This window comes from Cellvibrio fibrivorans (genome assembly GCF_031457055.1).
GTDB lineage: Bacteria > Pseudomonadota > Gammaproteobacteria > Pseudomonadales > Cellvibrionaceae > Cellvibrio > Cellvibrio fibrivorans.
On sequence record NZ_JAVDVX010000001.1, the window covers coordinates 403,699 to 461,369 of the forward strand.

Sequence of the window (57,671 nt, forward strand, 5' to 3'; positions counted from 1 at the left end):
GATTGATGTCGCGCAGCGCAATAGTTTGTCCGCTCTGTGCATCGCTGTAATTCACTTTCGAATTGCTGAGGCTGATGTGCTGGATATCGAGTTTTAAATTTGTGTCGGCTGCCGGTTCTGGTTGGGAAGGTTTGACAGGCTGATCGGGTTTGCTGAGCGCCTCCCAATTGCCTTTGCCGTTGGCATCGACTTTGAGAGAAATCACCGCGCCATCCACCGCAATGTGATCCACCTGAAAATCGCCGGAGAACAGCGGCATCAGCGCTAGCATCAAACTCGCTTGTTGTAATTCCGCGATCGGTTGGTTGGGCGCTTCCAATGCAGCGACGCGCACCTCGTTCACCGCTACCCCCAAACTCGGCCATAAATCCCAGCCCAGATCACCGTTAATTTGAAGGGCTATGCCCTGATCTTTGGCGATAGCCTCAATGCGAGGCTTAAAGCGGTTGGCATCGATCAAAAAAACCAGCGCGAGCGCGGCGAGTAAAACCAAAACCACCAAGATAGCGAGGCTTTTGAGCAGAATTTTCATAGTGACTTCCTCTGTGATGGAACGAAAGCGCAACCAAGATGCGCCCACTGGCACTCAAGGCAGGTACTTAAGTTTAGAGAGGAGTGTATGAACAAAGTGCCCCACTAGCCAGATAAAACCTGATGCTGTTCACAGAAATAAGCCGGAGTTCGGGCATTTTCAGTGCCACTTTTACTCGAACCTGGCACCCACACTGCCACTTTGCAGCACAACCGCAACTGGGGTGCGCACGCTTGCAGGATCCTTATGCTGGTAGGGCTGCGGCGAGTGTCATTGGATGACCACGCGGGCTTTTCGGTTTCGCTGTACCAAACCCTAAATCCGCCTCGCTGCACAACCACTCAACTACTCAACCACCAATAACGAATAAAAGGTGATGCTATGAACTCTCCTCGTACGCTAATTTCACATCTAAAGGAATGGCTCTACGCTGGCTCAACCGCAGCCTGCATGGTCGCCACCTGCATCATTGCCAGCCCCAGCCATGCGCAGAGCAATGCGATCCCCGCCGGTGACCGTGTGTTAATGGGCGCATTTGTCGATCGCGATTGGACTGCTGCTCACCCCTGCGGCGACAAGATCACCCAGGATTGGGAATGGGCTGACAACAAGCAGTGGTATGGCAATGCATCGCCCTATTTCGGCAAGATCTTCCCGGAAGTCTTTCGCCCGGACGGTAGCAAAAACTGGTACTACCTATGGGAAGCCGAGGTAGACAAGATCAAAGCGCAAGGCCGCGTGCCTTATATCAACCTTGAATTCCACGGCGAATTGGCGCTGCACGACAACAGCAAATGCTGGTGGAAGTGGGATACCACCAATCAGCGGGTTGATCGCAACATCATCAAGGAAATTCTGGATGGCAAACACAACGACATCATCGACAACATCGCCCACGGCTTGAAAGCCGAGAAAGTGCCGGTAGTCATCGATCTTTTCCACGAGGCGAATGGTGCCTGGTACGACTGGAGCCCCTGTAAAAACCGCGAGACCTGGGCGCGCTTTAGAGATGCGTTCAAACATGTGGTGGATCGCTTCCGCGCAGTGGGTGCAACAAATGTGCAATTCGGCAATTCCATCTGGCCCAACTCCGATTGCTGGACCGACGCCGGCCCTCACGGCACGGGCGCGATAGTCGCTGACATGTATGTACCCGGCTATATGGATTGGATCGGCATTGATATTTACGGTGGTGCTGATGCCAGCTTCAAAAGCATCCTTAACCCTTGGTACAACCAATTGGCAGCAACCGGTCGCCCCATAGTGATTGGTGAGATGGCGGTTACCCCGGGCGCGCATAAAGCACAGTGGATTCGCGATTTCGCCGACGCCTTCACCAGCGGCCAATATCCAAAACTGCGTGCCTTCAACTGGTTTGATATCGACAAGCAAGGCGAGGCCAACTGGCGCATCGATGCCGACGGCGCCGGCCCGGTTTTTGACGCCGTTATGAAGCATCCCAAGATGACCGGCAGTTTCGGCACCTACGAACTCAAAAACAAAGCCAGTGGCAAGTGTCTGGATGTGCCAGCCGCATCTACTGCTAACGGCGCCAAGTTGCAGGTATATACCTGTAATGGCACCAATGCGCAGACCTTCACCCTGGCGGATCTGACCGGCTACAAAATGGAATTGCGTGCACTCAACAGCGGCAAGTGTGTGGATGTTGCCGCTGCTGGCACCGCCGATGGCACTCTCGTACAACAGTACGATTGCAATGCCTCAGGCGCGCAAACCTGGACCATGAAGGTCATCACCTGGGCACCGCTGGAAGTGGAATTCGTCGCTGCTCACTCTGGCAAATGCCTCGATGTTGATATGGGCATAGGCCCCAAAGTGCACCAATGGTGGTGCACCGGCGGAGCTGCCCAACGCTTTGTATTAACCAAACGTTGATTCCCGTTTAGGGGGCGCAAGCCCCCTTTTTTTCACGCCTTTATTCCTCTAAAAACACTGAAGGACTACTAACATGTTGAAATCCCTGTTTCGCTTGTCTGCCCTAAGCTTGATCATGATGGGCGCCAATACCCTGGCCCAAACTCCCGCGGCACCATCTCCGGCAGCCGCCGCGGAGTACACCAAATTCAAAACCCAAAACCGCGGCGAGATACTGCTGGAAACCGGAGCCCTGCTCCGCTTTGAAGTAACCAACCGCGAAACCCGTGGCGCGGTAGAAATCGTTACTGCCCGCCTGCTCGACCCCTATGCGGTGACCGACACCAACTACCGCAACCTGATCGTAACCCTCACCCCCAAAACTGGCGATCTGACGGCGTTTGCGGAAACCACGGAAGGCCACTTTGACTTTAACCCCAGCGGCGATGCGAGCCGCCTGTGGCGCAAGTCCACTCCTCCGCCCAAGCTGGATGAGATTTACCACCCCAAGGCTGCCCGAAGCGCCAAATCCGCCAAAATGGTTGCCCCCACCGCCGCGCCACTGATTCTGGGTGAGAAGGACTCTTCCGGTCGCTATGTGGTTGACGTGTTTGTCGGCTTCTCAACGGCTGCAGCCAGCTCCCAATATGTGCGCAATAATCTGGAGGCCACTGCCCAATCCTATGTCGAGCAAGTCAATACGGCGTTGAAGAACAGCAAAGTCGAGAATGTGTATCTGCGCTTGGTAGGCACGGGCACCGCGCCCCACAACCCCGGTGTCGTCACCTCGGTATTGGATGATGTGAACACCTGGTTCGCTGCAGATATCGAGCGCACCGCCCCCGATTTGGTAGGCATGGTACAAATGCCTACTGACGCACCGGGCAGCGCCGGTGGTTGGGCAGGCGTGGGCGGTGACACCCATGTGATAGGTGCACCCTGGCCGGGCGCCTATCGCCATGAAGTCGGTCACAACGTGGGCGGGGTTCACTGCCCCGATGGCAGCGGCTACAACTTTGGCCATACCCTTGGCGAAGGGCGCGGCACCATCCAGTGCGGCAATGATTTAGCCTACTACTCATCGCCCCTGATCAAAGACGAACAAGGCAATGTGCTGGGCGATGCGCAGCGCAGTGATATGGCGCGACTCTGGCGCGAGCGTGCGGCAGAAATGTCGGCCAACCGCCCCCACAAAGTGCCATTTCCTGATGCACCCGCTACCGGCATCACCCTGCAAGCCGAGAACTACACCGGCTTCTACGACACCACCAGCGGCAATACCGGCGGCGCTTACCGTCAAGATGGTGTGGATATCCAAGCCACCACGGACACCGGCGGCGGCCACAATGTTGGCTGGATTGCCAATGGTGAATGGCTGGCCTACAAGGTCAACCTGCCAGCAGCGGGGCGCTATCAGGTGTCCTACCGGGTTGCCAGCCTGAATACCCAGGGCGTGATTCAGTTTGAAAAACAAGGCGGCACTCCGGTTTATGGCCAGGTTACTGTGCCTGTCACCGGTGGCTGGCAACAATGGACTACCGTCAGCCACGAAGTGAGCTTGCCGGCAGGCGAGCAATTTGTCGCCCTCGCCCTAAAAACCGGCAGCTTCAATCTCAACTGGATCAAGCTGGACAAACTGCCCGATAGCCTTGGCACCTTCCGCCTGCAAAATGCGTGGCAAACCACCCAGTACATCCATATCGAAAACGGCAACCCTGAATCAACCGAAGTACCCGTCGGTTACTGGAGTTCGCAATGGGTATTCGAGCCAGTGAGTGGATCGAACATTGTGCGCCTGGTTAACCGCTGGAAACCCGATCAGGTATTGACCATCAGCAATGGCAACCTCACTGCCGCGAGTGCTGCCAAAACCGACACCAATAGCCACTGGGAATTGGAAAAAGTGACCGCCAATGAGTACCGCCTCAAAAATCGCGCGGCACCTGCCCAGTACATCCACAACGAATATGGGCGCCTGCAGGTAGGCAGTATCCAACCGGGTTGGTGGAGTGCGCGCTGGAAACTTGTCGCCGCACAATAATCCCGCTGTAAACAAAAAAGCGCGTATCCGGGTGACCGGGTACGCGCTTTTTTTATTGGCACGCTTGCGCCCGCGGTAGGAATTATTTGCCCGAATCAGCCAACCGCAAACCACTGACATCGGGTGTAACGGGTTTTACAGTGGGCTTTAGCTGGCCGAGATCACTGCCCGCAGGCGCTAGCCCATAATCGCCCACTTCCACTATGGCAGGCAGAACAATCGGGCGCTCGTCTTCGCTCAGCAAATCGCTACCCGCTTCAGCAATATCCCAATCTTCCAATTCAATTTCGACCAGGGGCAACTCCAGCTTTTCATCGGCGCTGATCAGGTCGGCACCGACGGCAGCCAGGCCCAAATCCGGAGCAATGACTTGCGCATGGATTTCTTCATGCACTTCAGTCACATCGACCAGATTCCCTTCAGCGGCGCGCAGGCTCAGGCCGGAGATATCCACACTCACCGGCACAGGCGCCGCAGGGCGTTCTTTGGCGGGTAGCAGATCGGAGCCGAGCGGTGCCAATGTCCAACCGCTGACCACCGATGCTGCGGCAGGAACTATGGCTTCAGCTGTACGACGCGGGACTGGAGCCGGTTTAGGTGCTGCATTGGCAGGGCTGGTATCACTGGAGCAAACTTCGACCATCGCGCCCGCTTTGATCAGCGCATCGCGGTATTTATTGGCAGTTGCCTCATCCAGGTTGCGCTTGAGCGGCACTGGGCGACCGGTAAATAAGGCGTCGATCTTAGCCGCATCAGCCTTGAACAGCTGTTGTAATTTGGCTTTTACTTCGGCCAACTGGTGGCCGAAGACGATATCGCCGCGGAAAATAATGTCGAACTCGGGAGCGCTCATAATCCAAAAATCCTGCTGCTAAAACTGCACTGCTTGAATGATAGCACTCACTGCCCCTAATGCCGCCCTATGCAGCAGGCGATCAAATAAGAGCGATAAACAGCGCACAGAATGTAACCAATCAGTCTTACGGGCGACTGGCAGTCGGTGCAACCGCCAACCATACTCAATGCCTAAACTGCGAGGGAGTGGTGAAACTATGTTGCCTTTTATTCAAAAGAAACTGCAAGACAATCGCTTGGTGATTGATGGCGCGCTCAGCCCACACGGCAATGCACGCATCAAGGTGGAACAGGATATCGCCTTTTTGACCGACCGGATCAATGCTATGCAGGCGCATCCGCGGCCCAACACTATGCTCATCGAACACTATCAATCCATGCTCAAGAGCCGCGAGTCAGTGCTGAAATGGCTGCTGGATGGCTGCGATGATGAGACCAGTTATTTGCCCGACCAGCGCAGCGCCTGATTACCTACTAATCACCAGCCTCATCATTGAGGTGATGATCCATATCGAGCGCCGGAGACTCCCCCTTCGGCCTGCCGATAGGTTTGGCAGGCACACCCGCAACGGTAGTGTGCGGTGCAACTGCGTCTAACACCACACTGCCTGCACCGATTTTTGCTCCCTCACCGATTTCAATATTCCCCAAAATTTTTGCCCCTACCCCAATCAAGACACCACGCCGGATTTTGGGATGGCGATCGGTTTTAACGCAGCCGCTGCCACCGAGGGTGACGCTGTGCAGCATGGACACATCGTCTTCAATCACCGTGGTTTCGCCGATCACCACACCGGTGGCATGGTCGATCATAATGCCGCTGCCGATGCGCGCGCCCGGGTGAATATCTACATCAAACGCCTGCGAAATCTGGTTCTGGAAATAGAGCGCGAGCGCGTTGCGTTTTTGCAGCCACAACCAGTGCGCAATACGCCAGGATTGCAACGCGTGATAACCTTTGAAAAATAAAAACGGCATGCAGAATTTATTGCACGCTGGATCGCGCTCGCGATGCGCGCGAATATCCGCGCGCATCGCCTGCTCAATGTTGGTATCGGCCTGCATCGCCTCGGTAAACACTTCGCGCAACATCATCGCCGGTAATGCCTGGCTATCCAGTTTATTGGCAAGATGGAAACTGATCGCCGCCGCAAAAGATGCGTGGTTCAAAATACTCGCATGATAAAAACTCGCGAGCACAGGTTCATCGGCACTCGCCTGCTGCGCCTCAGCGCGGATTTCTTGCCACACATCAACATGGGCGAAATTGTGTGCTGGTATTTGCATAACTACCTAGCCTAGGAGTTCTTGAAAATTAACGGGATTAGTTCATCCATCGAAAAAAACACTTCAGCACCAAGCGCGCGCATTGGCTGCAATAATACATTGTCACTACCATCTTTATTTGGCGGACAATAACCAAGCGGGCGCATGCCAGCAGCAACTGCAGCTTGAATGCCGGTCAAGGAATCTTCCACCACTATCGCTTGTTCTGCAGGGATATTTAATGTTTTTGCCGCATATAAAAATAAATCCGGCGCCGGTTTACCGCGCGTCACATCTTCAAAACTGAATACGCGCCCTTGCACATAGGGCATGATCCCGGTTTTAGCCAACGTCATGCGCATTTTTTCGTGCTTGCCGTTGGAGGCAACACAAAACGCAACCTGCTTTTCCTTCAAGCTATCCAAGACATTCATCACACCGGCAACCGGCTCCAATTCTTTTTCGCACACCACCAGCGTCTGCAATTGCACATGCCGCCAGAATTGCGCGCCGCGCTCTGCTTGCTCATCAGCGCTCAGATTTTTCCACGATTCAAGCTTGGACAATTCTTCCGTAATCATGCGAATACAATCTGCCACAGATTTTCCGCGATAGGTTTCCAGAATGTAATCCGCACTCAACTCAACTCCAATTTCTTTTAAGCAATCACTCGACACCTGCGCAGAGATAATTTCGCTATCAACCAATACACCGTCGCAATCAAAAATAATTAACATACTTATCTCTTTACCTCTGCAATAAAACCTGAAATCAACTCGGCTGATTTGATGATGAAGCGGGATAAGGCGCTTTTAATAAAATCGCCAGACCCACCACTAAAAATACAATCAACGCCGCCATACCGATACGCGCGGAATCGGTGTAGAGCGTTAGCACCGTGACTGACATAGTTGCCAAAAATGTCGTTGCACGGCCCGACAGCGCATAAATGCCAAAGTAACGACCGGCCTCATCAACACTTACGCTGCGCGCCATATAAGAACGCGACGATGCCTGAACAGGACCAAACGCCAAGCCGATTAGCAAACCAAAAAGAATGAAGGCTTTTTCTGCATCTGTCGCAAATAATCCGCCGGAATCTACAACAGAAAACTTCACCAAACCAAACAGAGAGTATCCGGGGCCAGTCGAAATAATGCCAACAGTTGCAATAACCAAACACACCAAACTGAGCAAAATAACGTTTTTCGAGCCCATGCGTGCATCCAGTAGCCCTGCAAACGTACAGCCCCCAATCGCTACGACCAGCAGTAGAATGCCGTAAATACCCATCTCAATGGTGTGCCAACCAAACATACCCGCTGCGAAAGTGCCGCCCAGCAAAATCAACCCATTAACTCCATCGTGGTAGATCATGCGTGCAATTAAAAAACGCAGCAAACCAGCGCGCTGTTTTAATTCGCGCAGGGTATTTTTTAATTCGCTGACACTTTCAACAATTGCCGATTTCAGCGGCACACCTTTGCTGGTATCCGGCGTGAACAAAAACATTGGCAAAATAAAGAGCAAATACCAAAGCGCAGCATAGGGGCCGGTGATACGCGCATCCTCACCCTGTATCGCATCCAAACCAAATAAGGGCGCAATTCCAATCAAGGTTTTTCCTGTTTCGGGGCTACCTGCAAGCAAGAGCAGCACACTAAATAATACAATCAGCCCGCCAAGATAACCCAAACCCCACGCGATATTAGATACGCGACCAATATCTTCTTTTGCGATCAACCGCGGCATCATCGAATCGTTAAACACAATTGAAAATTCCGCAGCAATCATCGCCACAATCACACACAGCATGGGCAACCATAAAGCTGAGCCAGGCGCTGCAAACCAAAGCAATAGAAGCGCGATAATTTTTATCGCGGCAAAAAAAGCAATCCAGCGTTTGCGCGCACCGGTTGCATCGGCAACGGCACCCAGAATCGGCGCCATTAGTGCGATCACAACACCGGCGATAGTGATGGTATAACCCCACGCGGCCTGTCCGACGACTGGATCGCTCGCAAGACGAGAAACAAAATAGGGACCAAAAATAAAGGTAATAACAACGGTAAAAAATGGCTGCGCTGCCCAATCAAATAACATCCAGGAGCGAACAGCTTTTTTTGAGGCAGGCAGGGTCAATTCAGAGTGATTCAAAAAATAATTCCTTATTGATTGTTAATCGACACAAATAAAACGCGAGTAAATTTCATCGAGGTTATCGAGCACAACTTGCTTCAATTCCAAATCCGTTTGTTCAAGCTGCTCGCGCAACAACTCCTGTGTAAGTTGGCGAGAAAAAACAGTCGCCAGCGGCGCATAACTTAAATGCCATGGCTCAGGCGCTATGCCGCCGCGATCCTGCGCGTAGGGGCGAAAAAAATCGCTATTGCCCTGCGCCAACTCGTCACTCAACCAGCGATGAAATTCAGCAAAGGGACCATCACCCTGAGTTTCGGCAAGAGTCAATTGCAATTGATATTCGGGATCTGTGTGCGCGCTACCGTACACATCGATATCCGTTCCCCAATGATGGCGCGACGCACCAGGCAGTGCAGACCAGCGCAAAATCGCAAAAACTTTATCGCGCGCCGATAACGTATTTATATCGATGGCCTCGCCCGTATCATTCAATACCGGGCGAAGGCCGCGCGCCTTGTTATTCCAGATCAACAACTGCCGATCAAAACTTCGATAACTGCTCGCCACTTTTAAAATAAAACCAGCACAGGCAGCACGCTCTGCTAAAAATAATAAAGGATCGAGCATCTGCCGATGGACACGGCAAGCAAGTATGGGATACTCCACTAACGCGCGCTCATCCAATCCCAGCAACAGTTCAGGTGTCCAATCAGTCATGCAAGAATTCCGTCAAGCTGGGTTTATAGATGAAATTTTCCGCAAAGTATTGCGCCATTTTATTGCGTTTAGTGCACCATTTGTCACGATTTGCATAGCATTCGAGAGAAAACAATTGCACATGACATGCAAGTATGTAAGATAAGGCAGCGATGTAAACGGAAATTTTAAAACACAATACCCGATAATAATAAATGGAGATTGCACTGTATGACTGCCTGTCATAGTGAGTTATTGCAATTAAAGAATCTTGGAATGGCATCGGTAAACATCCTCCGCGCAATAGGGATCAACACCCACGCCGACCTCAAACGCACTGGCGCTGTTGAGGCCTATCGCCGTATACGAGCTCGCGACATCAATGTTTCCAAAGTCATGCTCTACGCCTTGCAAGGTGCGCTGATGGATGTCCACTGGAACGATATTCCCCCCGACCTGAAAGCCCAGTTGGTCAGTGAAGCCGAAATGCCCGAACAGGGAAACTTTTCCCAGGCAACGGCATAGCCGCACACAAAAATCGCATCTGGTTATCAGACTGAGGTTTTAGGCGCAGTTTTTTCCCCGGCACAGGCTACACTAAAAGCGCCTTACTAGTGTTTTTTTGTAACCGAGGGGTATATGCATCTTCCAACAAAACAGTCTGATCTTATGTCTGAGCTCGCAGCAAAATTGCGCAGCCTCACCGAACTTTTATGCACACAAGTAGCCCCAGCCGATGAGCCTTTTACAGTAGCTGCAAGCACCGATATTTTTGAGGATATCCCCCCGACGCGCGCACTGCTGGTTATCGCAGGCCAGATTGATTATTACCTGCACAATAAATTGATCATGCATTTTGAAGAGGGCGACCTGCTTGGCCTGCCCCGCTCACTCAATCTCCCCCAAGGGCAATTCAGCTGCAAAGCGCCAGTGACACTGCTGGCCTATGAACGCGACGCACTGGTCGCACAAGCCAATAGCGATCTTAAATCCCAGCGCAACTGGGCATACCTGCTGCTGAGCACCATCAGCTATTACGAGCAGGCGCTCACCCAGGAGTTGCGCAGCGAATTCCAACCGTCTGCTGGTTTCCTGCATTTTCGCGCGGGCGAGACAATTATCAACCAGGGTGATGTCGCCGACCGCGTTTACACATTACTTGAAGGCGCCGCCGATGCTGTCTGCGACGGGGTAAAAGTGGGTGACATTCACGCCAATGAGATCTTCGGTGCTCTCGCCGTATTTACGCGCCAACCGCGTATCGCCTCGGTAATCGCCAACAGCGATTGCACTGTATTAGCCGTGCGCAAAGAGGAGTTCATCACCTTGATTGAACACCAACCGCAAATTTGTCTGGGCCTGATTGAAGAGATGGCAGCCAAAATCAACCAGCTCAATAATCAATTGCTCCAAGTAAAATCAGCTGCAGCAACCAAATAAGAATATTTCTCAAAAACACTTGACCAGAAAGATGAGAACGATTATTGTTAACTCACTGCTGCACAGCATCTCCCGTGCAGCAGCCGAGAGGATTCAATAGTCGCCCTGCAAGTCGATTGCGGTTTCTTCTCACCCCCTAGGGCCTTTCCTCACCGAAAGTCTCTCGGCTAACACGGTTGCTTGGGCCGCCCTTGTGGCGGCCACTTTTCTCCGCGCACTTTCACCCTGTCCTGCACTTTTTCCTTTCTTAACGCGGCGATGATTGAAATTCTTTCGCAGCGCACACATATACTCCCCCGACGTTGCGTATAAAGCAGCGAATTAATCATTTTATGGGAGATATTATCGTGTTACGCATAGGCTTGTTTTTGTTAACTAACCTCGCAGTCATGCTGGTGGCGGGCGTTGTGCTGAGCTTGCTCGGCGTGGGCAACTATCGCACCGCAAACGGCCTGGATTTATCAAGCATGCTGGTGTTCTGTGCCGTGTTCGGTTTTGTCGGCTCCTTTATTTCCCTGTTCCTGTCCAAGTGGATGGCCAAACGCAGCATGGGCGTACAGCTAATTGAGCAGCCACGAAATGCCGACGAACAATGGCTGGTAGATACTGTGACCAAGCTGTCGCAAAAAGCCGGTATCAAAACTCCGGAAATTGGTGTGTTTGCTGCACAGGAATCCAACGCCTTCGCCACTGGCTGGAACCGCAATGCGGCGCTGGTTGCGGTGAGCCTGGGTTTGCTGCAACGTTTTGAACGCGATGAAGTGGAAGCGGTACTCGCGCACGAAATCGGCCACGTTGCCAATGGCGATATGATCACCCTGAGTTTGATCCAAGGCGTAGTAAATACCTTCGTGATGTTCTTCGCGCGTATCATCGGCGACTTTGTCGACCGCGTCCTGCTCAAGAATGAAAGTGGTCGCGGCTTTGGTTTTATGATCGCTACTATGGTTGCAGAAGTAGTACTGGGAATTTTGGCCTCTATGATAGTCGCCGCTTTCTCACGCTATCGCGAATACCGCGCCGACCATGCAGGTGCCACGCTCGCTGACCGCGGTGCCATGATCCGCGCCCTGCAACGCCTTCAGGCCGAATCCAATGCTGGCGTGGAAAGCCCCTTGCCAAGCAGCATGCGTGCCTTTGGTATCAGCGGCGGCGTACGTAATCTGTTTGCCAGCCATCCCCCATTGGAAGCCCGTATCCAAGCCCTGCGTGATAACGCTTAATCGGCACGGAGACTGGTTATGAGACTCTGGCGCTGGTTAGTATTGATGTGTATGACTGGCGCCAGCGCCCTAAGCGCTAGCGTCCAGGCCTTTTCAACCGATGACGAACGCAATAGCGTTGAGGTGTTTGAAGCTGCACGCCCCAGTGTGGTGTTCGTTACAAACCAACAACTCGCCCGCGATCCCTACTCCTTTGATCTGGTGACTGTGCCGCGCGGCTCAGGCACCGGCTTTATATGGAACGATAAGGGTTACATTGTCACCAATTACCACGTAGTAGAGGGCGCGCGGCAAATTACCATCACCCTGCAAGACCAATCCAATTGGCCTGCAGAGGTAGTGGGGTTGGCGCCGGAACGCGATCTGGCAGTGCTTAAAATCGACGGTAAAAAAGCCAAGCTAAATGCCCTGCCGTTAGGCGATTCAGGCGATTTGCGCGTTGGCCGCAAAGTGCTGGCGATAGGTAATCCGTTTGGTCTGGATGCAACACTCACCACGGGTGTGGTGAGCGCACTGGGGCGCGAAATTATCTCCCCCAACCAACGCAAGATTACCAATGTTATCCAGACAGATGCCGCAATCAACCCCGGCAACTCCGGTGGCCCATTGCTCAACTCCGAGGGCAAGTTAATTGGCGTCAACACTATGATTTACAGCCCAAGCGGTGCCAGCGCCGGCATAGGTTTTGCGATTCCAGTCAACACAGTAAAAGAAGTTGTACCCGAGCTGATTGAACATGGTCGCTTGGTACGCCCGGTACTGGGTATTGCCGTTGCACCCGACCAATGGGCGCAACAGATAGGTATCGAAGGGGTGCCTATTTTGCGGGTCGAGCCTAACTCACCCGCCGCTGAAGCCGGGCTTGAAGGCGCAAAACGCAACAACTGGGGGCAGATCACCCTGGGTGATGTCATTGTCGCCATCAACGATTACCCCACTGCCAATGACGACCAGTTACTCAGTGCCTTGGAAAATTACAAACCGGGTGAAAAAGTCACCGTCAGTGTGGCACGCGATGGCAAGCTGCTTACACGCACCATTCGCCTTGCAGCACCAAAGTAAGTGAACACTAACTTACCGGAGAAGCTACGCCTTTGCTCCCTTGCTGACATCCCCGAGGCTGGCAGCAAGGGGTTTAATCTGACGGGACGCAAGCTCTTTGCTGTCAAACAACAGGGCAAGGTTTACCTCTACCACAACAGCTGTCCACATATCGGTATTCCGCTCGAATGGGTGGAAGACCAATTCCTCGACAGCAGTGGCAGCATGATCCAGTGCGCCAATCATGGCGCTCTGTTTGTGATTAAAACGGGCAAATGTGTCGCTGGCCCCTGCAGCGGCCGCTCACTTATCCCCATTGATTTCAGTATCGACGCAGGCGACATTTTCATTTCCCCGTCGTAAATTTGCGTAAACCCGATCGAGTTCATCCACGCTGACCAGTAGAGTCATCGACCACTAGTGCACCAGATTATCCACGGAGAATAGCTCATGCAAAATTTCACCTTTTCCAACCCCACCAAGATTGTATTTGGTGAGGGCCAAATTAAAGAGATTGCCAACCTCGTCCCCGCAGGCGCCCGCATCTTGGTCACTTACGGCGGTGGTTCGATCAAAAAGAACGGCGTTTACGATCAGGTCGTTAAAGCGCTGGAAGGTAAAACCTGGTTTGAGTTCAGCGGCATAGAACCCAATCCCCACTATGAAACCCTTATGAAAGCAGTGGAGCTGGTCAAAAAAGAAAAGATCGACTTCCTCCTGCCTGTTGGTGGCGGCAGTGTGATTGACGGCACCAAGTTGATCGCCGCAGCAGTCAATTTCGAGGGTGAGCCCTGGGATATTATGGCCAAACACCAGCCCTTCTTCAGCGCCTTGCCAATCGGCTGCGTACTGACACTGCCCGCCACAGGTACCGAAAGCAACGGCAACTCGGTAATCACCAAAGCCGCGACCCAAGAAAAGCTTTCCTTTGGTAGCCCGCTGGTCTATCCACAATTTGCCATCCTCGACCCAACCACGACCTATAGCCTCCCGCCGCGCCAAATCGCCAACGGTGCGGTCGATGCCTTTGTGCATATCATGGAGCAATACCTGACTTATCCTGTGGATGCCAAAGTCCAGGACCGTTTTGCTGAAGGCCTGTTAATGACACTGATCGAAGAAGGCCCCCGCTCACTGAAAGAGCCAACCAACTACGCGGTGCGCGCCAATGTCATGTGGGCGGCGACTATGGCGTTGAACGGTTTAATCGGTGTTGGCGTTCCGCAAGATTGGGCGACTCATATGATCGGCCACGAACTTACCGCCATGCATGGCTTGGACCACGCCCAAACCCTCGCGGTCGTTTTACCGGCGGTGATGCAACACCAGCGCGACAAAAAACGTGCGAAGCTGCTCCAATACGGCCGCCGCGTATGGAACCTTAACCATGCCGATGAAGACGCACTGATCGATGCGGCCATAGCCGCAACCAAAAACTTCTTTGAGCAGATGGGCACCCCGACAACCCTGAGCGGATACGGTGTCGGCCGCGATTCCATTCCAAAACTGGTGGATATGCTGGTTAAACATGAGCTGCTGGCGCTGGGTGAGCACGGTGTGATTACCCCGGAGGTCTCGCGTGAAATCCTCGAACTAGCGGCTTAAAGTAGGCGCACGCGCAACCAAAGGCCGTGCATAAAAAAGCCCCGCCAACTAATTTGTTGGCGGGGCTTTTTAAAAGCTATTCAAAGGGGTTATTGGCGCAAAATTTTATTCACGATTGAGGTAGTTGAACAGTTGTCGTAAAAGCTAAGCACTTTGACAGAGCCGTTGTAAGCCTTCACGATTTGATTGCCGATGACTTGATCCTCGCTGTAGTCGCCGCCTTTTACCAGCACATCCGGTTTGACGCGGCGGAGCAAACGTTCAGGAGTATCTTCATCAAAAGGCACTACCCAATCCACCGCTTCAAGTCCGGCAAGCACAGCCATACGGCGGTCGAGCGGGTTGATGGGGCGACCAGAGCCTTTCAGGCGACGGATGGATGCATCGGAATTCACAGCTAATACCAGCCGATCACCCTGCTTGCGCGCCTCTTCCAGATAGCCCACATGCCCCGCATGGATAATGTCAAAACAGCCGTTGGTAAACACGATGCGCTCGCCGCTGGCACGGGCATCTTCCAACGCCAGCAGCAGCTGCTCTTCAGTCACTACGCCGCGCTCGGCCCCCTGCTCAGCAATAATAGCGCGGCGCAGCTCCGGTGCACTCACCGTTGCTGTGCCCATTTTGCCTACCACTATTCCCGCTGCCAAATTGGCCAATGCTGTGGCCTCCGGTAAGGTTTGGCCAGAGGCAATAACAGCAGCAAGAGTGGCGATAACCGTATCGCCCGCACCCGTCACATCAAACACTTCGCGTGCACGCGCGGGCAAATGCAGCTCTGTTTGGTGATGTCGCAAAAGCGTCATACCCTGTTCACCACGAGTGACCAACAGCGCCTGCAGATCCAATTCCTGCATCAGTGCTTCACCCTTGTCCACCATATCCTGTTCGCTCGTGCACTTACCCACCACCGCTTCAAACTCAAGGAAATTGGGCGTCAGCATAGTAGCGCCACGGTAGCGAGAAAAATCATTGCCTTTGGGATCAACCAATACCGGCACTCCAGCATCGCGCGCCATACGAATCAGGGATTGGCAATCGAGCAAACTTCCTTTGGCATAGTCGGATAGCACCAGTGCATCAGTGCGGTTAATCAGGTTTTTCACCTTGCTCACAAATTCGCAGCTGTCCGAGACATCGAATTTTTCTTCAAAATCCATGCGCAGCAATTGTTGGTGGCGACTGACTACCCGCAGTTTTGTGATGGTCGGTTTGGTTGTCGAAATCTGGAAATTCGTATGGATCTTGGCTGCGCGTAAACGGCTATGAAGGATCTGCCCAGCTTCATCATCGCCGACAATCCCAATCAGCGAAACACCGCAGCCCAAGGCTGCCATGTTCAGGGCAACGTTACCCGCACCACCAGGGCGATCTTCCGTTTGGTTGACCTTAACCACTGGCACCGGTGCTTCGGGCGATATGCGCGAACTCGTGCCATGCCAATAGCGATCCAGCATAAGGTCGCCAACGACCAGTATGTGCGCGCGCTCAAAGTAGGGCATTGTCAGATGCATAAGTAACTCCCATAGTTGTAATCCATTAATACCACTTCCCCAACATAATCAATTACTGCCGTTACTCGCGTATCAGATCCCTGGCTATTCAGGGGGGATCTCATCATCATTAAAATGCTTGGCGTGGAGCCTGGCGTAGTGGCCATTTTTCTCCAGCAATTGCGCATGGGTGCCCTGCTCCAGTATTTCACCATGATCCAGCACAATAATCCGGTCAGCCTGCTCAATTGTAGACAAACGATGTGCAACCACAAAAGTGGTGCGGCCCTTCATCACAGTGCTGAGCGCCGCCTGGATATAGTGCTCAGACTCATTATCCAACGCCGATGTTGCCTCATCGAGAATTAAGATCGGCGCATCCTTTAAGAGAGCACGCGCAATGGCTAGACGCTGGCGCTGGCCACCTGATAAACGCGCTCCCGATTCGCCGATTATCGTGTTAAACCCCTCAGGCAATTGTTCGATAAATTCCGTAGCGTAAGCTGCATCGGCAGCGCGACGAATCTCGTCCAGCGAGCGCGACTGCAAACTGCCGTAGGCAATATTGCCCGCAACCGTATCGTTAAACAAGGTCACTTGCTGGTTCACCAGGGCGATCTGCTCGCGCAAACTGGCGAGCGTGTAATCGCGCACCGAAATACCGTCAATTAAAATGTCGCCTGAGGTTACATCGTGAAAACGGTTAAGCAGCCCTACAAGCGTGGATTTACCGCTTCCCGAGCGTCCAACCAGTGCAATTACTTCACCGGCATTTACCGTTAAATTAATTTTATTTAACGCGGGAGCAGGTTGATTGGCATAACAAAACGTTACATTTTTTAATTCAACTTCTCCCTTAACACGCTCGATTTTACGGGTACCGCGATCTTCTTCGGCCGGTGTATCAAGCAAGGTAAACACGCTGTCGGCTGCAGCGACGCCTTTTAATATCGCCGGTGCCACCTCTCCCAAACGACGCATGGATGGAAGCATCATTCCCGCAGCGGTCATATAGGCGACAAATTTTGCTGGATCAGCAATTTCCATAAAACTAAGCGCGATAAAAATCAACGCAGCCATAGCGGCGGCGACGATCAGTTGGATCAAGGGTGTATTCGCAGCGGATGTCACCACAATCTTCATATTCTGTTGGTAATTCTTTCTGCTCGCGGCTTCAAAGCGTTGCTTCTCATAATCTTCACCGCCGAAGCTGCGCATTACACGCACACCGTTAATCATCTCACCTGCAACTTGGGTGATATCTCCCACAGAATTCTGCACTTTGTTGCTCAACCGACGCAGACGTTTGCCCACCACAGAAACCAGAAAACCAATCACCGGTGCAATCACAATAAAAATCATTGTCAACCGCCAATCCATCTGGATCAGCGTTGCGAATAAAAAAATCACCGTTAACCCTTCGCGGAGGGAAATTTTTAACGCATCGGTCGCCGCTGACGTCACACCATTAATATTGTAAGTAATGACTGAGATGAGATGCCCAGAACTGCTTTTATCAAAATGTGCGTTCGGCAATTGCGTCATATGGTTGAACACCTGGGTACGCAAATTGTGAATCACACTGAACGCAATTTTGGATAAATAATAAGCCCCAAGAAATGCGCCGATACTGCGCAACACAGTAATGCCCATTACTTGCAAGGGAACCAAATAACGATCGGCAGGATTATTCTCAGAAATAACATTGATTAAATTTTCCAGCGTGTGGACAAACAATTTGTTCGAATAACCATAAAGCGCAAAACCAACAATGCCCACTACAAATAACAACCAATAGGGTTTTACATAAGTAAGCAGGCGTTTATAAACAACCCAGGCCGATGTGTCGCCCACCACAGGATGTTCTTTCTGTACAGGATTCATAAATTATCCAGAATCAGATTAATGTTTTATGCGCGGATGCTTCACACGCAAATTGTTTTCGCGCACCAGACTCGCGGCCAATAACGCAGCGGGCACCCAATAGAGCAACCACTTGGTATCGATTTCCCAAAACAAACTGCGCGAATCAACAAATAGACAACCACAGCCGTAGACTAACCAAAGTGTCAGTGGCGCCAAGTGCCGATACTGGCGCGCTGACCACAATAACAACATAAGATGAATCAAGGCCAAACCCAATCCAACTACACCCGTGCGATATAAAATGTCCAACCATGCATTATGGGCGTGGTGATAAGACCCAATGCCAGTCGCAATATCGGTTGACGCCTCCATACCAATACCCGATAGGAACAGGCTCGGCTGCGCACGCATTTGCGCAATAACGTCCCACCAGATTTGATCGCGAAAAGAGGCGCCGCGTCCAAGCAATGCTTGATCCAATGGAAAAAAGTAAAGCGCTGCACCCAGCGCAAGCAATGCAGCGCACGATTGCGTCAATAAAATTTTTCGCCCCGGGCGCAACCAAACGAGGCCAATTACCAGCACCAGAGCAAGCGATAACAAAGGCCCGCGACTTTGGGACAAACCCAGCGCCGCCAAAGCGGGAATGGTTGCAAGCGATGAACCGAGTGCACACTTAAAACAGGACGTGCGCCAGGACAGCAAAATACCCACCAACACCACCACACCATAAACCTGCCCCACTAAAGTAGGCGCGCGCGCAAGCGTGATGCCCTCCAGACGTGCCGCAAGTGGATGGCTCCAATAAAATACCGCAATGCAAATTGTCGCCGTTAGCGCGCCGATTAGTAAAAACCAATATAGAAATTTATCCCAATCCAGTGATTTTTTGTGTATGACCCACGCTGCCCCTAACAGCCAAGCAGCAAGAATCAAAAACTGCAAAATAAAAAATCCTGCATCGCTGCCCCATACACTGGTTATGCAACTCCAACCTGCATAAGCCAATGCAGAAACGCTAAACCAACCACCGTACTGATGCAGTTCCGGCTTGCGCCACGGTAATAACAACAGCATGGGAATAAAAAAGGCGAGCGCGTAAACCGCCTCCACTCCATCGCGCGAGGGCGACCATAAAAAGGCGGTGACAAATACCCACAGACCGCCAAACGCCCAGCTCGATAATTTTTGTTCGCGCCAGTCGCGCTTGAATAAATTCATAAACCGCTTAATTCCTTTGATCAGGCAACAAGTGATCCGATAACAACGGCTCATGCCCAAATTCGCGTTTATAAGTAGCACGTGCACGTGCCGATATTTTTTCCAGCCGATGTTTTTGTTCCACTAACAAAGTGCGCAACTCTTGCGCAAAATACACGCGCATAAAACGCAAATAATCGCGCCGTGTAAAAGGCAAATTCAATGACGAAAATAACAGACTGCCTAAATCTTTCACCAGCCAGCGCTCAGGCACGCGTGGGCGCAGCTGTGCGCGATGCAAGTCCACCAGATACAGCTCCGGCGCAAGATTTTGGTCTGCAATAAATTTTGTATTCAACATAAAATGGCAGAGATAAAAATCGCGATGATTAATACCAGCAGCATGAAACTCACGGGTAATAACAGCGAGGCTCGCCAAAATGCGGTGCTTGGCCTTAACGCTTACTGAATGCTGCTCGAAAAAATGATCCAGCTGGATCACATTTGTCAGCTCGCGCGTCACGATAAAGGATTGCTGGCGTGCCGGATTTTTACCGCGCACCCCATAGGCAACTGGAATCAAGCTGGGGACGGCCAATGCACTCAATTTATTCAGTGCCTGCCATTCATTGGTGGCACCTAACACAGGTAAACGAAGCTGCAAATAATTTTTGATAATTTCCCGCCAACCCACTCCGCGATGCCATTTGCGATAATAACCCTGACCATTGATTTCAAAACGCAGGGTCTGGCGATCTTTCATTTCGCGCGCTATTTTGCCCTGCATATTTTCCATTAACGCAAACACATCCTGGCCTTTCCATGCATCGCTTAATTCTTCGCGCAGGATCACAACCGCATCAGCAGATTCTTGTGCTTGCAGGGCATGCACTGCAGGATTCTCTTTCGCAGCAGCAATTCTTTCCAGCGCTGCGACAGCAATAGCAGAGCGGGAAAATACGTCGCTGGTCTGCGCAAATAATGCAGCGCGCTTGCGCCACAGATCTACATCAACCGCGAGTGTTGTGGCAAGCAATTGTGCAATCGCGATGGGTGAGGCATCGGCGGGAATCAATTCCCCCATTTTCTGATCTGCAACGTAATGTGCATAACCGCAATGATCAGACGCTACTACCGGGACACCACACAGCATCGCTTCCAAAATCACATTGCCAGCCAGTTCTTTGCGTGCTGGATGCAACAGAGCATCGGCAGAGTGCAACAAATCACCAACGGGGCTGCGCGGCCCCAAAAAAAATACATGCTGCTCAATCCCTGCCTGCGCGGCAAGTTGACGATAACTGTGCGGATCATCCTTCCCCACAATCACCAGCGCGACTTTATCCGCAATGATTTTTGTCAATGCAGCAAAGGTATTAATACTGATATCGACAGCTTTGGTTTTATACCCGGAACCCAGACACAAAATAATTTTGGTATCGGACGATAGGCCTAATTCATCGCACAACGCAACGCGCGCTGCGCCAGGGTTGTTACAGGCGAGATGCTCTATCGAAATCCCAGGAGGCAGCGCATGAAAACGCTCGGGCTGGGTAGCGTAATAACGCACAAATTGTTTTTGTTCACTCGCAACCAATGAAAGAATTTGCGTTTCGCTTGTATCAGCGAATACTGCTTTTTCATAAGCAAGATACAAACGTGAACGAGGAGCCAGCCGATACAACCAGTTGCGCTCACCATATGCCTTATGCGCAAAACAGCTATCACCTGCAAAATACACATCAAGCCCTGGCATTTTGTTAAAGCCGACCAACAAATCAAATTGATTACGGTGGAAGTGCTGCTGGAATGCATCGACAAAATGTTTCACACCGGCAACATTAAAAAAACCGGAACCTTTAATTTCAACAACATTAATACCGGGGATTTTTTCGCCTTGCCAATCACTGCAAAAAATACTGACTTGATGACCGATTGCCTGTGCAGCCTGTGCAATTGCCAGCATATCGCGCTGCAAACCACCAAAGGGGAAATAGCGAAAAATAGCGAAGGCTAATTTCATCCAGGATTTTCCATTGCGACAATTGCCGGTTGTGCGATAAGCGCATTGAGCGCGGCCAATACTTGTTGCGGCATCAATTCACGCAAACACTTGTGATGTACTTTTGGACATTCACGTTCAAAACAGGGCGAGCACTCAATTTGATTGCTGATAATACTCACCTGCTCAGTTAGCGGCGGCGTATGCTCCGGTGACGTAGATCCATAAATCACCGCGAGTGGTTTTTGCAATGCAGCAGCGATATGCATCAGCCCCGAATCATTACTTAATACTGCGTCTGCACAGGCCATTAATTCGATTGCTTCGCCAAGGCTAGTGCCACCGGCAAGGTTGTAACAATGCGCGCGCTCGTCATCCAATAATAAATTGCGAATGGCATCGGCAACCGGGTGATCTTTTGCAGAGCCCATTAACCAGACTTGCCAACCGGCGCGAATTTTTTCATCGACCACTTCCGCAAAATAATGCTCTGGCCAGCGTTTCGCAGGACCATACTCGGCACCGGGGCAAAGTATTAACAGCGGGCGGTTAAGCTGCAATGCAAACTTTGTTAATAATTGTGGTTGCTGTGATTTTTCAACACGCAATTCAGGAAAAGGAAATTTTTGTAACGGCTCTGCATTTTTTGGTAGCGCCAATGCCGCGTAGCGCTGCACCATTAATGGATAACGTTTTTTATCCAGCACGCGCACATCATTTAATAATCCGTAACGCAGCTCACCGCGCCAACCGGTGCGCACCGGAATGTTGGCAAAAAATGGAACAAAAGCAGATTTAAACGAATTGGGCAAAACAATCGCCTGATCGTAACCTTCGCCAGCAAGCGATTTACCTAATGCGCGCCGCTCGCCCAAACCAAAGGTGCCATGCCCAAGCGGCATATCAATCACGTTATGAATTTCTGGCATACATGCCAGCAACTGACGCGTCCACCCCGAGGCAAGCACATCAATGTGTACTTTTGGGTTGCGCAGCTTGAGTAATTTAAACAGGGTTTGCGCCATCATCATATCGCCGATCCACGCAGGGCCAATCACCAAAATTTTTTGGATTTTTTTCAGCTCGGCAGGAAAAGCAATTTCAGTCATAGGCGGCAATTCAGCAGTGGGCGATTCAACGGTAGACAAGAGCTCAGCCATGCAACTTTGAATAGAAACAGTAACGCAGAATCATTAATACAAAAACACACAACACCAAAACGATAACGGAGCCATTCGGCTCCGTTGTGGCAATTGTCTAGCGACAATTATTTTGCAACCGGTGCCAGCCAGTTGGTATGCGCGGGCAATTCGCCGCGCACGGATTTGAAATACAAATCTTGCAAACGGGTAGTGATCGGCCCGCGGCGACCTTCACCGATAATACGGCCATCCAATTCACGGATCGGCAATACCTCTGCTGCAGTACCAGTGAAAAATGCTTCGTCGGCAACATATACTTCATCGCGTGTGATGCGTTTTTCTTTGATGGTGTAACCGCAATCTGCCGCCAGATGGAAAATGGTGTTGCGCGTGATGCCATCGAGGCAAGAAGTCAGTTCGGGTGTGTAGATAATCCCATCGCGCACCAAAAAGAAATTCTCGCCGCTGCCTTCCGCCACATAACCTTCAGCATCGAGCAATAGCGCCTCTTCACAACCACTGTCCAATGCTTCTTGCAGCGCTAACAGCGAATTGATGTAGTGGCCGTTGGCTTTCGCTTTACACATGGAAATATTCACGTGATGGCGAGTGTAGCTGGAGGTGCGGATACGGATACCCTGATCGCGCGCTTCCGGTGACATATACGAAGGCCAGTGCCATGCGGCAACCATGATATGCACTTTTAAATTGTCGGCACGCAAGCCCATGCCTTCTGAACCGTAAAATGCCATAGGGCGCAAGTAAGCTTCGGCCAAACCATTTTCACGCACGACCATTTTGTGCGCTTCATTCACCACATCTTTGGTGAACGGCATTTTCATGCGCATGATATGCGCTGAGCGGAACAGACGATCAGTGTGTTCTTGCAGACGGAAAATACTGGTGCCCAGAGTTGAGCTATTGTAAGCGCGCACGCCTTCAAACACGCCCATGCCGTAATGCAAAGTGTGGGTTAACACGTGAACCTTGGCATCGCGCCAGGGAATGAGTTCACCATCAAGCCATATAACGCCGTCGCGATCGGCAAAAGACATAGCAACTCCAATAATTCTGTATGTATGTTTGAGGGATTGTTAGGCGCGGCCACAGCCGCGCAGCACTCAATGTTCGGGGCGATGCAATCAGGTGTGATCGATCAGCTGCTGCCACAAAGCTGTGACTTGCGCGCGTTCGGTCAGGAAGTGATTGTCGCCTTCTAGTACCGCCTCCTGACGCTGTAGCGCGAGACGGTGCCCGGTGGATCGGTATGCTTTGTAAGCCGCGATCAGGTGGGCCACGGACTGGGCATCGAGTAAGCCTGCCTCTTCCAGTGATCCGAGTATGCGAATGTTGTCCGTGTACCGGATGACCTTGGGTTCCTTAGCGGCCCAAGCCAAAGCCGCGTATTGAACCATAAATTCAATATCCACGATACCACCGGAATCCTGTTTCAAATTAAATATCGCGGGCGTTTTCGATGCACTTAGAGGGTTTGGTTTGGATTTTCCCTCGCTTCCTAACTGCTCGCGCATTTTGCGGCGCATCTCGCTCACATCGGCCCGCAATTTATCCAGATCCCGCTCCTGTGTGAGAATGCGCTGGCGCACCTGCTCGAACTGTTCACCAAGCGCGGCACTGCCGGCGACCACCCGTGCGCGCACCAGCGCTTGGTGCTCCCAAGTCCAGGCTTCATTGGCTTGATATTTCTCAAACGCCGTGAGCGACGACACCAGCAAACCCGAGTTGCCAGACGGACGCAAGCGCATATCCACTTCGTAGAGCTTGCCCGAGGGAGTGTAGGTATTAAGTACATGGATAATGCGCTGGCCGAGGCGGGTGTAAAACGTGGTGTTATCGATGGAACGCTCGCCATCAGTGTGCAGATTGGAGTCGGCATTGTGGATAAACACCAGATCCAGATCCGACCCATGTCCCAACTCGATCCCGCCCAACTTGCCGTAGCCGACAATCACAAAGTCCGGCGCAGTATCGACCGAACCATCACTGCGACGAGGGCGGCCATGGCGCTCGACCATATGCTCCCAGCCCAAATTCAACACATGTTCCAGCACTACCTCGGCGATCCAGGTGAGGTAATCACTCACCTTCATCAGCGGCAACACACCCGCCACTTCACTTGCCGATACGCGCAGTGCATGGGCCGAACGGAAGTAGCGCAGCGCCTCCATGTGCCCTTCAAGATCATCCCAATTCAAACGCAGTACATCGCGGCGCAATTCATCGCGCAGCAGTTCTTTATCGGGCGGGGTGTATAAACTTTCCGGCGTTAGCAGCTCGTCGAGCAGCACCGGATATTGCGCAATCTGGTCGGCGATCCAGGGGCTGGCCGCACAGAGTTTTACCAACTGCTGCACGGCAGTCGGGTTCTCCACCAACAGCACTAAATAGGCACTGCGCCGTGCGACAGCTTCAATCAGCGGCACGATGCGCGCAAAGGTCTCGGCGATCGTAATCGGCAACTTGGGGCCAAAAGCCTCATGCACAATCACTTGCAACAAACGTGGGATAAACGCATCGAGTCGTGTGCGGCTGCTGGCCTGCATCGACAATACCGCGCGTCCTTCGCGCAAATCGGCGAGATTTTTCAACAGCGCTTCCGGCCCCTCGATATTGCGCGCGGTCAATGCATGAACCGCATCCTCACCCTGCAGGCTGCCCTCCCACAACCCCATCCAAAACGCCAAGGCCTTTTGATCGACCGTATCTTCCTCATCGGGCGCTGCAATCACCGATTTAAACTCCGTATTTACGCGCTGGCGATAGCCACTCAGCGTCGCAAAAAAACTGTCCCAATTTTCAAAACCCATCGCCCAGGCAAGGCGCAATTGGCCGATAGGATCAACGGGTAAGGATTGGGTTTGTTTATCCTGATAACCTTGAATGGCATGCTCTGTATTGCGCAGAAAAATATACGCCTCAAGCAATGCGGAACCCGCGCCCGGAGGCAAATAATTTTCCTGCTCCAGAAATGGCAAGAGCACCGGCACTTTGCGTTTGCGCAAACGTGCATCGCGCCCGCCGCGAATTAATTGGAACACCTGCACCACAAATTCCACTTCTCGGATGCCGCCCTCGCCCAATTTCACATCCAGATTCATGCCTTTGCGCTGCACTTGCCGCGCAATTAACCCCTTCATTTCGCGCAGGGATTCAATCGCACTGAAATCGATATACTGGCGATAGGTAAACGGCTGCAACATGTCGCGCAGCAATTTGCGCGCGGCAATTTGCCCTTCGCCGCCCGCCATGGCCACGGTGCGCGCTTTGATCATCGCGTAGCGCTCCCACTCGCGCCCTTGCGTCTGGTAATAGTCCTCCATGCCCACAAAACTCATCGCCAAGGCACCGCTCTGGCCGTGCGGACGCAAACGCATATCCACGCGGAAAACAAATCCGTCAGCAGTGACCGTATCCAGACTTTTAATCAGCTTTTGCCCAAGCTTGATAAAAAATTCCTGGTTGCTAATCGCACGGCTAGCATGATTCGTTTCACCGCCTTCGGGAAAGGTAAAAATCAGGTCGATATCCGAGGAGACATTCAATTCGCCCGCGCCCAATTTACCCATGCCCAACACCATAAACGGCTGCGCCAAATTCGATTCGCGCCCAATCGGCGTGCCGTACATTTTCTCCAGCGCGCGATAATGAAATTCTGCCGCGAGCAAAATGGATTTATCCGCAAAGCGCGACAACTCCGCCGTCACCTCGCGCATATCCGCAACGCGGTTCAAGTCGCGCCAGATAATCCGGATCATCGCCATCTGCCGCTGTTGCCGCAGGCATTTATCCAATTCCGCATCGGTATTACACGCATTAACCGCCGCTGCAAATACATCGAGATGAGCATCCGTCTGCGCCGTAAACAGCGCTCCGGATTGCACGAGTTCAATCAGATACTGCGGCCGCTGAGCAGAGGTTTTGGCAATAAATTCACTCGCCACAAACGCGCGCGTCAATTGGCGAAAAAACTCGTCAGCGGTAACCGATGGTGGCAACAAATCGCGCGGATGCGGAAGGTTCTGACTCTGAAGGGCAGCTTCAAATTGATCCCAGTAACGCTGGGCGGGGGCATGTAACTCGGCGGGGATTGCGGAAAAATTCAACATAAACGCAGGGCTCTATCGCAGTTATTAGGGGGCGCGGTTATTGGATTAACAGGGGAATACTAGCAGCAGATCGTGAGCGAATAAGGGCGCTAACCCAAATTTATCCGCCCCACATTCTGCTCAATCCAATCCACCAAATTACGCACCTGCTCTGCAACCTCAATACCCAGTGGCGTGAGGCTGTACTCAACATGCGGCGGCACGACGGGGAGCGAATGGCGCGCGACAAAACCATCACCCTCGAGCGTCTGTAAAGTCTGCGCCAGCATGCGCTCGCTCACACCATTAATTTTACGACGCAACTCGCTGAAGCGATGGGTGCCCGCAAGAAGCGCGACCAATACCAACACTCCCCAACGGCTGGTGATGTGATTGAGGATAAGGCGCGAGGGGCACTGGTCAGCAAACACATTACCCGCCGCCAGCGCCTCGGTGATAGACGCATAGCTGGCGGACTGAGGATCGGTGTTAGCGCTTTGGATCGGACCGTTTTTTTTCATACTTACCTTTTTGTTCGTACTTACTAAAAGTTAGCTTGATTGCTATTCTGCCCCTGAACTTGCGCGCAAGCAACCTTTTTGTGTGGCAATAGCCACTCTTTCACAGCAACTAATTGAGGTTTTTATGATCGCCATTACCGGAGCTACTGGCCAATTGGGCCGTCTTGTTATCGAACAACTGCTACAAAATATTCCCGCCAACCAACTGATCGCGCTGGTGCGCAACCCCGCTAAAGCGAGCGATTTGCAAGCGCGCGGACTGCAGGTTCGCGCCGCAGATTACACCCAACCCGCCGCTCTCGAAGCCGCGTTACAGGGTGTAGAAAAATTACTGCTGATCAGCAGTAGTGAGGTAGGCCAACGCCTGGAGCAACATCGCAACGTGGTGGCAGCCGCAAAAAGATCCGGCGTGACACTACTCGCTTACACCAGTATTTTGAACGCGCAAGATTCACAAATGGACCTCGCGCACGAACACCGCGAGACCGAACAATTGATCAAAGCGTCGGGTATTCCTTTTGTATTGTTGCGCAATGGTTGGTACACAGAAAATTACACCGCAGGCATCCCCACCGCACTGCAATTTAATGTGCTGCTCGGCAGCGCGGGCGATGGAAAAATTTCACTCGCGGCTCGTGCCGACTATGCAGCTGCCGCCGCAGAAGTGTTGGTGCGCGATGATCAAGCAGGAAAGATTTACGAACTCGCAGGGGATGCGGCATACACACTGGCAGACTTTGCCGCCGAGTTATCGCGCCAAACCGGGAAACAAATCCCCTACAACAATTTACCGGAAGCGGAATATCGCGGAATTTTACAAAACGCAGGTCTACCTGATTGGCTCGCGTCTCTGCTCGCTTCATCCGATGCCAGTGCTGCGCAGGGTGCACTGTTTGATGAAAGCCACCAATTGAGCCGGCTGATCGGCCGCGCCACTACACCTTTGGCAGACACCATCAGGACTGCATTAGCAGAGGGAGCAACTGCAGCCGCGCATTAAATTTCGCCCTGTGGAATAAAAATGTTGCGGGGATTTAGCAGCGCAGCCTTGCTCATGTTGCACATAACATCAATGAGCAAGGCTGTGAACACGATAGGAAAAATTAGCGGCAACTTTTCCCGGTCAACTCTGGTATTTCATGAGAGCTATTGCGCGGTTTAATCCCGTACAGCGTAACTCGCACACGCTGACCGGGATTTATGCTCGCATTATTTGCTTGATTAACCGCTGTGTAGGGATTGCGGCCCGACACATTAGCGCCACTGGCGTATGTCAGGTAAGCACCGTTGCTGTACTGCCAATTCAATGACCAACCATTAATCACTTGATTGGTAGGGTTGGTGATATCAATCACCGCCGTAAAACTGCGCGAGCCTTGATTCACCACGCGATAATCACACTGCGCCAACGCCGATACTACACCTGTGCTTGATGCAGCCCGACTGGATGCTGAGCTTCTGATTAGACTACTGGCTACAGACGAGCGGCTTGAAGTTGTCGCTGTAGAAGAGCGAATACTGGAACTAATACTGATTGCTTGCGATGAACGACTCGATGACACAGTGTTAGCTGGCGTTGAACTCGCGCGACTTGATGAGACAACAACCAACGACGATTGACTCGACGAGGATGCAATCGCCGATCTGAATGCAGCGATTTCATTTTTCACATTATTTAACGCTTGCGCCGCGTGAGCTTCGTCGGGTTGTCCGACAGGAACGCCGCATGGCACTCCCAAACAATTCACATCAGGGTTAGAAAATTTCGCTACGCGACCACTCGCTTTATTCACATAAAGCCAGGAGTAAGTCATCACCGTACCAAACAAACCATCCACCCCGTGACCCAACGCGTAGGAATAGCGTGCACCGCCGGTGTCACCTTGTTTGCGTGAATGATTGAGCCCCATGTTGTGACCCAGCTCATGCGCCAGTACCAGCGGGCCGCAATCCGGACCAACCACATTCCACGCCCATGGCGCGCTCACAGCCATGTAACCAATACCGCATTCGCCAGTCTGGTGTAATTGGGTTACAAAATCTGCACCGTATTGATTGCGCAAATTAACAGCGGTTGTGTCCACACGCAAACTGGTCAACACTGCATCCATACTTGCACCGGCCTGCTCATGCGGAACTGCGCCGACCAAGCGCAATTGAATATCGATATTGCTGTCTTTATAAACGTTATTCGTTTGTGCAACCCAGTTTTGCATTGCGGTTTCAACCTGTTGATTAAAATAATTGGCGCTGTGTGTGTCGTACAACACCAATAAATCAACTGTAGCCGCAAAAGAAGAATTCATGCCCGACAACGGCAAGGCCAACAACATTAATTTTTTTAGCAAATTCAGTTTCATAGACATTACCTTTATCGGTTATTCGTCGGTGGGCAATAAAATATCTGTGGAATGAGGATCTTGTTTGAAGAGTGTTTCGCTGGATGCAATCCAGCCCTGGGTATCGTTTGCCTGCATCACAATGTGCCCCTGGGGCGTATCAATACCAGCGAGACTTAAACCGGGGCCTTGGGTGATAGTGACCCGCATAATTTCATCGCTTCCTACCAGATGGCCATGCAATGTGAAGCCGCCATTCGCCAATGGCTCCCGCGAGTCCACCTGCATTTGCAAATGCATCCCTAATTTTTCCAGCGGTAATTCGAGCGTGTCGCCTGGCAACAACACTTGAAAACGCTCGGGATTTAATTCAATAAAGGCGCGCCCATCGTTTCTCTGCTCATCGGTGATTGGCAAGCTGTCGGGAATATCAGCTGAACTTTCCCAGGCATGTGATTGTGCTAATAAATCCAACACCTCAGCGGCAGAAAATTCGCGGTAGGGATAAAGCTGATTTAATTCGGCAATACGCTGCTCAAGGTTGGGAAACTGCGGATTATCCGAAACCGCTTGATAGCGCTCGTTGTCATTATTCTGCATTGTCACGGGTTTCTCTTGTGCATCAGCCACCACTGCTGCTGTCTTCGGCGCACGTGAAATTTTTCCACTAGCACCAACACCATCGCCAGACATTTGCTGTCCGGCATTTGGCAGCACTGCAAAATAAACAGCCAGCAAAACACCCGCCGCGAGTACGGCCAACAATAATTTATTCATTATTAATCCCGCCTTTTCGATCAAAACACCAGGCAATAAAATGCAGCATCGAACATGTCAACACACGGCTGATAACGTCGAGCACAATTTCAATCAGGCGAATTTTAGGGGGAGAAAAAAACAAAAGAGCAACGAGATTCACATCTCGCTTAATAAATCAGATTAATTGATTGAAATGCCAAGCAGCACAAACAGCGACTGAAGACTGGTTCGCGAACAGTGATTACTGTGTGAAGCGGGTTTTGTGATTGGAGCATCACATCGTTTGTGATTTATCAATGATGGCTCACCATGTTTTACGTTGCTTGATTCTGCAAAACAAAACCCCACTACACCTCGTCATCATCCGTTTTCCGACCCGCTCGTGGATGTGCGCTGTCATAAACCTTCGCAAGGTGTTGGAAATCGAGATGAGTATAAACCTGTGTGGTGGAGATGTTGGCGTGACCGAGAAGTTCTTGAACTAAACGTAGATCACCACTGGATTCCAGCATATGGCTGGCGAAGGAGTGGCGGAGCATGTGGGGATGGACGGGGTTGTCCATGCCTTGTTGGATGCTGAGTTGTTGGAGGCGCATTTGCACGGCACGATGGCTGATGCGTTGGCCGCGCTGCGTGGTGAAAAGTGCGGGCTCGTCATTTTGGGTGTATAGCTTGCGTGCTTCCAACCAATCTTTGAGCGCGGTAAGCGCGTGGGAACCTACCGGGAGAGTGCGGGTTTTGCGGCCTTTGCCGGTGACCGTGAGCATGGCGTCACCCCAGTCGATATCATTGATATCCAAACTCACTGCTTCCGCCAATCGCAAACCCGATGAATAAATTAGCTCCACCAAGGCACGGTCGCGCTTGTTAATAAAATCATCGCCTTCCACTTGCACAAATTGCGCGGCTTGGTCGGCATCCAAAACCTTAGGTAACGCTTTAGGCGATTTGGGCGCGGTGATGCCGTCGGCAATATTATTTTTGAGCCAGCCGCGGCGGATACAAAATTGAAAAAAACTGCGCAGCGACGACAACCAGCGCTGCAAACTTTTTCCGCCCAAACCTTCACGATGCAATTGCGCAACTGCCATGCGGATGTGATTCACACCCAGCATATGCAATTCTTTAATCGATTTTGATGCACAAAAAATCTGGAATTTTTCCAGATCGCGCGCGTAGCTGGTTTGGGTATGAATGGATAGCTGCCGTTCACTGCGGATATAAATGTAAAACGCCGCGAGCTGTTCGGCGAAGGGCATGGGAGTAGCCGGTGGAGAAAGGTCGGTCATAAATCTCCGCTGGGCTGCGCCCAGAAGGCATCGGGAATTAGCGCGGCAAATATTTTGGCAGTAAGCGATTGAGTACTTCTGCAATATAGCTCAAAAACAAGGTGCCCATGCTGGAGCGATAATATTGTGGGTCGCGGTTGCCAATACTGAGCAAACCAAACACGCTACCGTGAATCAGTGGCACTGTAGCGACCGAGCCGATCTCACTGGCGTGCTCGCCAAAAATAAACTGCATTTCTTTGGCACCAAGAGTACCGCACACTGCGCGGCTATTTTTCAGCAACGGGCCAACATGTTCGCGCGCTTCCGCAATACTCACAATGCGCGCTTGGCTGCTGGGCACTTTGTCGGCGTTGCCAAATAAAATCACGCTGGTGAAATGGATATTAAAATCTTTATCAAAACTGTAGTGCAGCGCATCGATGATATCGCCCATATCCTGGCCTTCCAACAGGCTCAACACCAGGCGTTTGGTTTTATCAAATAACTTGTCGTTGTCGCGCGCGTTGTCGAGCAATTTGCTCAAGCGGTGGCGCATATCGATATTGCGCTCGCGCAATATCGCCACCTGCCGTTCCACTAATGACACCGCCGAACCCGATTCGTGCGGCAGGGTAATTTCGGCTAACAGCTCATGGTGCTGTTCGAAAAAATCAGGATGCTCACGCAAGTAAGCTTCAATTTGTTCCGGTTCCAGTGGATCGGCAAGCGTGGGGATTTTTTCGTTCATAGAGTCAATTCTGGGTTATTAGATTTTTATTTGTCCATGAAATACGGTGACCGCAGGCCCCGTCATGATCACCGGTTGGCCCTCACCCGGCCATTCAATCTGCAAACTGCCACCGGGTAAATTCACCTTGACGTTTTGGTCGAGCAGCCCGCGCAGACGGCCAGCTACTACTGCGCCGCAAGCGCCGGTACCGCAGGCGAGAGTTTCGCCTACGCCGCGCTCAAATACACGTAAATTAATTTCGTTGCGCGACACAATCTGCATAAATCCGGCATTCACGCGCGCAGGAAAGCGCGCGTGGCTTTCAATCAGCGGACCCAATTCAGCGACGGGTGCAGTTTTGACATTATCGACCACCAACACCGCGTGGGGATTGCCCATGGACACAGCAGAGATATCGTACGTCTTACCGGCAACCTCAAATGGATAAGTCACTGCTTGCGCATCGGCGGTAAAAGGCACCTGCGCTGGCTGCAACCGCGGTGCGCCCATATCGACGCTGACTTGCTCGTCTTGCTGCACACGCAATTCGATTAAACCGCCTGCAGTTTCCACTTTGATAACATTTTTGCCCGTGAGCTTGCGCTCGCGCACAAACACCGCAAAACAGCGCGCGCCATTGCCACAGTTTTCCACTTCGCTGCCGTCGCAATTAAAAATGCGATAGCGGAAATCCACATCGGGTGTCTCGGGCGTTTCGACCAATAGAATTTGGTCGCAACCCACACCAAAATTGCGGTCGGCGATGTAGCGAATTTTTTCCGGTGTTAAACGCACGCTTTGGCTGACGCCGTCGATCACAACGAAGTCATTACCCAAACCGTGCATTTTGCTAAAACGTAAACGCATGTTTTTTCCTATTACTTCCGGACAACCGATCCGGTCATTTATTCGGGCAACAACATTTCGCCGCGAATCATATCGTCAAAAGTTTCGCGCGCGCGCGCCAAATGCATTTGGTCGCCATCAACGACCACTTCAGCAGCGCGGCCGCGGGTGTTGTAGTTGGAGCTCATGCTGAAACCATAGGCGCCCGCTGACATTACCGCCAGTAAATCACCTGCTTCAATCGCCAGATCGCGGTCTTTACCGAGGAAGTCGCCGGTCTCGCAAATCGGGCCGACCAGATCCCATTTTTTCACTTCGCCCGCATGGGGCTTAACGGCACGGATGTCTTGCCATGCTTGATACAGGGACGGACGGATATTGTCATTCATGGCGGCATCGATCACCGCGAAATTTTTGTGCTCGGTTGGCTTGAGGAACATCACTTTAGTGAGCAGCACACCCGAGTTTGCCGAAATTGAACGGCCAGGTTCAAACATTAACGCTAATTTACGATCGCCCAATTTGGTTTTAATCGCGGCCATGTAATCTGCCACGGGTGGCGGGGTTTCGTTGCGATAGGTCACCCCCAATCCACCACCCAAATCCAGATGGGAAATAGTAATGCCTTTGCTCGCCAATTCATCGACCAGTAACAACAAGCGGTCAAGCGCATCCAAAAACGGTGTGAGCTGGGTGAGCTGGGAGCCAATATGGCAATCCAAACCTTTGATCGCCAAGCTCGGCAACTGTGCAGCGCGGGCATAAACCGCAGGCGCGCGTTCAATCGCAATACCGAATTTATTTTCTTTCAAACCGGTAGAAATATACGGGTGAGTATTGGCATCCACATCGGGATTTACCCGCAGTGACACGCTCGCCACCTTGCCTTTTTGTGCAGCGATTTGCGCAAGCAGTTCCAATTCCGCTTCTGACTCAACGTTGAAACAAAAAATTCCCACATCCAATGCGCGCGCAATTTCATCCGCGCTTTTACCCACACCGGAAAAAACAATGCGCGATGGCTGGCCACCGGCGAGCAGCACACGCTCCAATTCACCACCGGAGACAATATCGAAACCGGCGCCGAGTTTGGCGAGCATATTTAAAATCGCGAGATTGGAGTTGGCTTTAATCGCATAACAAATCATACCGGGATGCGAACCCAAGGCCTGCGCGTAGGATAAATACTGCTGCGTAAACGCTGCGCGACTATACACATAACAGGGCGTGCCAAAGCGTTCGGCAACAGCGGCCAGCGGGGTATCTTCAACGTAGAGTTCGCCATTGCGTTCGGTGAAATGCTGCATAAAAAATCTCGATCAAAAAGCGGGGAGCGGATGGTTTGGAATTACTCGGCCGGGGTTTCAGGCTGATTGGTTTTGGGTTGGTCTGCCTTGGGCTGCGCGGGCTCGGTTTGCGGAGCTGGAGCTTCCGGCTGAGGCTTGTTGGGCTGGGGCAAATAAAGCGGGCCTTTCTGGCCACAGGCGCCAAGGCCAAGGCATAGCAACATCAATACAACTGCAATTTTCATAACCGGAGTCCGATGACACCCTGAACTTGGCAGGGTCAGGTAAAAGACGGGGCAGTATAACCCTGCCAATAGCCAGCGTCACTCCCGCTTATTTACCCTGTGTCACTCCCACACGCGGGAGTCCAGCTGTTGATTTACCAATAAGACCTATGGATCCCCGCTACGCGAGGATGCCGACTCCCTATTAATCAGGTGTCGCAGAAGTGAGGCAAATAATTTATGCAGGAAAAAGAATGCAGAATCAATCCAATACCGAGCGCAACTCCTCGGCTGATACCAGTGCACCATTGGCGATGAGTGAGAGTTTTTGAATCGCCGCTTTTAATTGTTCAACATCAACCAAACTGTCGGTGGACTCCAGCAACTGCCAAGCCTCTTCAGTTAAATCGAATTCGGCGGTGAGTGCAAATTCGCGAATATAAAACTGCGCGAGATCGCGCAAATCCCCGTAGCGTTCACGCAATGCGGGCAAGCGCAACTCCAGCGCATGCTGCGCCAGCCATTGGGATTGCGATGACGCGAGCGGCGCATCTTCACTGCTCAAGCTCATAATCAAACGTACACTGTAGGTGCCGTCAAAACGGGCGTTGGCGGCCTTGAGCCAAAAATTGCGCAGCGCCTGGAAACTGCTGCTGGATAACGCATCGATATTGCGCACAAACAGGGTGCCGCCATTGGCGTAGGTGTGCAGCGATTGCAAAATGCTCGCCGCCGCGCCCTCCTCCCATTCATTGCAGTCAGATTCGATAAAGGGCGCGGTATCGGCGCGCGATAAACAATGCAGGCTGCGCGCAGCAATTACTTTACCGCTACCTTTGTTGGCGCGGATCAATACCGGCTGCGTCCCTTTGGCCAATTGATCGATCCGTTGATCCAATTGGCGCAACGCTTTGCTGTTGCCGATCCAATAACTCTGGTCGCCATAAATATGGATCGCACGGTAGCGAGTCTGGTAACGACCAATGGTGCGGATAATTTCATCAGCAACCAATGCCAGCTCTTTGGTTAATTGTGCAGGTTTTGCTTCCACGCCCGGCGCTGCTTGTGCAACCAAATACCCCAGGCGCTGCGGCTGCCCCTGCGGCAATTTAAAATTCAGCGGTAAACTGAACGCGGTCTCGGCGATAAAATCTTCAAAGGGAGAATTGTTTGCCTCCTGCGTGGAAATAAAAAATTCCTCTACCTTTCCGGCGGCGGCGAGCTGTAAGTCCTGAGTGTCATTGACCAGTAACAAATGGTGATAGCCCTGATGGGTAACGCAGCGCAAAGTGATAGCCGCATGCGCAAGGCCAAGGCGATCAACCGCCGCGCGCAGGATAATTTTGCTGAGCGTGATAAAACTTTTATTCACTGGCACCCACTTGGCGCTAGTGGACTGATTGAATTTGTGGATGGCGCGGGCGACCGGCTTGTGGTTCATAGCGGCTTGGAACAGGGCAATCATAGCGACAGTCTCTTAATCCATGCAGACAATAGGTGGGAAAACTGGGGCATCTTGTGGCAATCTATAGCTCTTGGATGAAATTGCCTATTACAGGGCATTACAGACAGAACCTAACCCAAACCAACATATAGATCAGCACACACATAGACGCGCGGGCAGCATTTACACAAGGAGCGAAAGAATCAGCAGCACCGCGCTCTGGCAATGCTTACTTTTTACGCGGAAACCTTATGGCTTATTTGTTGGATGTCGCTACAGAGAATTACTTTCCTCTCGCGCCCCATCACACCTTTGGCAGGCTCGCCGAGAGTGTGGATACCCACATCAATAAACCCTACGTCTCCAAATTGCACGCAGCGATTGAATGGAACGGCAGCCATTGGCGCCTCAAAAATCTCGGCCTAAACGGCACCTGGGTGAATGGTGTCAGCCTCGGTCAGGGAGATACCCGCGACCTGAGCCTGAATGATGAAATCCACTTTGCCGAACAAACTGACCCGGGCTTTACCGTGATCAATCTCGCTCCACCGGCAGATATGCTTTGGCCGCTGGATAACATGCTCGCGCAAATTGAACCTATTTACCTCTCGCGCTACCACCTGCTACCCGATGCAGAACATCCGGAGCTCGCGCTGTTTTACAACGAGCAGACACAGCAATGGCATCAGGAAGCATTGAACCAGCAGTGCGAACATGAGCAGCCGGAATTGAACGATGGCGATCTGGTGCAGTTCAGCAACAGCCATTGGCAATTTGTGCGCGCGCAAATTTATGGCCCGACCGAAGCGAAAGCCTCGCGCCACATTAATGATTACGAATTTATTTTTAATATGAGCATGGATGAAGAAACCACCCAGCTCGAATTGCATCACCAGCAAACGCTGGACCTGGCCGTGCGCACCCACCACTACTTATTGTTGCAACTCGCTCGGCACCGAGCAGAAGATGCCGGGCGTGGCTTGGATAGCAAAAGTCAGGGCTGGGTTTATGCTGACCAGCTCGCAGCAGAGTTGGGGCTGGACAGCACCCATATGAATATCCAGATTTTCCGCGCGCGCAAACAATTGGTTGATGTACTGCCCGACGCTGTCGGCCAACAAAATTTATTGGAAAGACGCGGTGGCAAAATCCGCTTCGGGTGCGAAAAATTTAAAATCTACAAAGGCGACAAGCTCACACTCGCCTCGCCACTCAAATCCTGCTGAGTGTTGAATGAATAACTCGCTTCCGCCCAACACCGTTGCAGCGCAGACCGAGCCCAATAAGCTCGGGCACTACGAGCTGCTCGACTGTATCGGGCGCGGCGGAATGGGTTTGGTGTATCGCGCGCGCGATACACGACTGGATCGGCAAGTCGCGATTAAATGTTTACGCACCGAATTATTTGAGCACCACTACGTCGAGCGATTTAAACGCGAGGCGCTGCTGCTGGCAAAATTAAATCACCCGAATATTGTGCAGATTTACGATTTTATCGAAGCGCCCGACCAACTCGCGCTGGTGATGGAATTGGTGGAAGGCCAAAATTTACAATTGTATTTGCGCGAGCATATTGCGCCCTTTGCGCAGCGCATGCGCTGGCTGACCGACATTGCCCAGGGCCTCGCGGTTGCGCATGACGCCGGTATTATTCACCGCGACTTAAAAGCCGAAAATATCCTGATCAACCAGCGCAAAGTCGCCAAGATTACCGATTTGGGTATCGCCAAATCGCAAGACTATAACGCGACTCTGACCGATCACGTCGCGGGCAGCTATTGCTCCATGTCGCCCGAACAGGCGATGGGCGAAACCATCGATTTTAAGAGCGATTTATTTTCCTTCGGTATACTCGCGTACCAATTGTTGTGTGGCGCACATCCGTTTGGCGATACCAATAATAAATTGCAGTTAATGCAGCGGATTATCTCCCATCCGCCCACTTCCCCCGGCAAGCACAATCCGAATTTGCCAGCAGAGATTAATGACTTACTCGGCCAGCTACTCAGCAAAGATCCCACCAAACGTCCGGACAATACCCACTGGGTCGCCGCGCAGTTTGAAGCGCTGAGCCACTTGCAGCTGGCCAATGATTTTGTGAGTGATGATACGCAAGCGCTGATGCCAACCGGTGCGGCGGCGAATCAATCGACTATAAAAAATACTGGAATTAATAACGCAGTAAGAACGCAGGATCATCCCACCTTTGAAACACGCTTTGTTGCAGTTAATGCAACTCTGAAAAAATCACGCTGGATGTCGATTAAAAATTATGTGGCTGATAATAAAATCAGTGCGGGTTTTGGATTATTCAGTATATTGCTTCTTGCGGTGGTGGCAGCTTGGCAGCTACAACCTAAACCGCCGAAGTATATCGCGGTGATCCCACCGAATTTGACAGCAAACGGGATGCAGGAATCACAGCAAGAGTTGGTGAAAGGTGCTGTATATGATGCGATTCAACAGAGTGTAATTCAGCTGGATGGATTCTATTTAATTCCTCGCACTGAAATTTCAGCAGTTGGCAGCGATCTGGAAACGGTACGCATTAGCACCGCAGCAGATGAATTAATCACTGCCAACCTGGATTGCCAAGTTGAATTGTGCACAATCACCTTAAATCGCATGACCAGCACGACTGACAATGCCCAAGGTCGGTTAAATGTCGCAGGCACTAAAACCCTTGATGTACTGACTGATAACTATTTATCAGTCGCCGCGATTGTCGAACGAAATATAGAGAGTTTGTATGCAAAGAAATCCATGCAATCCTTCTCTAACAGTACACAAGACGATTACTTATCATTCCTGAACATTAATACTGAATACCGAAAGTCGGGGGCGAATGAAGCACAAATATCACAACTTGAACGCCTAAAAATTGCAACGAAAAAGCTGGCAGCTACCCAAACGTTATTCAGAGAAATCACTTTGGATTTGTATCATCAAACTAAAAATACCGACTATTTGGACAGACTCGAGACATTCCTTTCTATCAATAACAAACATGATGATATCAGCCATCTTTACAATCTTTATTTTTTGAAAATTGCCCAGCACAACAACAAAGAAGCCGACCTATTAGAAAAAAAATTAGCACTGGGAGAAGCAGCCACCACAGAACTCAAAGCCTACCGAAAAATGCTCAATAAGGATTATCAGGCAGCCGTTGAGCTTTACAAGCGTTCAATAGAGTCCCGGGCAAATGTTAAAACCGTGTTTTACTTGGCAAACGCTTATTGGTACATGGGTGACACGGCAAATGCCAAAAAGTATTTGGAGGATGTACTAAAAGTATCTCCTAGCTTTCACGAGGCCAACAGCTTGTATGCCATTATTGCGCTTACCGAAGGGCGAGCACTGGACGCCCAAAAATCGCTCGAACTTATCACACAGAACAACCCGGATGATTTGTACAATGTGGGCAACCTTGCTGTCGCCTATATGCTGAATGGCAAACACCAGCGGGCCGCCGATATTTTTCAACAATTATTAGCAAGAGACTCCGAAAACACATCGCACATGTTGAACTATGCCGATGCGCAAAAACTTGCCAACAATCACACCGAAGCGGCCACGATCTACCAAAAAATTATTGCTATTACCACAGCTATCAAACCCAACAACGAACAGCTACGCGCACAGACACAAGCTTATGCCCAAATTGGCAATTTCCCCGCTGCGCTAACCGCACTGAGTGAACTTGAAAAAATTGATTCGCAAAATATCGAGACCAGTTACACAGCGGCGCTAGTACACAGCTTGGTAGGCAACAAAGCCTCTGCCCTGTTAAATATAGAAAAATCACTGGCATTGGGTATGCACACCATTTGGTTTTCATTTAACTGGTTTGATGGAATGTGTGTCCATCAAGAATTTGGTGAACTGCTGAAAAGATACGGGGAGCAGCAACGCTGCTCCCTGGTTACTATGGCCGACGAGGATATATCGTTGGATCTTGCGACTCATAGATAGACACAGCTCCAGTCGCCGCATTGGTAAATGACGCCACAAATCCAAACGGAATTGCCTCCTCAGAGTTTTCCAACACATGCACGTAAACCAGCATGGTAAAACCGTTATCAATGATTTCCAAAGCAATATCATTGCTTGGGTCACTATCCGCGGCATCTGTAGCAACACCACTCAAAGCAAAACGCCAGGTGCCATTGGTGCTAGGATTTGGCTGCATTTTAATTACTAAAATGGCACGTTCAAACTCACGCTCTATCGCCGAGGGATTCAGCTCAAAACGTACGGTCAGTGTGGAAATATCAACGGTGCTACCTACCTCAGTAAACTTCCAGTCTCCGGGACCCGAGACCGTTGGCATTGCTGGAACTAAATTGAAAAACTTAATTACCTGACCACCCTTAGGAACATTAACGGTTACATCACCCACAGTTGCCACGTTTTTAGCGGATTTTTTCACCGGTTTTTTGGCACTTGCGGCGACTTTCTTGACGGGTTTTTTTTCAGTTTTTTTATCTGCTTTTTTCTTTTCAGCTGCCATATTGAATGCTTCCTGTTAGTTAAATGTGTGAAATCCCTAAGTGGTCACCACATCAAAAACAACGGCCTTTTGATTGTGTGCCGCCCTCTTCCCAGACGACGGCTAAAAATGTAGCAAAACAAGCATAGATCAAATGCTGGTTACCCGCCTGCACAGCTGCAATGATTGTCGGCTCGATTCATCAGTATTGATAATTCACCGATACACCAATCGTACGCGGACGCGTGACATATTCAAACTGGCCTTGGTCACCATAAAAATCATCAAAGCGACCACCAGAAATACCGCGCGTATTTTCAATATTATTCACAAACGCACCCAGACGCCAATTACGCAGTGTTACACCAACGCGCGCACTGGCGATATTGTAGGCATCCAGCTTTTGATAGCTGGCAAATTCCGGATTAAGCGCTGTATACACATGACCGATACGGTTCATGCCGATGCTGGCATCCCAAAGAGCGCCGTTGAACTCACGATTGAAATCCAGCGAGAGACTCCATTGGGTGCGCGGCGAACCCGGTAATTGATTGCCATCGTACACAGCAATCGTCGCAATAGATTCGGTGATCGCAGCATCGGTATAAGAATAACCCGCGTGCAGAGTAAAAACGTCATTCAACTGTGCCGATGCATCCAACTCAACACCTTGGGTGCGCGCTTTACCGGCATTATCCCAAGCGGTGCGGCCATCAATAGTTTCCAATTGGACTTGCAGGTCATCCCATTCGATATTAAACAGCGCTGCATTCAATTCGAGGCGCTGCGCGAGCCACAGCGAACGAAAACCGAGCTCATAATTAGTGGCTTGGTCGGGACGATAAAAACGGTTGTTAAGTACTTCTGCCGGTGCGGTATTAGCGCCCCCGCGGCGATAACCTTCTGCCGCGAGGAAATAGATTTTTTTATCGTCGCTGAATTGATAACTGGTGCTGAATTTACCAAGCGTGTCATTGCTCACATCATCGCCGTTCTCGCAATCAGCGGTGGGATCAGGGAAATAAGTGATGCATACGTCCAACTGGTCATCGTAACGGAAATAACGGGCACCGACAGTCGCGTCCCATTTTTCAGTGAGGTCATAGGTCATTTCGGCGTAGGTGGAGTATTCATCGAGCGTTTCGGTTTGAGTAGCGAGATATTCCAGATCGCCAGGCAAATCCATTTCGAAAAATTCACCCAGACCAGGCGTGTAATCCCCCATGTACGCGTCCAGATCGTCACGGCTATAAAAAGCACCGGCCAGCCAACGCAATCGCTGCTCATCCGGTGATGCCAAGCGCAATTCGGCACTGTCTTTTACGACATCCACAATACTGGCGTTGTACGCAGAAAGATCATCGTAAAGATTGTAATACTCAACATCTGGGTCAAGACCTATATACAAATCTGTCTGGTCAGCGCGCTCATTGTGAGCATAATCATAGTGATTCAGACTCGCCGTCAGAGTCGCCCACTCCATATCATAATTGACATCGATGCTTGCCAACTGCAATTTACCTTCCATTGGTTGTAAGTAACGGCTGGAAGCAGTGTATTCATCACCGGTAAAATTTTCGTTAGTAGCCTGACGGTCGCCAACATTGATTTTTTGATAGTGATAGCTGCTATTGAGCGACAATTTTTCAGTCGCTTGCCAAAGTAAACTGATGCGCGCCTGATTGGTTTCGTCGTCATTGATATCATCTTGCGCACCGGACAACAAATAAGGGTTGTCGATAAAACCGGCATGGTCAGTTTTGCCGAGCATTAAACGCAGCCCGAGGGTATTGTCGACGAGCGGGGTGTTCACTACCAAATCGGTATCGTAACTCAAATCATCGCTTGCATCGGTTTGTGAAATTTCAGCGGTAGTGCTCACGGAATATTTTTCCAAATCCGGTTTAGCGGTGACGTAACGAATTAATCCACCGATAGATGCATTGCCATAAAGCGTACCTTGGGGGCCACGCAGGATTTCCACTTGCTGCAAATCTTTCAAACTAAAAGAAGGCGGCACAAAATAACCTTGTAGCGGAATGTTATCGACATAACTCGCAATTGCAGATCCATCGCCGCCCAAATCATTGGAACCAATTTCATCCAGGCGCAGACCGCGCATAATCAATACCGCAGGGTTGCGAGGACCTGCATCTACCAGCGAAAAACCTGGAACCTGCGCGGCAATATCCCCCAAATTCTTAATACTGGAAAAATCACTCACCACGCTGATTGCGCCAGAAAAATCCTGCAAACTTTGTTGACGCTTGGCGGCGGTGACGATCACTTCTTCAACCACCGGGGTAGTGTTAGCTGCAGCGGGCAAGGCGATCAATGGCAATAGCGCACAAGCAAGTACAAGTGGTTTACGACGATGCGATCGAGCGTATGTGTGATGATTCATGAGCGGAATTCTCTTGTAGTAGTGAAAATAGTCAGTGTGTGGCCGCCACATCCGCTGGCTGTTGGCGATATTCCGATGGTGTTTTCCCTACCAGCTTTTTGAAAAAAGTATTGAATACGGATTTGCTGTTAAAACCCACTTCCAGATAAATATCGGTAATCGTCTTTTCTTTATTCGCAGGATCAAGCAAACGCTTTTGCGCTTCTTCAATACGGTAGCCATTCACGAATTCATAAAAGTTGTGATTGAAATGGCGATTGATGATCATCGATAAATCTTTTGCCGGAATCGCGAGTGTTTCAGCGAGCATATCCAGCGTCAGCTCCGGATTGAGATAGGTTTTTTGCGCGCGCATCAGGCCGTCAATTTTTGCGGCATATTCGGGGTTGAGCAATTTTTCTTGCGTGGATTTTTTGGCTGGCTCTTTGGTGTCTTTTTGTTTCACCGCTTCAAAATTGCTGAAATAACGCATGCTGGTAAATACCAGCGTACACACCAAAAAGAACAGCGCGTAATAACCGCTCAGACCAATGTACTCAATCGGGTTGCCATCGGGGTCGGGGTGGAGGAAATCGTAATCGGCAAACAGGCCTGCCATTTTCGCGAGCGCGAGGAACGCCTCCATACTCGTGACAAGGGTAAATCCGACTACAAGGATCTTAAGCCAGAGGATATCCACCTTTTCAATATTGGAGTGGGTATTTTTGAGGATGTCTTTGTATTTAAAAATCAGCAGGAAACCCGCCACGCAGTAGCCAACGCGCGTGCATTTGATCAACAAATCCATGCCGATATAGCCCGGGCTGTACACAAAGGCTTCAGTGTTGATCCATTCCAGGCGAGTCGCCGCTGGAAAACGGTAGAAGGCGACTACCATAAAGAGTGCAAACAGACCAAAGGGGATCAGGTGTAGATAGTCCTTGGGACGGAGATGGAAATCGCGGAACACCAGAGACTTCACATAAAAATAGAGCAGCACTGCGTCCAGATAGTAGGCGAACGCACCGATAAAATAGACTTGCGGCCATTTTTCACGCACATGCAATTTGAACTCCGCCCCCCAGAGGATGAGTTCATGTAAAGGAATAAGGGCGTGCGCAATTAAAAACGCGGCGAGAAAGTAGTTGCTGGTATTTTGGGGCGGATTGGTGGCAATCAGCAAGAGCGCAAAAAAACAGCAGAGCATTGCCGTCATTAACAGGATGACATCGTGGAAGTTGAAAACGACCTGGTTCATGGCTTCTCCCAAAAACTTCTTATTTTTTATAGCGGAGGTCATTGCCCCAGCCATTTGTTTCACGCCGGATACTATAGAAGATGAATCCCGTGGGCTAGAAAAAATCGCGTACGAGCATTTTTCCCATAGTCGTACCCGTTCGCCTTCGTCTTTTTTGTGTACCACTTTTGCTCTCGAACGACAGAGTTTAGCCCGCAGCCCTATTCTCAGCCCCGACGAAATCCAGCGCATACAACCCCGCGCACAACAACAGGGAATGCAGTAATCCGGAATCAGGCTTTCGTACTCTGTGACAGATAACAATAACTTTACAGGTACCCAACTATGAACAAGTCATTACTTGCGCTCTGCCTCGGCGGCGCACTATTCAGTCAATACAGCGTTAGTCAGGTAAATACACCCGCCACCATACAGGCGGAAGCCTACAGCCATATGAATGGTGTGCAGCTCGAAGCCACCAACGATACCGGCGGCGGCCAGAACGTTGGTTGGATCGATGCCAATGACTGGCTCTCCTACGCTAACAGCCCGGTCAATATCACCACTGCAGGCGCTTACGATATTGAATATCGCATCGCCAGCCAAAGCGGCGGCGGTAATATCACTTTTGAAGAGGCGGGCGGCACACCCGGTTATGGCAGCATCGCCGTGCCCAGCACCGGCGGCTGGCAAACCTGGACGACTATCAAACAGCGCGTGAATTTGAGCGCAGGTGTGCATCGTTTTGGCATCAAAGTGAACGCGGGCGGATTCAACATCAACTGGTTCAGGGTAGTGCCGGTACAAACCCAAACCTGGACACCCTTGCCCGCCATCAAACAAAGCGGCTCGCTTTGGGTTAACGCCAACACCAACCAGCGCGTGGATTTGCGCGGTACCAACCTGGGCAACTGGCTGATCCAGGAATTCTGGATGATGGGCGGCATCATCTCCCACAACGGCGGAGCGGTAAATGACCAGTGCACCCTTGAGTCAGTGATGGCACAACGCTTCGGCAATGCCGAAAAAGAGCGCCTGATGAAAGTGTTCCGCGACAATTACATCACCACACGCGACTTCGACATGATGAAAGCCATGGGCATGAACGTCGTGCGCATCCCCTTCCTTTACAGCCTGATTGAAGACGAGTACAACCCTTACAACGTGCGCAGCGACGCCTGGCAATATCTGGATTGGGCGATCAATGAAGCAGAAAAACGCGGTATGTACACCATCCTCGATCTGCACGGCGCAGTCGGCGGCCAAGCGGCAGCGTCCGAGCAGCACGACGGCTGTATAGGTGCGGCGCAACTCTGGACCAACGCCAACTACTGGGATCGCACCAAGTGGCTGTGGGATGTTATCGCCCAGCGCTACAACGGCCGCAGTGCCGTCGCCGCTTATGACCTGTTGAATGAACCTTGGGGCACTGACGCCACTACCCTCGCCAACCGTTCTTATGAGCTGTTCAACGTGGTGCGCGCGAAAGATGCCAATCACATCATTTTGTTGCCCGGCCACAATTCCGGTATCGATGCCTATGGCAACCCGAACAGCCGCGGCCTGACCAATGTGTCCACCTGGATGCACTTCTACCCTGGCCTCTGGGGATGGAATGACACTGCCACTTACGGCGCTGGCCAAGCCAACATGCATGCGAACTGGCTGCATTGCAACCAGAACGGTACGGGCGAAAGCTGCGATTGGCGCAACAAAATCAACGCTATCCAAACTCCGTTCCTGGTGGGCGAATTCCAACCCTGGACGCTGCTCGGCAGTTACGGCGGCCAGATGACCCGCAAAACCTACGACATCTATAACAGCTACGGCTGGGCAGCCACCAACTGGGCGTGGAAAACCACTTCAGCGGGCGGATCAAACGGCGATACCAGCGGCTGGGCTTGGGGCATGATCACCAACTCCAACAACGGCGGTGGCATGAGCAACCTGAACGTGAGCAGCGCGAGCGCCGCGCAGATCGAAAGCTGGTTCCGCCAATTCTCCACTCAACCCTTAGTGCGCAACGAAAGCATCGCCTACTGGATGAACTGGAAAGCGCAAACCGGTCAACGTATCGAAGCAGAAATGTTTAAAGATCACAGCGGCATCCGCATGGAAACCACCACCGATACCGATGGCGGATTCAACGCTGGCAGCACCGATGACAACGACTGGATGAGCTACCCGATCAACATCCCCACTGCGGGCAATTACACCTTGCAAGTACGCGTGGCATCACCCTACTCAGGCGGCACTTTGGTGTTGAGTCGCAATGGTACGGATTTGGGTGTAGTGACTGTGCCCAATACCGGTGGCTGGCAAAACTGGCAGACGGTGAGCATCACCGTGAACTTACAAGCAGGTCAGCAAGACCTGGCGATCTTCGTGAGAAAAGGTGGCTGGAATATCAACTGGTGGCAACTCACCAAGCAATAGTCCAGCCCGTTAGTGTCTACGAAGCCTTGACCGGCACAGCAATGTGCCGGTCTTTTTTGAAACTGTGTGAATCCCGTGTTTTAAACTCTCGTGTTATCTCCATAGCCTTCATGATTTTCCACCCTGGTTAATCATGAGCCTTTTCGCCGATGCAGAAATGTATCGGCTTTTTTGTTTTCAGATCACAAAAAATGGTTAGACTGAACCCCACACCAACAACTTAGCAATCTCGATCAGGAACAACTCGCAAAAAGCTCGCATGATGCGTGACACCTGAACAGAACGATTTCAACCACGAATGATTGAATGAGCGATAACCCGATCAACAGCTACGACAAACGTATAAACAGAGTGTGTGAATACATCGATCAGAACATCAACCAAGACTTAACGCTTGATGCACTGAGTGATGTGGCCGCATTTTCAAAATACCATTTTCATCGGGTATTTTTGGTTTATACCGGCATGAGTGTGACTCGCTATATTCAGCTCGCCAGACTGAAGCGCGCCTCATACCGCTTGGCATTTGAAAATGAAAAACGGGTTATTGATATTGCATTGGAAGCGGGCTTTGAAAGCCCCGAAGCATTTGCGCGCGCTTTCAAACGCACCTTTGATCAATCGCCATCTGAATTCAGGGGTGAGCCCAATTGGCCAGAATGGCATTTGCGGTTTCAATTTCAGCCAAAGCCTTATGGAGCCATCCCCATGAACGTCAACATTATTCAATTTGAAACCACGAAAGTTGCGCTGCTGGAACATCTGGGTGCGCCGGAAAAGGTGTTAGAGACAGCCGGAAAATTTATTGCCTGGCGCAAGGCCACTGGCCTATCGCCGGTAAAAACCAGCAAAACCTTTGGCATTCCCTACAGTGACCCCAAAACCACTGAACCAGAAAAATTTCGCTGGGACGTATGCGGCACTATCGACACCGATATTCCCGCGAATGATTACGGTGTAAAAAACGGAATAATTCCCGGCGGAAAATGCGCCGTTGTTCGACACAAAGGCAGTCACAGTAATCTTGATACCAGCATCTACGCGTTTTATCGCGAATGGTTGCCTAACAGCGGCGAAGAAATTCGCGATTACCCCTGCTTTTTCCACTACGTGAATTTTATCTACGAGGTTGATGAATGCGACCTCATTACTGATATTTATTTCCCGCTGAAATAAGTTGTAATATCAACTCGGACACCAAACCGCGTAATAATTTGGCATTTGTCGCTGGCTTGTTTTATTTGATTCTTGGGGTAAGAAATACGAACTTACTTAGAGCAGGCCAGCAAGGTTAGACCAACCATATCTATTTACTATTAAGGCGTAAGCATGGAAGTTCAAGGTCATATTAAATTTACAGTTATTGAAAGATCATCAGATGAAGTTATATCTGAAATGCCAATACAACCCGGCATATTAAATCCTTTTGGTACTGTTAATGCAGGCGCTACTTTGTGGCTCGCTGATGTAAACGCATCCGTACTTGTTCTTGCAGGCGTTGATCCTGAGAAAGGTATGAAAGGTTTTCCTTTGGCAATAAACATTAATGCCAATTTGTTAGGAAACAATACGACTGGAGCATTTGTGGCAAAATCAAATTATGTCAAAAAAGGTCGTACCGTTAGTGTAGTTAAAACAACGGTTACTGACACATCTGGCAAGTTAATAGCAGAAGTTACCACAAGCCACGTTCAGTCAACCTGATTTTCATCAATAGCCTGACAAGCGACTGCGGCAAAAATAATAGAAATCAACAGTGCGGTACACACTGATCGGCTAAGATGCGCACTACACAGCCCATTTGTTTTTTACATTACCAACAGGATTTTATGCAACTCATTGAGGTTAATAAGGCGCGTTATAATCGCCATGTAAAGATTGTGTTCGCAGCCTGTGCAATTGGTTTGGCGATTGGTAGTTTATCCCTATCGCAACTGCTCATTGCGTTATTCCCCGATGAAAGTGGCCGTCATTTTCATTGGAATTTGCTCGGTGTTGTGGTTACTGCCATAACGGTTGTCTGGTTACTCAATAAATTTCGACAGCACGAATTTATGCGTGAGGTAACCTACGTATGGGAGCTGAAGCAGGCGCTTAATAAAATTCACCGGAAAATGCGAGCACTGGAAACCGCTGCCAATGAGGGCAATATCAATGCACTAGTGGCGATGCAATACAGTTACGCCGGTTCACGCCTGTTATGGCAGTTGGATGATAACACTCTCACGCTGGATGAGCTGGCCATTAAACAAGCAGAACTTGATCGACTAGCGGAAAAGTTTAATGTAACGCTCAAGGCAAATGATTATGACGAGAGCATGTTAAAGCCGTTTTAACCAGCAATAGAAGGTCCATTCCTGCCTGACGATTTGCGTAATAGAGTCTACAGCCTATACATCAATCGGTGTAAGCAGACGCGAGAAGAGGGAGTTGCGATGTCAGGCTATAAAACGCGCCTCAAAATACAAGGGGATTTTTTTGGTCAGCTGCTTCCAGAATTCGGTTTTTTGTAGCATGGTCTGTTGTGCTTGGTCGAGGGATTCGAAAGTCTCCACCGGACGGTGCCCGCCTTCAAAGAGCTCGTAATGCGATGTTACCTTTTGGTTATCGGCATCGTAATTTTCTACGAGGAATATTTTGAATAACTCGTTGCTTGAAATTATTTTTTTCATGGTTTTCTCCTGTTCTTATATTTTTTATTTTAAGAGAAAAATCTGAATTGCAAAGAGATTCACAATTATTTAATGAAACCTGTATCAAAACGTCACAATCACCAAAAAATTATGGTGTTGTATAGTTACAACAACACCGTATGCACCATTCTGGCCCAAACCTGACACCCCTCCCACCCGTTCCGTTCTACTCCTACGCCCCAACCAAACCAAACCCACTTTTGAGGTTGAGGTTCGGTTGCACTCAACAGGACGCAGTGCAATTTTTTCTATCGTTAACTGGCGTCGACAGGATCAAGCCTCTCCCTGGGTTCAAGAGAAGTCAGTCATAGTGGAGCTGACGCCCGACCGCGGCTATCGCCGATCGGTGGCGCTGGCAATGAATTTCCCTTGTAACCTCTTGTGCCCCGTGCCTGCACGGGGCTTTTTTGTACAGGCGTGCGGGTATATCTGATTCCCAGTTTAGGCAAAACTTAATCTGAGCCGGTTCGAGTAAATTTAAACGGGCGCAAGCCTTTGATGAGTCAGTCAGGATTCACGCGGCAATAACACCCATAAGTGTTGAACAATAACTATCGACAAAATAAGAGAAACCGCTATGACTAACCCCAACAGCAAAATCCCGTTTATCAACCTGAAAACCAGCCTGCTCAGCACCTGCATCATCGGCCTTGTTGCCTGTGGTGGCGGGGGCGGTAGTGGTGGTGGCGGCAAGTCGTCGACTCCCGCCAGCTCATCAGCTGCTTCGGTCGCGCCGTCGTCTTCCAGCGCAGCCAGTAGCATCGCGCCCGATGAAGGCATGACCATGCTCAAAACCGATGGCACCAAATGGGTGAAGGCCAGCGGTAATCCAATCCACCTTAAGGGAACCAACCTGGGTAACTGGCTGGTGCAAGAATTCTGGATGATGGGCCAGGGCGGCAATGGCGTGCATGACCAATGTACCTTGGAAGCCAAACTCACCGAGCGTTTTGGCTACGATGAAAAAGAGCGTTTGATCAAATTATTCCGCGACAACTGGATCAAAGAGCGCGATTGGGATCAACTTAAAGCGTTCGGATTTAATGTCGTACGCCTGCCGATCCTTTGGAATGTGATCGAGGATGAAAAAAATCCTCGTACGCTGCGTGCTGATGCCTGGCATTACCTTGACTGGACAATTGCTGAAGCGAAAAAACGTGGCATCTATGTGATCCTCGATTTACACGGTGCCCTCGGTGGCCAAACACCAAATGACCACACCGGCTGCTCTGGCCAAAACAAATACTGGACTAACACCGAATATCAAGACCGCACCAAATGGTTATGGGAACAAATCGCTACCCGCTATAAAGATGAACCCGCCGTCGCCGCCTATGACCCACTCAATGAACCATGGGGCTCAACCGCTGAAGACATGGCCGTACGAGTGACCGAGCTGTACGAGACCATCCGCAAGATCGACAGCAAACACATCGTTATGCTGCCCAGCCATTATGGCAATATCGAAGTCTATGGCGATCCGGTTGCCAAAAACATGACCAATGTGGCCTTTGAGCTCCACCCCTACCCTGGTCTGTTTGGCGATCGCCCCAACGACACCCATTTTGATATCCACCGAGATTGGCTCAAATGCGGCCAGACTGGCACCGGCGGTGTATGCGACTGGAACACCAAATTGACTGCACTCAAAACCCCAATGCTGATGGGCGAATTCCAACCCTGGCAGTCTGCGGGTCTGGAACTGGGTGGCAAAATTGCACGCGCCACTTATGACATCTATGCCTCTTACAACTGGGCATCCACCAGCTGGGCTTACAAACTTGTCTCGGTTGCGGGCGGCCAGGGTAAAGGCACCTGGGGCATGGTGACGAATGAGATCAACACCAGTTTGGATACTGGCGTCGGCCTGATCACCAAAGCCAGCACCTGGGATTGCAACAACTGGGACTCGAGCTTCGCCAACGCCTGTGCCAAAAAGGCCACCACCATAACGGCAGGCGGCACGGGCGACAAAACCTACTATCTGGTAGTGAAAACTGGCGCTAACGGCGGTGCCAACCCCGATGTGACCTTTGATAGCATCAGCCTGAAAAACACCACTACCAACGAAGAACTGCTGGCCAACGGCAACTTTGGCGCCAGCGGCGGCTGGTCAGAACTGACCATCAGCGGTGCACTCAACTTCAACTACAACAGTGTTGATGCCAGCAAAGCGCCCACCGGCAGTGACGGTGCAGTCATGCATATCACCCGTCCGGACGGCGTAACCGGTGAAATCAACGGTGCGCTCTACCAGCAAATCACCCTTAAAGGCGGTCAAACCTACAACTTCAGCGGTGTATTCAAAGGTAATGGCAGCGTGAACACCTGGGCGGAGATCTACCTGATTGAAGACGCGCCTGTGGCCGGTAAAGATGTTGTCGATAACGCGGGCAAAGTGGATTTCACCACCGCGCCGATTTCCGAGATCGAAGCCCTGTTTAAGAGCTACGGTGAAGTGGGTTATGACGTGAATGCAGGCTTGGCCAAATGGCTGGTAACCAGTGAGCACAATGACGTGTTCGACTATCCAGCGCGCCCCACCAACGTCAACCTGGTGCAAACCGGTAATAGTGTTGCGCTGACATGGGCGGCGGTAACCGGCAACGGCATCACCTACAACGTCTATCGTGCAACCAGCGCTGGTGCGAAAGGCACCTTAGTCGCCGAAGGCCTGACCACTACCAGCTTCAACGACTCCGGCTTGAATGAAGATGAAACCTACTACTATTCAGTCGCTGCAAAAAATAGCATCGCCGAAGGTTACACCAGCACGCCGGCCAATACTCAACTGTTGTTTGTCGCAGTGCCAGCCAAAATCGAAGCGGAAAAATTCACCGCAATGAGCGGCATCCAAACTGAAGCCAGTGGCGATACCGGCGGCGGCACTAACGTGGGCCATTTTGAAACGGGCGACTTTATTGAATTCAAAATCAAAGCGGAAACAGCCGGTAATTACACCATTGATTACCGCCTTGCCAGCCAAACTGGCAGCACTGGTTTTGACGTGCTGATTGATGATGTAGTGGTAGACACCATGGATCTCGCAGCCACTGGCGGCTGGCAAACCTACATCACCAAAACCGGCAAATCCTTTGCGATGACAGCAGGCAACCACACATTGCGTTTCCGCTCGATTGGCAAGGAATGGAATATCAATTGGTTTGAGATTAAAAAGCAGTAACGCGACAAACCTTATCCGGATTGTGGACGCGATCCGGATAAGGCTATCCAACAATAGCGAAACACCAAAAAATAGAGAGCCCAACTATGACTAAACACTTACAAACCTTAGCCATCGCGCTTGCAATCGCCGGCACCGCGTTCGGAACCCATGCCGCCGACACCAGTGCCAGCACAAAAACACTGAGTGTTTACACCACAGCCAAAGATACCCATCACAAGTTGAGCCTCACCGATACCCTGAGCTTTAAACCCGCGCAACAAAATAAAGAAACGGAAATTGCGATTTACGTTAACCCCGCCAAACAATACCAAACCTTTTTAGGTATTGGCGGCGCGATTACCGATGCGAGCGCAGAAACTTTTGCGAAATTAAACAGCAAGAAAAAAGCCGAATTTTTAAAAGCCTACTACGACAAAAAAGACGGTATCGGCTATAGCCTGCTGAGAACCACCATCCACAGCTCCGATTTCAGCAGCGGCAGCTACACCTATATCGAAGAAGGTGACAAAGAATTAAAAACCTTCAGTATCAAGCACGATCAAAAATATCGCCTGCCGATGCTGAAAGCGGCCATTAAAGCGGCCGGTGGAAAAATTACCACCTACGCGAGCCCCTGGAGTGCGCCCGCGTTTATGAAAGACACCAACCATATGTTGCAAGGCGGAAAATTATTACCCGAATACAACAATGCGTGGGCCACCTACTACACCAAATTTATTAAAGCCTACGAAAAAGAAGGCATACCGATTTGGGGGATCACAGTTCAAAATGAACCTATGGCGAAACAAACCTGGGAATCAATGATTTTCACTGCCGAAGAAGAACGCGACTTCCTGAAAAATCATCTCGGCCCGGTAATGGAAAAAGCTGGTTACGGCGATAAAAAAATTATCGTATGGGATCACAATCGCGATTTAATTGTGCATCGCGCCAACACCATCATGAGCGACCCTGAAGCAGCCAAATATGTGTGGGGCATTGGCTTCCACTGGTATGAAACCTGGACTGGCGCAAAACCGCTGTACGGTAACGTTGCAGAAGTTTCAAAAGCTTACCCCAATATAAACCTGATGCTCACTGAAGCCACCGTAGAAAAATTCAACGCCGAGCGCTATCACTACTGGCCCAACGCCGAGCGTTATGGCGATTCATTAATTAACGATTTTAACTCTGGAGCTGTCGCATGGACCGATTGGAATATTTTGCTCGACAATACCGGTGGCCCCAACCATGTCGGCAACTTCTGCTTCGCGCCTATCCACGAAAATAACGGCGAGTTAATTTACACACCAACCTATTACTACCTCGGGCATTTCTCCAAATTTATCCGTCCCGATGCCAAACGCGTAAGCGCCGTATCAAGCCGCAGCGTTTTACAAACCACTTCATTTATGAATGCGGATAACAAACTGGTGACCGTCGTTATGAACAATACTGACGACGCGATCAGCTATCGCTACTATGTGGGCAATGAAGAGGCAACCGTCAACATCCCCGCGCATGCGATGCAGACATTAGTGTACTGATTAAGTAAACATCAGCAAAAAGATCAGGGATGGCATTCGGTCAAAACCAAAATAACCCGCTTCGGCGGGTTTTTTTCGCTGCAGTGATTATCACCCTTTACCCCTACAAGCTGTCGAAATAATTTACACGACACATCAGGATTACAGCGCCAAAACGACAATAAATCCATAGTAAACAACAGCATAATGAATCAAGCACAGTTCTTGCTTTAAGGCGGCCGCTGTACAACATCAATTCCACATAGGGATAACCATGAAAACTTTAAAAACTATTTCACTCGCTTGTTTAATTTTCGGTGCTGCGCAAGCTGCTGTTGCAGGTCCGATCTACTTGACCAGTGGTTCTGAGCCTTGGGGCACTAACGCTAACATCGACAACTTCGATGCCGCTTTTGGTGCAGGCAATTGGGACAGAGCAGTATTTGGTGATGCTGGCGTATTCAGTGACACCTCTGACTTTGTTTACATTGATGGTGGCGACGGCAATACTTTCGATTTTGAAACCTGGTACAACAGCAACCGCAGCACCGTAGAAACCTTCGTTGCTTCTGGCGGTAGTGTGTTTGTTAACGCTGCTAGATGGGGCGGCACCGACAATTTTGATTTGGGCTTTGGTGCAACCCTGACCGAAACTGGCAATTACTCAACTGAGTGCACCCTGACTACCAACGACTTCGCTGCTGCTGGCACTGTGTTTACCGGTTCAGGCTGCTCACACGACGTAGTAGCAGGCGCTGGCTTCAACACCCTGGCCTACTCAACAGCAGGCAACATCCTGTTGGAGAAAAGCTACGGCCTGGGTCATGTAATGCTGGGCGGTATGACCACCACCAACTTCCACTCAGGCAATGGTTTTGACATCCGCGTTAACATGCTGAAATACGCTAATGACGGCGTAACCGCTGTTCCAGAGTCATCTAGCATTGTGCTGTTCGGCCTTGGCTTGCTCGGCCTTGGTTTGGCACGTCGCAACAAAAAAGCTTAATAGCTGCAACTAACTGGCTTTAACCTCTCGCCAGCTTCGCAAAACCCCACCCTAACAAGTGGGGTTTTGTTTTTTTGGCGCCGCACCTTAACAAAAAATAATCCTTTCGCGCTGTTGGCTGACACCATTGACTGGCACACTCTGCCCGGCTTTATCACCTTCAACAAAGGAATCCTGACATGAAAAGAATCGCATTTCTAACTGCTGCAATCCTGCTGCAGAGCTGCTCCAGTGTGGTCGATCACAAGCAAACGGCCACCTTGAGCGACGCCGATAAAAAACAATTAGTCACCGTCACCCAAAGCCTTCCCGCTGAACACCAGGCTCGCTACGCCGCGCGCCACCCGGTGGAAACACTGGAATTTTTTGGCATAAAGCAAGGTGATACCGTGGTAGAAGCATTACCCGGAGAAGGATGGTACTCAAAGATTCTACTGCCATATTTAGGCGCTGAAGGCCGATTGATTGCCGTTGATTACAGCCTGAATATGTGGCCGGAATTTGGCGGATTTGCGACACCGGAATTTATTGCGCAGCGCAAAGCCTGGCCAGCACAATTTGCGGTCGATGCCAAAACCTGGGGCGGAGCAAATGGCGCTAAGGGCGAGGCCTATACCTTTGCCAATATGCCGGCCGAGTTAACCGGAAAAGTGGATGCGGTTTTATTTATCCGCGCCCTGCACAACCTCGCGCGCTTTGATGCAAAAGGTAATTATTTAAAACAAGCGCTTGCAGAAACTCATCGCGTATTAAAACCTGGCGGTGTTGTCGGCATAGTTCAACATGCGATGAGCGAGGACAAACCCGATGCATGGGCTGATGGCAGCCGTGGCTACTTAAAGCGCTCATATGTAATTAGCGCCATGACCGCCGCCGGTTTTGAATTTGTGGGCGAAAGCGATATCAATAAGAATCCGAAGGATGATCCGCAAGCCGATGACAATGTATGGCGCTTACCACCAAGCCTGAGCGGAACTGAAGAACAAAAAGCAAAAAATCGTCTAATCGGCGAATCCAACCGTATAACGCTTTTGTTCCGCAAGAAATAAAGCGCTCAATGAGTTGATGGTGTAGCAACCGACACCATTAACTCGCTGATTTACTGGCGGGCATTGTCGTAAATTAATCGCGCGGACTCTGCGCAACAATAGCTCACCAGAGGAATGAAACTGTGGAAGATTTGGTTAGACTCGTATATGCCAGTGAGGCGACGTTTTCCGGCAACAGTGCAGCTCAGGGAATAGAATTGGAGGTTGGTAGAATTCTTTCCGAGTCGCGCCGCAATAACGCGCGAGCACAAGTGGGCGGGGTGCTCTATTATGGAAATGGTTATTTTTTCCAATGCCTGGAAGGTGAGCGCGATGCCGTGGTGCAAACATATCAACGTATTTGCACCGACCCACGCCACAAAAATGCCAAAATTTTACTCAAAGGCTTTACCAAGCGCCGGTTATTTCAAGATTGGAGCATGAAATATTTACCGGCCGAAAAAAATCTTCGCGATTTTTTAGCGCAACACGGGTTGAGCGAATTCTCACCTTTTGGTTACGATCGTGAAATGGTTGGCCGCTTGCTGATCTTTTTCCAACAGACCAAAGAATCTGGTGAACTTGCCGAACACAGCACAGAACATTCCCCAGCCGCCACAAGCACCCCAACCAAACCCGGTTGGCGCAGGCTATTTAACCGCTGATACCAATAACACAGCAGTATTGCCCGCCACTTGGATCGCAATTTACGACATTTACAATCCACCCGAGTAGCACTGAAAAACAAAATCCATTGATGACATTATTTGCAAACACAACAGGATAAGGTTATTGCTCAGAAAAAATAGTAAACTACAAAAGCAAATCACTACTTTTGTAGCAGGACAGTAGATACATTTTTCATATACCAGCACATGAAAACGATGCGAACCAAGAAGCCAGCTTAATACAGAGATAACGACATGCTATTCAACAAAGCCCCCTTTGCTTTCAATATCAAAGAATTGGAAGCCCTGGGAGAAAAAAACCACAGCACTTATGTAAATGCAAAGCCCTTTCCGCATATCGTTCTTAACGATTTCTTACCAAAAAAACATGCCAACTATGTTTTACAAGAATTTCCTGATACAAATTCCCCTATTTGGCTGGACTGGAAACAACGGGATCTTGTTCATCAGCCAAAAAAACAAGGCATAGGCCATGCATCAAGGTTGATTGATGTTTCACCTTACTTGTTAAACATGTTATCTACATTCAATTCATATCCTTTTTTAAATTTTTTAGAAAAGCTGACCGGCATCGAAAAACTATTACCTGACCCCTATTTTCACGGTGGTGGGCTGCACCAAATACTCAGTGGCGGAAAGCTAGCAGTACACACCGACTTTAACGATTTAAAAGCACTTAACCTGTATCGCCGCATCAATGTTTTATTTTATTTAAACAAAAATTGGAAAGAGGAATACAACGGCGAATTAGAGCTGTGGAATGATCAGCTCACCCAGTGCGAAGTTGCTATCTCACCGCTATTTAATCGACTGGTGGTTTTTAATACCGATAAAAAATCGTTCCACGGCCATCCAAAGCCATTAAATACCCCCGAACACATTACCCGTAAATCAATCGCACTTTACTACTACACAGCATTGCCCAATGCAGAAGAGCACTACGATGGAATTACTGATTGGCAGGACATTCCGGACTAATCACTAATGACGAATTGTATTCGGATGAATGCAACTCATGTCCTCCTCCGCCAATTCGCTCGCCGCCTTTTTTAAACTGGGTGCGCCAGCGA

Annotated in this window: 48 protein-coding genes (1 of these 48 running past the window's edge); 22 read left to right on the forward strand and 26 right to left on the reverse strand. The window is 50.6% G+C overall.

Annotated features, from left to right (window positions below; translation table 11 throughout):
* A protein-coding gene (locus tag J2X05_RS01740) for an AsmA family protein (RefSeq protein ID WP_310067856.1) crosses the window boundary here: on the reverse strand, positions 1-532 show its start. 1,679 nt of this gene lie to the left of the window's left edge; only the first 532 of its 2,211 coding nucleotides appear in the window; it begins with the start codon at positions 530-532; its stop codon lies beyond the left edge, outside the window.
* A 381-nt stretch (positions 533-913) separates the two neighbouring features.
* Here J2X05_RS01740 and J2X05_RS01745 point away from each other — a divergent pair, with 381 nt between their 5' ends.
* Together J2X05_RS01745 and J2X05_RS01750 are read left to right on the forward strand one after the other, a co-directional pair.
* Positions 914-2,428: an RICIN domain-containing protein gene (locus tag J2X05_RS01745; RefSeq protein WP_310067859.1), complete on the forward strand. Its 1,515-nt coding sequence runs from the start codon at positions 914-916 to the stop codon at positions 2,426-2,428.
* Positions 2,429-2,501: 73 nt separating this feature from the next.
* Positions 2,502-4,448: a carbohydrate-binding protein gene (locus J2X05_RS01750; protein ID WP_310067863.1), complete on the forward strand. Its 1,947-nt coding sequence runs from the start codon at positions 2,502-2,504 to the stop codon at positions 4,446-4,448.
* 82 nt (positions 4,449-4,530) lie between these two features.
* Here J2X05_RS01750 and J2X05_RS01755 read toward each other — a convergent pair whose 3' ends face one another.
* The gene (locus tag J2X05_RS01755) at positions 4,531-5,301 is read right to left on the reverse strand and encodes a hypothetical protein (protein ID WP_310067866.1); all 771 of its coding nucleotides are present in this window, start codon (positions 5,299-5,301) and stop codon (positions 4,531-4,533) included.
* 199 nt (positions 5,302-5,500) lie between these two features.
* On the opposite strand from J2X05_RS01755, the gene J2X05_RS01760 reads away from it, so the two are divergent.
* Positions 5,501-5,770: a hypothetical protein gene (locus tag J2X05_RS01760; RefSeq protein WP_310067869.1), complete on the forward strand. Its 270-nt coding sequence runs from the start codon at positions 5,501-5,503 to the stop codon at positions 5,768-5,770.
* Positions 5,771-5,777: 7 nt separating this feature from the next.
* Here the strand turns inward: J2X05_RS01760 and cysE are convergent, their stop codons facing one another.
* Genes cysE through J2X05_RS01780 form a run of 4 tightly spaced genes read right to left on the reverse strand, consistent with a single transcriptional unit; the run spans position 5,778 to position 9,428 of the window.
* Positions 5,778-6,590, reverse strand: a complete 813-nt coding sequence (cysE, locus tag J2X05_RS01765; protein WP_310067871.1) for a serine O-acetyltransferase — start codon at positions 6,588-6,590, stop codon at positions 5,778-5,780.
* 11 nt (positions 6,591-6,601) lie between these two features.
* Complete coding sequence (locus tag J2X05_RS01770; protein ID WP_310067874.1) at positions 6,602-7,306, reverse strand: HAD family hydrolase; 705 nt, start codon at positions 7,304-7,306, stop codon at positions 6,602-6,604.
* Positions 7,307-7,340: 34 nt separating this feature from the next.
* Positions 7,341-8,726: an MFS transporter gene (locus tag J2X05_RS01775; RefSeq protein WP_310067878.1), complete on the reverse strand. Its 1,386-nt coding sequence runs from the start codon at positions 8,724-8,726 to the stop codon at positions 7,341-7,343.
* 21 nt (positions 8,727-8,747) lie between these two features.
* Positions 8,748-9,428, reverse strand: coding sequence for a M15 family metallopeptidase (locus tag J2X05_RS01780; RefSeq protein ID WP_310067881.1), 681 nt, complete (start codon positions 9,426-9,428; stop codon positions 8,748-8,750).
* 210 nt (positions 9,429-9,638) lie between these two features.
* On the opposite strand from J2X05_RS01780, the gene J2X05_RS01785 reads away from it, so the two are divergent.
* The 6 genes from J2X05_RS01785 to J2X05_RS01810 all read left to right on the forward strand — a co-directional run bounded on the left by J2X05_RS01785 (position 9,639) and on the right by J2X05_RS01810 (position 14,716).
* Positions 9,639-9,932: a TfoX/Sxy family protein gene (locus J2X05_RS01785; protein ID WP_310067883.1), complete on the forward strand. Its 294-nt coding sequence runs from the start codon at positions 9,639-9,641 to the stop codon at positions 9,930-9,932.
* Positions 9,933-10,076: 144 nt separating this feature from the next.
* Positions 10,077-10,847, forward strand: a complete 771-nt coding sequence (locus J2X05_RS01790) for a Crp/Fnr family transcriptional regulator (protein WP_310067886.1) — start codon at positions 10,077-10,079, stop codon at positions 10,845-10,847.
* Positions 10,848-11,194: 347 nt separating this feature from the next.
* Entirely contained in the window at positions 11,195-12,070 is an 876-nt protein-coding gene (gene htpX, locus J2X05_RS01795) for a protease HtpX (protein ID WP_310069428.1), read from the forward strand.
* Positions 12,071-12,088: 18 nt separating this feature from the next.
* Positions 12,089-13,132 carry a S1C family serine protease gene (locus J2X05_RS01800; protein WP_310067888.1) on the forward strand — a complete coding sequence of 348 codons (1,044 nt, stop codon included), beginning with the start codon at positions 12,089-12,091 and terminating at the stop codon, positions 13,130-13,132.
* Entirely contained in the window at positions 13,133-13,474 is a 342-nt protein-coding gene (locus tag J2X05_RS01805; protein WP_310067890.1) for a Rieske (2Fe-2S) protein, read from the forward strand.
* 87 nt (positions 13,475-13,561) lie between these two features.
* A complete protein-coding gene (locus J2X05_RS01810) occupies positions 13,562-14,716 on the forward strand; it encodes an iron-containing alcohol dehydrogenase (protein WP_310067892.1) in 1,155 nt (384 codons plus the stop codon).
* Between the two features lie 89 nt (positions 14,717-14,805).
* Here the strand turns inward: J2X05_RS01810 and hldE are convergent, their stop codons facing one another.
* The 8 genes from hldE to J2X05_RS01850 form a co-directional block, all read right to left on the reverse strand.
* Positions 14,806-16,230 carry a bifunctional D-glycero-beta-D-manno-heptose-7-phosphate kinase/D-glycero-beta-D-manno-heptose 1-phosphate adenylyltransferase HldE gene (gene hldE / locus J2X05_RS01815; protein ID WP_310067895.1) on the reverse strand — a complete coding sequence of 475 codons (1,425 nt, stop codon included), beginning with the start codon at positions 16,228-16,230 and terminating at the stop codon, positions 14,806-14,808.
* Positions 16,231-16,314: 84 nt separating this feature from the next.
* Positions 16,315-18,093: a lipid A export permease/ATP-binding protein MsbA gene (gene msbA, locus J2X05_RS01820; protein WP_310067899.1), complete on the reverse strand. Its 1,779-nt coding sequence runs from the start codon at positions 18,091-18,093 to the stop codon at positions 16,315-16,317.
* Positions 18,094-18,111: 18 nt separating this feature from the next.
* Positions 18,112-19,296, reverse strand: a complete 1,185-nt coding sequence (locus J2X05_RS01825; protein WP_310067902.1) for an O-antigen ligase family protein — start codon at positions 19,294-19,296, stop codon at positions 18,112-18,114.
* Between the two features lie 7 nt (positions 19,297-19,303).
* Positions 19,304-21,298: a lipopolysaccharide core heptose(I) kinase RfaP gene (gene rfaP / locus J2X05_RS01830; protein WP_310067903.1), complete on the reverse strand. Its 1,995-nt coding sequence runs from the start codon at positions 21,296-21,298 to the stop codon at positions 19,304-19,306.
* Positions 21,295-22,437, reverse strand: coding sequence for a lipopolysaccharide heptosyltransferase II (waaF, locus tag J2X05_RS01835; RefSeq protein WP_310067905.1), 1,143 nt, complete (start codon positions 22,435-22,437; stop codon positions 21,295-21,297). Before waaF ends, rfaP begins: the two co-directional genes overlap by 4 nt.
* 107 nt (positions 22,438-22,544) lie before the next feature.
* Positions 22,545-23,474: a branched-chain amino acid transaminase gene (locus tag J2X05_RS01840; RefSeq protein ID WP_310067908.1), complete on the reverse strand. Its 930-nt coding sequence runs from the start codon at positions 23,472-23,474 to the stop codon at positions 22,545-22,547.
* An 87-nt stretch (positions 23,475-23,561) separates the two neighbouring features.
* A complete protein-coding gene (glnE, locus tag J2X05_RS01845; RefSeq protein WP_310067910.1) occupies positions 23,562-26,546 on the reverse strand; it encodes a bifunctional [glutamate--ammonia ligase]-adenylyl-L-tyrosine phosphorylase/[glutamate--ammonia-ligase] adenylyltransferase in 2,985 nt (994 codons plus the stop codon).
* 89 nt (positions 26,547-26,635) lie between these two features.
* The gene (locus J2X05_RS01850; protein ID WP_310067911.1) at positions 26,636-27,046 is read right to left on the reverse strand and encodes a winged helix-turn-helix transcriptional regulator; all 411 of its coding nucleotides are present in this window, start codon (positions 27,044-27,046) and stop codon (positions 26,636-26,638) included.
* Positions 27,047-27,170: 124 nt separating this feature from the next.
* Between J2X05_RS01850 and J2X05_RS01855 the strand changes: the two genes are divergently transcribed.
* Positions 27,171-28,046, forward strand: coding sequence for an SDR family oxidoreductase (locus J2X05_RS01855; protein ID WP_310067913.1), 876 nt, complete (start codon positions 27,171-27,173; stop codon positions 28,044-28,046).
* A gap of 103 nt (positions 28,047-28,149) precedes the next feature.
* Here J2X05_RS01855 and J2X05_RS01860 read toward each other — a convergent pair whose 3' ends face one another.
* From J2X05_RS01860 to J2X05_RS01895, 8 genes are all read right to left on the reverse strand, one after another.
* On the reverse strand, positions 28,150-29,406 hold the full coding sequence (locus tag J2X05_RS01860; protein ID WP_310067917.1) for a cellulose binding domain-containing protein: 1,257 nt from the start codon (positions 29,404-29,406) through the stop codon (positions 28,150-28,152).
* An 18-nt stretch (positions 29,407-29,424) separates the two neighbouring features.
* Positions 29,425-30,162 carry a protease inhibitor BamI-like protein gene (locus J2X05_RS01865; RefSeq protein WP_310067920.1) on the reverse strand — a complete coding sequence of 246 codons (738 nt, stop codon included), beginning with the start codon at positions 30,160-30,162 and terminating at the stop codon, positions 29,425-29,427.
* Between the two features lie 329 nt (positions 30,163-30,491).
* Positions 30,492-31,433 (reverse strand): tyrosine recombinase XerC, encoded by a 942-nt coding sequence (xerC, locus tag J2X05_RS01870; protein ID WP_310067923.1) that lies wholly within the window; start codon positions 31,431-31,433, stop codon positions 30,492-30,494.
* 37 nt (positions 31,434-31,470) lie between these two features.
* Entirely contained in the window at positions 31,471-32,163 is a 693-nt protein-coding gene (locus J2X05_RS01875; protein ID WP_310067925.1) for a DUF484 family protein, read from the reverse strand.
* Between the two features lie 18 nt (positions 32,164-32,181).
* On the reverse strand, positions 32,182-33,012 hold the full coding sequence (gene dapF / locus J2X05_RS01880) for a diaminopimelate epimerase (protein ID WP_310067926.1): 831 nt from the start codon (positions 33,010-33,012) through the stop codon (positions 32,182-32,184).
* 38 nt (positions 33,013-33,050) lie between these two features.
* Positions 33,051-34,298: a diaminopimelate decarboxylase gene (gene lysA, locus J2X05_RS01885; RefSeq protein WP_310067929.1), complete on the reverse strand. Its 1,248-nt coding sequence runs from the start codon at positions 34,296-34,298 to the stop codon at positions 33,051-33,053.
* Between the two features lie 41 nt (positions 34,299-34,339).
* Positions 34,340-34,522: an LPS translocon maturation chaperone LptM gene (lptM, locus tag J2X05_RS01890; protein ID WP_310067933.1), complete on the reverse strand. Its 183-nt coding sequence runs from the start codon at positions 34,520-34,522 to the stop codon at positions 34,340-34,342.
* Between the two features lie 241 nt (positions 34,523-34,763).
* Positions 34,764-35,966, reverse strand: coding sequence for a sigma 54-interacting transcriptional regulator (locus J2X05_RS01895; RefSeq protein ID WP_310067937.1), 1,203 nt, complete (start codon positions 35,964-35,966; stop codon positions 34,764-34,766).
* A gap of 230 nt (positions 35,967-36,196) precedes the next feature.
* Here J2X05_RS01895 and J2X05_RS01900 point away from each other — a divergent pair, with 230 nt between their 5' ends.
* Positions 36,197-37,171 carry an FHA domain-containing protein gene (locus J2X05_RS01900; RefSeq protein WP_310067939.1) on the forward strand — a complete coding sequence of 325 codons (975 nt, stop codon included), beginning with the start codon at positions 36,197-36,199 and terminating at the stop codon, positions 37,169-37,171.
* Between the two features lie 7 nt (positions 37,172-37,178).
* Positions 37,179-39,920 (forward strand): protein kinase domain-containing protein, encoded by a 2,742-nt coding sequence (locus J2X05_RS01905; protein WP_310067942.1) that lies wholly within the window; start codon positions 37,179-37,181, stop codon positions 39,918-39,920.
* Here the strand turns inward: J2X05_RS01905 and J2X05_RS01910 are convergent.
* The 3 genes from J2X05_RS01910 to J2X05_RS01920 all read right to left on the reverse strand — a co-directional run bounded on the left by J2X05_RS01910 (position 39,874) and on the right by J2X05_RS01920 (position 44,078).
* A complete protein-coding gene (locus J2X05_RS01910) occupies positions 39,874-40,458 on the reverse strand; it encodes a DP-EP family protein (RefSeq protein ID WP_310067946.1) in 585 nt (194 codons plus the stop codon). The two genes, J2X05_RS01905 and J2X05_RS01910, sit on opposite strands and share 47 nt — an antisense overlap.
* A 181-nt stretch (positions 40,459-40,639) precedes the next feature.
* The gene (locus tag J2X05_RS01915; protein WP_310067948.1) at positions 40,640-42,841 is read right to left on the reverse strand and encodes a TonB-dependent receptor; all 2,202 of its coding nucleotides are present in this window, start codon (positions 42,839-42,841) and stop codon (positions 40,640-40,642) included.
* Positions 42,842-42,872: 31 nt separating this feature from the next.
* Entirely contained in the window at positions 42,873-44,078 is a 1,206-nt protein-coding gene (locus J2X05_RS01920; RefSeq protein ID WP_310067950.1) for a helix-turn-helix domain-containing protein, read from the reverse strand.
* 324 nt (positions 44,079-44,402) lie between these two features.
* Between J2X05_RS01920 and J2X05_RS01925 the strand changes: the two genes are divergently transcribed.
* The 4 genes from J2X05_RS01925 (at position 44,403) to J2X05_RS01940 (ending at position 48,829) form a co-directional block, all read left to right on the forward strand.
* Positions 44,403-46,493 (forward strand): carbohydrate-binding protein, encoded by a 2,091-nt coding sequence (locus J2X05_RS01925; protein WP_310067953.1) that lies wholly within the window; start codon positions 44,403-44,405, stop codon positions 46,491-46,493.
* A 306-nt stretch (positions 46,494-46,799) separates the two neighbouring features.
* Positions 46,800-47,669, forward strand: coding sequence for an AraC family transcriptional regulator (locus tag J2X05_RS01930; protein WP_310067955.1), 870 nt, complete (start codon positions 46,800-46,802; stop codon positions 47,667-47,669).
* A 153-nt stretch (positions 47,670-47,822) separates the two neighbouring features.
* Positions 47,823-48,197 (forward strand): PaaI family thioesterase, encoded by a 375-nt coding sequence (locus J2X05_RS01935; protein ID WP_310067956.1) that lies wholly within the window; start codon positions 47,823-47,825, stop codon positions 48,195-48,197.
* A gap of 125 nt (positions 48,198-48,322) precedes the next feature.
* Positions 48,323-48,829 carry a DUF3087 domain-containing protein gene (locus tag J2X05_RS01940; RefSeq protein ID WP_310067959.1) on the forward strand — a complete coding sequence of 169 codons (507 nt, stop codon included), beginning with the start codon at positions 48,323-48,325 and terminating at the stop codon, positions 48,827-48,829.
* 102 nt (positions 48,830-48,931) lie between these two features.
* On the opposite strand, the gene J2X05_RS01945 is transcribed toward J2X05_RS01940, so the two are convergent.
* Entirely contained in the window at positions 48,932-49,165 is a 234-nt protein-coding gene (locus J2X05_RS01945) for a hypothetical protein (protein ID WP_310067960.1), read from the reverse strand.
* A gap of 598 nt (positions 49,166-49,763) precedes the next feature.
* Between J2X05_RS01945 and J2X05_RS01950 the strand changes: the two genes are divergently transcribed.
* From J2X05_RS01950 to J2X05_RS01975, 6 genes are all read left to right on the forward strand, one after another.
* Positions 49,764-52,370 carry a cellulase family glycosylhydrolase gene (locus J2X05_RS01950; protein ID WP_310067962.1) on the forward strand — a complete coding sequence of 869 codons (2,607 nt, stop codon included), beginning with the start codon at positions 49,764-49,766 and terminating at the stop codon, positions 52,368-52,370.
* Between the two features lie 86 nt (positions 52,371-52,456).
* Positions 52,457-53,899, forward strand: a complete 1,443-nt coding sequence (locus tag J2X05_RS01955) for a glycoside hydrolase family 30 protein (protein ID WP_310067966.1) — start codon at positions 52,457-52,459, stop codon at positions 53,897-53,899.
* A 253-nt stretch (positions 53,900-54,152) separates the two neighbouring features.
* Entirely contained in the window at positions 54,153-54,884 is a 732-nt protein-coding gene (locus J2X05_RS01960) for a PEP-CTERM sorting domain-containing protein (protein WP_310067969.1), read from the forward strand.
* A 179-nt stretch (positions 54,885-55,063) separates the two neighbouring features.
* Positions 55,064-55,933: a class I SAM-dependent methyltransferase gene (locus tag J2X05_RS01965; RefSeq protein WP_310067972.1), complete on the forward strand. Its 870-nt coding sequence runs from the start codon at positions 55,064-55,066 to the stop codon at positions 55,931-55,933.
* A gap of 122 nt (positions 55,934-56,055) precedes the next feature.
* On the forward strand, positions 56,056-56,577 hold the full coding sequence (locus tag J2X05_RS01970) for a BLUF domain-containing protein (RefSeq protein ID WP_310067974.1): 522 nt from the start codon (positions 56,056-56,058) through the stop codon (positions 56,575-56,577).
* Between the two features lie 258 nt (positions 56,578-56,835).
* On the forward strand, positions 56,836-57,579 hold the full coding sequence (locus tag J2X05_RS01975; protein ID WP_310067977.1) for a 2OG-Fe(II) oxygenase: 744 nt from the start codon (positions 56,836-56,838) through the stop codon (positions 57,577-57,579).
* Positions 57,580-57,671 lie beyond the last annotated feature (92 nt).

Coding starts and splice junctions, on each gene's coding strand:
- J2X05_RS01860 (WP_310067917.1), bottom strand. CDS start 29,406: ATGAAACTGAATTTGCTAAAAAAATTAATGTTGTTGGCCTTGCCGTTG.
- J2X05_RS01955 (WP_310067966.1), top strand. CDS start 52,457: ATGACTAAACACTTACAAACCTTAGCCATCGCGCTTGCAATCGCCGGC.
- J2X05_RS01745 (WP_310067859.1), top strand. CDS start 914: ATGAACTCTCCTCGTACGCTAATTTCACATCTAAAGGAATGGCTCTAC.
- J2X05_RS01865 (WP_310067920.1), bottom strand. CDS start 30,162: ATGAATAAATTATTGTTGGCCGTACTCGCGGCGGGTGTTTTGCTGGCT.
- J2X05_RS01910 (WP_310067946.1), bottom strand. CDS start 40,458: ATGGCAGCTGAAAAGAAAAAAGCAGATAAAAAAACTGAAAAAAAACCC.
- J2X05_RS01825 (WP_310067902.1), bottom strand. CDS start 19,296: ATGAATTTATTCAAGCGCGACTGGCGCGAACAAAAATTATCGAGCTGG.
- J2X05_RS01935 (WP_310067956.1), top strand. CDS start 47,823: ATGGAAGTTCAAGGTCATATTAAATTTACAGTTATTGAAAGATCATCA.
- dapF (WP_310067926.1), bottom strand. CDS start 33,012: ATGCGTTTACGTTTTAGCAAAATGCACGGTTTGGGTAATGACTTCGTT.
- J2X05_RS01780 (WP_310067881.1), bottom strand. CDS start 9,428: ATGACTGATTGGACACCTGAACTGTTGCTGGGATTGGATGAGCGCGCG.
- J2X05_RS01875 (WP_310067925.1), bottom strand. CDS start 32,163: ATGAACGAAAAAATCCCCACGCTTGCCGATCCACTGGAACCGGAACAA.
- J2X05_RS01960 (WP_310067969.1), top strand. CDS start 54,153: ATGAAAACTTTAAAAACTATTTCACTCGCTTGTTTAATTTTCGGTGCT.
- J2X05_RS01785 (WP_310067883.1), top strand. CDS start 9,639: ATGACTGCCTGTCATAGTGAGTTATTGCAATTAAAGAATCTTGGAATG.
- J2X05_RS01855 (WP_310067913.1), top strand. CDS start 27,171: ATGATCGCCATTACCGGAGCTACTGGCCAATTGGGCCGTCTTGTTATC.
- J2X05_RS01945 (WP_310067960.1), bottom strand. CDS start 49,165: ATGAAAAAAATAATTTCAAGCAACGAGTTATTCAAAATATTCCTCGTA.
- J2X05_RS01930 (WP_310067955.1), top strand. CDS start 46,800: ATGAGCGATAACCCGATCAACAGCTACGACAAACGTATAAACAGAGTG.
- J2X05_RS01940 (WP_310067959.1), top strand. CDS start 48,323: ATGCAACTCATTGAGGTTAATAAGGCGCGTTATAATCGCCATGTAAAG.
- msbA (WP_310067899.1), bottom strand. CDS start 18,093: ATGAATCCTGTACAGAAAGAACATCCTGTGGTGGGCGACACATCGGCC.
- xerC (WP_310067923.1), bottom strand. CDS start 31,433: ATGACCGACCTTTCTCCACCGGCTACTCCCATGCCCTTCGCCGAACAG.
- J2X05_RS01915 (WP_310067948.1), bottom strand. CDS start 42,841: ATGAATCATCACACATACGCTCGATCGCATCGTCGTAAACCACTTGTA.
- waaF (WP_310067905.1), bottom strand. CDS start 22,437: ATGGCTGAGCTCTTGTCTACCGTTGAATCGCCCACTGCTGAATTGCCG.
- J2X05_RS01920 (WP_310067950.1), bottom strand. CDS start 44,078: ATGAACCAGGTCGTTTTCAACTTCCACGATGTCATCCTGTTAATGACG.
- J2X05_RS01760 (WP_310067869.1), top strand. CDS start 5,501: ATGTTGCCTTTTATTCAAAAGAAACTGCAAGACAATCGCTTGGTGATT.
- J2X05_RS01925 (WP_310067953.1), top strand. CDS start 44,403: ATGAACAAGTCATTACTTGCGCTCTGCCTCGGCGGCGCACTATTCAGT.
- J2X05_RS01950 (WP_310067962.1), top strand. CDS start 49,764: ATGACTAACCCCAACAGCAAAATCCCGTTTATCAACCTGAAAACCAGC.
- cysE (WP_310067871.1), bottom strand. CDS start 6,590: ATGCAAATACCAGCACACAATTTCGCCCATGTTGATGTGTGGCAAGAA.
- lptM (WP_310067933.1), bottom strand. CDS start 34,522: ATGAAAATTGCAGTTGTATTGATGTTGCTATGCCTTGGCCTTGGCGCC.
- J2X05_RS01770 (WP_310067874.1), bottom strand. CDS start 7,306: ATGTTAATTATTTTTGATTGCGACGGTGTATTGGTTGATAGCGAAATT.
- J2X05_RS01895 (WP_310067937.1), bottom strand. CDS start 35,966: ATGATTGCCCTGTTCCAAGCCGCTATGAACCACAAGCCGGTCGCCCGC.
- J2X05_RS01800 (WP_310067888.1), top strand. CDS start 12,089: ATGAGACTCTGGCGCTGGTTAGTATTGATGTGTATGACTGGCGCCAGC.
- J2X05_RS01810 (WP_310067892.1), top strand. CDS start 13,562: ATGCAAAATTTCACCTTTTCCAACCCCACCAAGATTGTATTTGGTGAG.
- J2X05_RS01975 (WP_310067977.1), top strand. CDS start 56,836: ATGCTATTCAACAAAGCCCCCTTTGCTTTCAATATCAAAGAATTGGAA.
- J2X05_RS01750 (WP_310067863.1), top strand. CDS start 2,502: ATGTTGAAATCCCTGTTTCGCTTGTCTGCCCTAAGCTTGATCATGATG.
- rfaP (WP_310067903.1), bottom strand. CDS start 21,298: ATGAAATTAGCCTTCGCTATTTTTCGCTATTTCCCCTTTGGTGGTTTG.
- J2X05_RS01905 (WP_310067942.1), top strand. CDS start 37,179: ATGAATAACTCGCTTCCGCCCAACACCGTTGCAGCGCAGACCGAGCCC.
- hldE (WP_310067895.1), bottom strand. CDS start 16,230: ATGCATCTGACAATGCCCTACTTTGAGCGCGCGCACATACTGGTCGTT.
- lysA (WP_310067929.1), bottom strand. CDS start 34,298: ATGCAGCATTTCACCGAACGCAATGGCGAACTCTACGTTGAAGATACC.
- glnE (WP_310067910.1), bottom strand. CDS start 26,546: ATGTTGAATTTTTCCGCAATCCCCGCCGAGTTACATGCCCCCGCCCAG.
- J2X05_RS01965 (WP_310067972.1), top strand. CDS start 55,064: ATGAAAAGAATCGCATTTCTAACTGCTGCAATCCTGCTGCAGAGCTGC.
- J2X05_RS01900 (WP_310067939.1), top strand. CDS start 36,197: ATGGCTTATTTGTTGGATGTCGCTACAGAGAATTACTTTCCTCTCGCG.
- J2X05_RS01840 (WP_310067908.1), bottom strand. CDS start 23,474: ATGTCTTTTGCCGATCGCGACGGCGTTATATGGCTTGATGGTGAACTC.
- J2X05_RS01755 (WP_310067866.1), bottom strand. CDS start 5,301: ATGAGCGCTCCCGAGTTCGACATTATTTTCCGCGGCGATATCGTCTTC.
- J2X05_RS01790 (WP_310067886.1), top strand. CDS start 10,077: ATGTCTGAGCTCGCAGCAAAATTGCGCAGCCTCACCGAACTTTTATGC.
- J2X05_RS01850 (WP_310067911.1), bottom strand. CDS start 27,046: ATGAAAAAAAACGGTCCGATCCAAAGCGCTAACACCGATCCTCAGTCC.